Here is a 56,952-nt window from a genome sequence, read left to right on the forward strand (position 1 = left end):
TTCATCTGCCCGACCAACAGATCCATCGCGTTGTATTTTGCGGTCAGCGTTGCCGTCAGGCTGGTGACATGCAGATCCAGCGCCGTCTGCTGCTTTTGCAGGCTAGACGAGAGGTTGGTCAGGTTGGAGCTGCGCTGATCGAGCAGGCCGCCGGTCTTGACGTACGGGTCGACCGCACTGCTCATGCGCGCCAACAAACCGTTAGTGGCGTTGGTGCCGGAGAACATCTGCTGAACCTGACCAGCCATGCCCGGTGTGTCCATTCGTTTGTTGAACACAGCGGTGTCGAGTGCCAGCAGACCGGTTTTGCTGTCGGTCATTACGCCCAACTGCGACAACACCGTCAGTTGCGCACTCGGGCCAGATTCGGTCAACTGCTCACGAATGTCAGCCATCAGCGAGCGCGGCAGCGAGTCACCGGTGAACGCTGCGGAAACGGTCAGATTACCGTCCGCATCCGGTGTTGCCTTGGACAGCGTGTCGATGGCCTTTTTCAGGGTGTTGTAGGAATCGACGAACGTCTGAAGCGAAGTCTGGATTCCAGTGGTGTTGGTGGCAACCGTCACAACGGTCGGTGTGTCGCCAGTGCTCATGGACGCAAGGTTCAGCGTCAGACCACTGATTGCACCCGTCACCGTGTTGCTTTTGCTGGTCACGGCCAAGCCATCGATGGTGATGGCGGCGTCTTTGGCGACACCGTTGACGGATCCGGCATCGCCCGCCGCCGGTGTCCCACCCATGACTTTAGTGCCGTCAATCTCAAGGCCGGCAATACCGCTGACGCTGAGGTCGGAACCTGCGCCGGTCTTGTTGGAGCTGATCACCAGACGCGAAGCGCCGGAGCTGTCGGTCACGATGTTGGCAGAAATACCGTTGCTCGCCTGCGCGGTGTTGATCGCGTCGCGAGTGCTTTGCAGCGTGGCATTGGCCGGAATCGTCACAGGATAATCAGTGCCATTCTGACTGATTTTCAGAGTACCACTCGGAATGGCACTGGTCGTACCGCCAGCGAAAGAGGCACTGGCTACTTTCGAACCGGTGGCCAGACTCTTCACGACAACGTTGTAGGTTCCCGGCACAGCGGTGCTGTCGGACGTAACGCCTAAAACGGTCGGGGTACCGGAGGTCGCAGTAAACCCGGCAAACGCAGGGCTCGACGCTTTGTTGAGGTCGGTCATCGATTTCTGAAACGCCGCCAGCGCGCTTTTCAGCGAACCGACACCGGAAATCTTCAGCGAGTTGGTTTTCGTCTGAGTGTCGATCTGCGTCTGCTTGGCAGACTTGTCGGCGTTAACCAGCGCGGTAACGATCGCGCCGATGTCCAGGCCGGAACCCAGTCCGGAACCCGGTAAAATTGGACTTGCCATGTGCATCTCCCTTCAGGTTGTCGCCATTCTTTTGACCGCTACGGGCGTCTTGAGAACGAACAAACACGATTCATGCCAGCTATCAGACCTTGGCGTCGAACAACACGTGACTGGCGTTGGCCAGGCTGTCTGCCAGCTTTAGAGCTTCGGCGGAGGGAATCTGTCGAACGACTTCACCCGTCTCGCTTGCGATCACTTTGACGATGACTTTTCCGGAATGTTCATCGATCGAGAACTCCAGATTGCGCTTGATCGACTGTACGAACTTTTCGATCTCCTGCACCGCCAGCTTCAACTTGGCATCGTCCGTATCCTGGTGCTTGTCAGCGCCCGGAGCGTCTGCCTTGGCAACTTCAGGTACTTCTGACGGCTTGTCAGAGACCGGGGCTGCGGGCTTCGGAGCCGGATAAGACACGCTAAGCTTTACGCTCATGTCCATGCCCATCACCTCTTAACGTAAAAAAGCGAGAGAGCACGACAAGCGCACTCCCCCGCTTAAACTCGATCCGGAATTACTGAAGCAGCTTCAGTACAGCGGAAGGCAGTTGGTTGGCTTGAGCCAGTACGGAAGTCGAAGCTTGCTGCAGAGTTTGCTGCTTGGTCAGGTTAGCAGTTTCTGCGGCGAAGTCGGTGTCCTGTACACGACCCTGAGCAGCGGTGGTGTTTTCAGTGATGTTCTGCAGGTTGGAGATGGTGCTGGTCAGACGGTTTTGCGAAGCACCCAGGTTTGCACGGGTTGCACCGATCGAAGCGATAGCAGCGTCGATTGCGGTGATCGCGTTATCGATGTTCACCGAAGCGGAACCAGCGCCAGTACCCGAAGTACCAGTCAGAACCAGAGCACCGCTGTTTACGGACAGGCTGGTTGCGTCGAACTTGCCAGTCAGTACCAGGTCGATGTGGTTAGCCGAACCGGTGTTCGCGCCCACTTGCAGGGTCACAGTACCAGCCGAACCGTCGAGCAGGTTTTTGCCGTTCAGGTTGGTCGAAGCCGAGATACGGGTGATCTCGTCGGACATCTGAGCGAATTCAGAGTTGGTAGCGGTCTGGTCAGCAGTGCCGTTGGTACCGTTACGTGCTTTAACAGCCAGTTCACGCATACGCTGCAGGATGTCGGTAGTTGCTTGCAGAGCGCCTTCAGCGGTCTGAGCTACGGAGATACCGTCGTTGGCGTTCTGGATCGCCTGAGTGTTACCACGGATCTGCGAGGACATACGGTTGGAGATCTGCAGGCCAGCGGCGTCATCTTTAGCGCTGTTGATTTTCAGGCCGGAAGACAGACGTTGCATCGAAGTCGACAGAGCGTCGGAAGCGCGGTTCAGGTTTTTCTGAACGTTCAACGATGTGGTGTTGGTGTTTACTGTTAAAGCCATGACGAATTCCTCGTTGGTTGGGTACTGCGGCTTCCGGCCCTGGCAACCGCCGGGTATGGCCTAGAGAACCTTCGTAATAGTTATCGTCGGGTTTGCGGGTTGCTTGAGGGCTTTTTGAAAAAAATTTGCCATCACCCTGCCACCCCCGAGAAAACAAGGGCTTAGCCGCGCCCCGCCCACGAAAAAATGACGTCATAAAATCGACTACGGCGTAAAGCAGCGGGCCAGTGCCGTTGGTCGCCTTCAGCGCTGCGTGCTTTGCAGCAATTCGATCAGTTCGTACTCCATGAAATCGGCGAGGCCCAACCAGTCCTGACGCTCTTGGCATTCAAGGATTGGCGTCAGCAAGGTCGCCCAGGCTTGCTGGACATCGGTCGATGCCGACATGAGCGCCTGCTGCGCGCCTTCAAACACGTCAACCATGACCAGCGCTGCCTCGACATCACGGCCCAGACGAAACAACCCAGCGCACTGACGGCACTCATCCATGCATTTATCGATAGCGGTCATTGCACAAACTCCGGGTCGAACTGCGTGCCTGCAATCAACGCGCCCGCGCGGCTGCTGTTATAGAACTGCACGTGCGGATGCGCGGCGATGTAGCGTTCCAGCACACACAGATAACCGCGAAAGTTGAGTTGTGTCGGCACGCGCTGACCGCTTCCGTCGAGCACCCAGTGCCGCGCCTGATTCACGCCCGGCCCCAGATCGCCGTCGTTCCAGCCGGCGTGGGTCTTGTTGTTGGGAAACGCAAAGTCAGCGCCGAACAGCGTGATGCGCGCGGCGCCCATCTTCACCGCCAGATCGACGGCGGGATGAATCACACTGCCACCGACATGCAGCAGCGCGCGCGGATGTTGCCCGCGCAAACCGGCGTACACCGGACTTGCCGAATAACCACCGTAGCGCTTGCCCTTCCAGGTCGTCAGTACATCGGGATCACTCATCGGCAGGTACACCAAAGTAATCCCTGCCGATTCCTCGACCGGCAAATGACGGAAGCCGATACGCTGATCGATGCTCACCACCATGTCCGGGACGATCCCGTGTTCGCGCAACGGCCGATAAGCGGTATCCACGGCGATAAACAATGGACGATCAGCCTGCTGACTAATCGCCGCCAACCGTTCGAAATGGCTCTCCAGCGTCGGGCCAGTACCGATCACAAACACCTCGCGGCCGGCGCAGGTGCCGAACAATTGCGCCACATCCTCATCGCCCAGCAGTACCGGCAAACAATCCTGCAAACGCTGTTGAATAATCGGCGACTGCACGTCGAATTCGCGGTTGTTGAAAGTCAGATGAACTTCATTGACCAGCCGATCACGGATCTTCGCGTTGAAGTCATCCGCCAGCAGCATCTCGGCCGGCAGGGCAAAAAACGGCGTGCAGATATCGGAAAGATCGCCTGCATAAAACAGCTCCACGCGCGGATCTTCCAGCCACTGCCGTTGATCAAGCAGTTGCAGCACCAGCGCAAACAACGCGCCATTGAGGATGTGCACGTATAAGCGATCAAGGTTTGAGCGCTCCAGCAACACGCCCGGCAGATCGCCGAGACCGGTGCCGTAGACGTGCAGTTGCGCTTTGTCCGCGAGGCTGGCGGCCTGAATCCGCGCCTCATGCGTGCGGTCATGACGACTGGTGAGCTGGATGCCGTTGACGCTCAGCGTCGAGCCCAGGCCTTGCGTCAGCTCAGCCTCGATGGCCGAACTGTCCTCAGCCATCAAGCGCTCGAACAGCGCCGGCCAGCGTCGTTGCAGGACTTCGGCATTGGCCTGGAAAAACTCGCTCATGACGCCTCGCACTCCGTTTCAGGCAAAAAAATAGCGCTCAAGGTTAACCCTTGAGCGCTATTTTTGTATCGGCCGTTGTGTGGCTCAAGGACGATAAATAATCGCCGAACCCCACGACAGACCCACACCGAAACCGCTGAGCGCGATGCGCTGCCAGTCGGAATCGATCACGTGTTTTTCCAGCAGCAGCGGAATGCTCGACGACACGGTGTTGCCGGTCTCGACCATGTCCTTGATGAACTTCTCCGGCTCGCCTTCGAAGCGTCGTGCCACGGCATCAACGATTGCCGCGCTGCCCTGGTGAATGCAGAACGCGTCGATGTCATCAGCCTTGAGGCCAGAGTCGTCGAGCAACTCGTGCAAGTGCGCCGGGACTTTCAGCAACGCAAAGTTGAATACCTGACGACCGTTCATGAAGAACACGCCATCGGTGACTTTCAAGTGTGGTGCGCCGGAACCGTCGGTGCCGAACTTGGCCTTGCCCAGCGCCCAGGTCGGATCTTCGCCCATCCACGTGGCAGTGGCGGCATCGCCAAACAGCATGGTGGTGTTGCGGTCTTCCGGGTCGACGATTTTCGAATACGGGTCAGCGGTGATCAGCAGGCCGTTCTTCAGGCCGGCGGCTTCCATAAAGCCCTTGATCGCGTAGATGCCGTAGACGTAACCGGAGCAACCCAGGGAAATATCGAACGCAGCGACATTGGTCGGCAGGCCGAGTTTGTCCTGGACGATCGCGGCAGTGTGCGGCAGGCCTTCTTCGTCACCGTTCTGGGTGACGACGATCAACGCGTCGATCGATTCACGCTTCAGTTCAGGGTTGCTGGCAAACAGCGCATTGGCCGCTTCCACGCACAGATCGGAGGTTTCTTGATCAGCGTCTTTGCGCGGCAGAAACGCCGAACCGATTTTGCCAAGGATGAATTCTTCATCCTTTTCGAATTTTGCACCTTGTGCGTAATTGTCCACGCCGGCTACAGGAACGTAGCTCGCAATGCTTTTTATGCCAATCATTACGGCTTCCCAATAAAAAACAGCCCAAGACCACCGCTCGCAAGGATTTCGAGGGGCGCTGACAAACAGAAAACGGCCGCCACAACGGGCAGCCACGGGGAGCGCAAAGGGCTATCACTGCCACCGATAACGGGCCAGGCGCCATCTCACCGATTAATACAATACAGTGAAGATGCGCGTTATGACTCGCAAGTCACGATAAATGCCGAATCGATTGCAGATCGGTCTATTCGATCAGCGACCAGTCCAGCGGCGTACCGCGCTTGATCGGCGTGCGCGCGCAGCGGCCGAGAACGGCGTCGGTGTGCTTGGGCGGCAGCCCGAGACCCGGACGAATGGCGCGCAGATTGGTGGCGGTGAAAGGCTCACCGGCGGCCATATCAGCGGTGACGTACAGCGAACGGCGATAAACCACCGACTTGCGCTCGGCCTCGGTCACGCCGTAATGCACCTGACCCAGCGCCTGCCAGGCGCGTTCGGTTTCCACCACCAGGCTAGCCATCTCCGCCGGTTCCAGCGAGAAACTGGCGTCGACGCCACCGGCCGCGCGGTCGAGGGTGAAATGTTTTTCCACCACCGTCGCGCCCAGCGCCACCGCCGCCACCGATACGCCAACGCCCATCGAATGATCAGACAGCCCTACTTCACAGCCGAACAGTTCACGTAGATGTGGAATCGTACGCACGTGGCTGTTCGCCGGTGTCGCCGGGTAGGTGCTGGTGCATTTAAGCAGCACCAGATCCTTGCACCCCGCCTCACGGGCGGCGCGCACGGTTTCATCGAGTTCAGCAATGCTCGCCATGCCGGTGGAGATGATCAGCGGTTTGCCGGTGGCCGCGACGCGACGGATCAGCGGCAAATCGGTGTTCTCGAAACTGGCGATCTTGTAGGCCGGTACGTCGAGGCTTTCGAGAAAATCCACAGCGCTGTCGTCGAACGGTGTCGAGAACGCGAGCATGCCCAACTCTTTCGCCCGAGCGAAAATCGGCGCGTGCCATTCCCATGGCGTATGCGCCTTCTCATACAGGTCATACAAGGACGTACCGGCCCACAGGCTGCCCGGATCCTTGATGAAAAACTCACCCTCAGCGATATCCAGCGTCATGGTCTCAGCGGTGTAGGTTTGCAGCTTCAAGGCATGCGCGCCAGCCTTCGCCGCCGCTTCGACGATTTGCAGGGCCACGTCCAGCGACTGGTTATGGTTGCCGCTCATCTCGGCGATGATGAACGGCGGCGCGTCGGCACCGATCAGGCGATCGCCAATCTTGAAATCAGGCATGCGGGTGTTCCTTCAAGACACGGGTGAACGCACAGGCACTTTGCAGATACCCGGCGTCACGAAAGACATTCAATGACGGGCGATTGGCAGGCGAAACCTGCGCGTTGATTGCGGTCAGTTGCGGCCAGTGCGCCGTGACGAATGCCTCACCGCGAGCGAGCAGCGCCCTGCCCCAACCGAGGCCCAGACGCTGTTCAAACAGATACAGCGAAACTTCGGCCGCAAAACCACGCAAGTCATAACGCAACACGCCGACCGGGCCGTCGTCGCCTTCGGCAATCAACAGCAGTCGCTGCGGATTGCGCAGGCTCGCGCTCAACCAGTGTTGATGCTGCTCGCGGTCGATCACATCGGTTTTTTGCGACCAGCGTCGCACCGCTTCGGCGTTGCGTCCGTCGAACAACAATTGCGCATCGTCCAGCGTCGCCGGGCGCAGTTTCAGCACCGCGCCAGCCAGCGCTGCCGCTACGCGCAAAGCACCACGACCGTCGACCAATTGCCGCGAGCGCTCGGCCAGACTTTGCCGCAGATAAAAGTTGCCAACGACGAAGCCGATCGCATCGCGCAACTGCTCGACACTGACCTGCTCACGGGCGCCCATGAACACATGCGCACCGGCTGCCGCCATGACTTCGCCGTTGACCTGCTGGTTGTTCGACACCGCGATGCAAATCGTCGGCAAGCCGAGCGCCGCACGCTCCCAACTGGTGCCGCCACCAGCGCCAATAAACAAATCAGCTGCAAGCATGCGCTGATGAAAATCGCTGACAAAACTGTGCAGGCGCCAGTGCGGCCGCGTCTCGGCCAGCAACTGCATTTGCGTCCAGGCCGGGTTGTCGGCGCCGGCGACAAAATCCACTTCAAGCTCGGCAAAATCGGCCAGCGCCAACATCGCGTGATGGGTCTGCCGGGCGGCATCGAAACCGCCAAAATTCACCAGCAGTCGCTGCGCCTGCGGCTTGATCTCGATGGCCGGGGCATTGAATTCCTCGCGCAACATCGCATAGCGCGGGCCGAGCAACGTGCGGCAATTGGCAGGCAGCAGCGGCTGATAATTTTCGCTGAGGCCGGACAAATTCTGATTGAGCAACAGGTCGACGCTGTAGCGCCGCGTGGCCAGATCATCGACCGCCGCAATGCGTGGCGCCCAGCGCCGGGCAGCGGTTTGCCAGTGATGATCGAGACCGTAATGGTCGGCGATGATCCAGTCGAACGCGGCGTGGCCAACCAGCAGCTGCGCCAGCGCGTCGATGTCGGCCTGCCACGGCAACATCGCTTCGATGGCTTGCTGCGGGTCTTCATCGGGATAGCGTGCAGGCAGCGCGAAGGTCTCGAAACCCTCGGCGCTCAGCGCATCGAGCCGATGCCCCGGCAAGCGCCGACAGGCAAACGCGACGTGGCTGCCTTGCCCGCGCAGTACTCGCGCCAGCGTCAGGCAACGGGCAATGTGGCCGCTGCCGATGGTCGGCGAGGCATCGGCACGGATCAGCACTCTCACGATAATTCTCCGCCAGCCTTCAGCGCGGCATACAGGTATTCGGCACGTTTCCAGTCTTCCAGCGTGTCGATGTCCTGCACCAGATGCCGAGGCAGAATCACCGGCAGACTGGCGGGCGAATAGATCACTTCACCGCGTAACCACGCGTCACTGCGACCCCAATAAAACTGCCCGGCATCCTGATAGGCCTCAGGCAGATCCTGCGAGCGAGTGTTGCGAAACTCCGGGTACAAAGCTTGTAAAGCGCCCTGCCCGTCCAGCGTCAATGCACGCTGCACCGGAAAGCCAAAACTGCACACGGAGAAGGCAAAGGATTTGTCCGGATTCTGCTCAAGCAACTCAAGCCCCTGACGCAAATAGCGCACATGCAACAACGGCGCCGTGGCATAGACGCAGCAGGCGTAATCGAAATCCGACAGTTGCTGCAACGCATGCACGATCACCGGCGCAGTACCGGCAAAATCATCGGCCAGTTCCGCCGGACGCAGGAACGGCACATCAGCATCGTGAGCCCGCGCCACGTCGGCAATCTCGGCGTCGTCGGTGCTGACCACGACCCGCTCGAACAACCCCGAATCCAGCGCCGTGCGGATCGAGCGAACGATCATCGGCACACCGTCGAACGGTTTCAGGTTCTTGCGCGGGATGCGCTTGCTGCCACCACGGGCGGGGATGATCGCAACGCAACTCACGTGGGTTTACTCCTCAAGAAGCAGCCGTCGCAGTTGCTCGACCACATAGTCCTGTTGTGCGTCAGTCAGCAGCGGATACAGCGGCAGACTGATTGCTTGCGCGTAATAACGTTCGGCCTCGGGAAAGTCACCCTCGGCAAAACCCAAGTCGCGATAGTAAGGCTGCAAGTGCAGCGGAATATAGTGCAGATTCACCCCGACCCCGGCCGCGCGCAACCCTTCGAAGATTTGCCGGTGGCTGAGATTGACGCGCTCGGTCTGCACGCGCACCACGTACAGGTGCCACGCCGATTCAGCCTCTGGCTGAGGGCTTGGCAAGGTCAGTGGCAGGTACGCGAGCAAGCGGTCATAGCGGGCGGCCAATTCACGGCGACGGGCGATAAACCCGTCCAGCTTCGCCAGTTGCGACAAGCCCAGCGCGGCTTGCAGATCGGTGATGCGGTAATTGAAACCCAGCTCGATCTGCTCGTAGTACCACGGGCCGTGACTGGCTTCGCTCATCTGCTGCGGATCGCGGGTCATGCCGTGGCTGCGCAGGCGTTGCAAGCGTTCGGCCAGCGCCGGACGATTGGTCAGTACCATGCCGCCCTCGGCGCTGGTGATGATCTTTACCGGGTGAAAACTGAACACGGTCATCGCGGCGAATTCACCGCACCCGACCGGGCGCCCGGCGTACGACGCCCCCACCGCGTGCGAGGCATCTTCGATCACAGTGAAGTTGTAGCGCTCGGCCAGTTCGGCAATGCGGCGCATGTCGCAGCTCTGCCCGGAAAACGCCACCGCCACCAAAACCTTCGGCAACGTACCGTCGCGTTCGGCCTGATCGAGTTTCGCTTCGAGCGCGAAGGCATCGAGGTTCAAGGTCAGCGGATCGATGTCGACAAAATCGACGTCGGCGCCGCAATAACGTCCGCAGTTGGCCGAAGCGAGAAAGGTGTTCGGCGTCGTCCACAAACGATCGCCCGGGCCCAGCCCTGCGGCCAGACAGGCAATGTGCAGCGCCGCTGTGGCATTGCACACGGCGACGGCGAAATCGGCCTGGCAGCGCTCGGCCAGCGCTTGCTCGAAACGCGCGATGGTCGGGCCCTGGGTCAGCCAGTCGGACTGCAACACCTCGACCACCGCATCGATGTCCGCCTGATCAAGACTCTGCCGACCGTACGGGATCATGCCGACAGCTTCGCGTGCAGGTCGGCGATCTGCCCGACCGACAGGAAGTGCGGATTGGTGTCGGAACGGTATTCGAAGTCCTCACCGACCGCCCGGCCCTGCTCACCGAGTTTGTCGACAGCGAAATCGACGTCGACACTGGTGAAGCGGATCGACGGCTGAATCGTGTAGTGATCGGCGAATTCCAGGGTCATCCGCGCATCGTCCAGCGGCACCATCAACTCATGGAGTTTTTCGCCCGGACGAATGCCGACGTTCTTATGCGGCAGATGCTCGGCCATGCCCGACGCCAGATCGACAATGCGAATCGACGGAATCTTCGGCACAAACACTTCGCCGCCATGCATCCGCGCGAAGCTGTCGAGGACAAACTGCACGCCGTGGTCGAGGGTGATCCAGAAGCGCGTCATGCGCTCGTCGGTGATCGGCAACTCAGTCGCGCCGTCAGCAATCAATTTGCTGAAAAACGGCACCACGGAACCGCGCGAACCGGCGACATTACCGTAGCGCACCACGGCGAAACGGGTTTCCTGCTCGCCGGCAATGTTGTTGGCGGCGACGAACAATTTGTCCGAGAGCAACTTGGTCGCGCCGTACAGATTGATCGGGCTGGCCGCTTTGTCGGTGGACAGCGCGACGACTTTCTTCACGCCGTTATCGATGGCGGCGGCGATGATGTTTTCCGCGCCATTGACGTTGGTGCGAATGCACTCGGTCGGGTTGTATTCCGCCGCTGGCACCTGCTTGAGCGCTGCCGCATGCACCACGTAATCGATGCCGCGCATGGCCTGGCGCAGACGGTCAGCGTCGCGCACGTCACCGATGAAGTAACGCATGCACGGCGCGTTGAACGTCTGCTGCATCTCGTACTGCTTCAGTTCGTCGCGGGAGAACACCACCACGCGCTTGGGCTGGTATTGCTCAAGCAGGCGGGCGATAAATTTGCGCCCGAACGAACCGGTGCCGCCAGAGATGAAAATCGATTTACCGTTGAACATGTGCTGATTCCTGATCCTGGTTCGGCCGACTCAAGCGATTAACTGCGACCAGTTGATCGAAGCCTTTTCACCCAAGGTAAAACCTTTGCCGTTCAGGGCCAGGTTGGCGTTGTAAGCCGGATCCTGCGCGAAGGCGTTGCTCCATTTCTCACGCAGGGCTTGTAGCGCCTCTGGCGCCTGCGGCAGTTCGCCGTTATGCAGCACTTGCACCAGCGGCGTCCACACGATGAGGTAACCGGCCTGACCGGCCTTGAGGCACAGATCGACATCGCTGAAACCGTCCGCGAAAGACACTGCATCCAAGCCATCCAGCGCATCGAACAATTCTTTGCGCACCATCAGGCAAACCTCCGACACGGCCGAGTAGTTCTGATCGACCACCAGACGCTGCATGTAACCCTCCGCGGCATTTTTGTCGCCAACGAAGGGTGAGCCGACGCCCCCGTTCAGCCCCAAAATCAAACCAGCTTGGGAAATTTTTCCGCTGCGGTCGATCAGTTTGGCCCCCACGATACCGACCTCAGGACGCTGGGCGTGGTTGAGCAGCGATTCAATCCAGTTCGGGTTGACCACCTCCCCGTCCGCCGCCATCAGCACCAGGTATTCACCCTGCGCTTCTAGGCTGCATGCGTTGATCAACGCCGCGTCAGTGAGTGGCTGATCAGCAGGCAACACCCGCACTTTGGCGTGATTCAGTGCACCCAGCCAATCGTTGACGGCGGCGGATTGATTCGGGTTGGCTGCAATCAGCACTTCGTAGCGGGTGTAGCGGGTTCTGAGCAACACGCCGTCGAGGCATGCCTTCAGTGCCCGAAGATCGTCCCCGGCCGGCAGAATGATCGACACCAACGGTTGCCCGGCATGGCGATAATCAACCTGATAGGTTCCCGGCTGCGCGGAGTTGACCCGGGCCTTGTAGCCGCGATTGCTCAGATGACGCAGCAACGCCTGACGCTCGTGGGCGTTTTCCTCCAGCTCCACGGCCTGAGAAATCAGCAACGGTTCATCCAGGTGAGCCAAACCGTCGAGGCCGCCCTGTTCGATGATTCGCAGCAGCACATCAAACTCCAATGCCTTGCTGAAGTCAGCCTGATAACCGCCGATATCGATCAGCACTTCGCGACGAATCAACCAGTGCCGCGCCATCAGCGACGGCACGCTTTGCAGCAAATCGAGGTTGAATCCCGGCCGGAACAGATCAACCAGCACGCCGTCTTCCTTGCGCTGGATTTCATCTGTGGACACCGCACGCACACCTGGCGCAGCAATCAGTTCGAGGCTGGCACGCAGCAGGCCGGCCGCCGTGAATTCGTCGCCTGCTTCGGCCAGCAGCAGCCACTCGCAGGAAGACTGGTTAGCGCTCTGATTGAGCTTGTCGACGAAGTTGGTTTGCGTGACCCGGACAAAGTGCAGGGTGTTCTGCGCGGTGGTTGCCGCTGGCGGCTCTCCCGTGGTGAAAACCACGACTTTGAAGGCCTTGCTGTGACCTTCAAGCAAACTGTCGAGGGTGACTTGCAACTGATCGATGTCGTTGTTCAGATCCAGCAGAAAAATGCCGAACTGCGGGCCGCCATCATTGGCTGCCAGGCAACGGGTAGCCGCCTCGGCCTGCTCGCTGTCCGGCTGGCGCACGGCGAGCCAGTCGAGCAGTCGACCGGTGAGCATTTTTTTGAAGGTCGGCTGATGCCCTTCGAGCAGCGTCGCTTCCAGTCGGGCAACCCAGTCACGCAGCTTTTGCGCCTCGTCGTCCTCACCCATTGTTTGCAACTGCACAATCAGGCGATTGATCACTTCGCGATTGAACACGTTACTGTCGTGAGCCTGCCACAAACGATCAACCACGCTTTCCGGACTATCGTTGTTGCGGGCAAGCATCAGGTTTTGCTGACGCGCCCACACACCTTCGAGCATTTCCAGTTGTACGCGCCCCGCCGGCATGGCGTGCAAGAGAAACTCGAACTGCGTCAACAGATCGAAAAACACCTGATTGTAGAACGGCATTTCTACGTACTGATTCGGGCCAAAACGGCGCCGCGGCCCGCCTTCGATATCGCTCCATTTCGACTCGATAATCAGCTCGGCAGCCAGTGCGCGGCCGGTTTTCAGGCTGTCGACCAGTGCGGCAAAGGTTTTCAGTGCGAACTGCTTGCCCTGCTCCGGATTCTGATGCTCGACCTGTGTCGACAACCCTGCCAGGAACTCGGCAAACGCTTCACGCTCGGCCACGCTTTTGGCGTCGACAAACGCCAGCGAGTGATAGATCTCGGTGTTGTGATCGGAGTCGTTATAGTTGATTTCACGCACGACATAAGGAATCGGCAGAACCCGCGCCTTGCCCCGGGCCAGCATGTAATAGGTGTGGCCGATTTCCTGCCACTGGAAGATCGTGTCTTCTGGCATCGCGTCGTACCAGTCACGCAAAATCGCCGTGCGTTGCACCGCATAGAACGGTGGAAGGTACTGCGACATGTAGTCCAGCACACGATCCTGGGCGTGATCGGCCGAGTAGTCCTCGCAGACTTTCTTGTCGCGACGGTAGTAATTGACGCTGTTGGCGAGGGCCAGGTACATCATGCTGTAGCCGTGGCACAGGCTGTAATCGGGGTTGTCCTGCATGAAAGCCACGGCTTCGTGCAAGGCGTCATGCACGATGAAGTCATCGTCGGCGGCGAACACCATGTAGGGGGTCTGCAACTGTTCGACACCGTACGCCAGCTTGGCGCGAATGCCCCAGTAACCGAACTGCGGCAAGTGCCGATAATCCACGTTGGCGTATTCACGAGCAGTCTCTGCCAGCGCATTAGCCGAAGAATCCAGCACCAGAATCCGGCACGGCAGACTGCTGTAGAACTTCAGAGCCCTGCGTAAAAACGCCGGGCGTTCGTGAGATATCAGCACAACGGTCAACTGTTCGTTGAGTGCCAAACCCTGTTCAGAACTGTTCTTGCCTTGCATATATTCCCCACACGCGGCGAGTCGCCGAAAACTCATCGTTGTTTATTAATTAACGGACGCGGCGCAGATAGCCATCCGGCGCGACAGTGATCAGCAGCTTGTTGTGAATGGACTGGTCGATTTCGAAATCCTGGTTTTCTTCGAGGTATTTCCACACCGCGGTTTTCGGGTTGTCGCCCGGACCCCATGGACGATCCGGGAAGAAATCGGCCGGCATGTCTTCAACCACGGTGTCCATGACCACGCAGTAGCTGTCGACCGACACCAGCGGTGCGTACAGACGCAGCTCTTCCAGCACGTGATCGTGGGTGTGGTTGGAGTCGAGCACCAGAATGACTTTCTTGCCTTTGGCGGCCGCTTGCACCTGAGCGGCGATGCCGGCGTCGATGCTTGAGCCTTCAATCATCTTGATGCGCTTGGCCATCGGGTGGCTTTCGATCGCTTCGCGGTTGTGCGGGCGAATGTCGAGGTCGATGCCCAGCACTTCGCCGTGGCCTTGCAGCTCCAGCAGCGAGGCGTAGTAGATGATCGAACCGCCGTGGGCGATACCGCACTCGATGACCAGGTCCGGCTTGACCTGCCAGATGATCTCCTGCATCGCCATCATGTCTTGTGGCAACTGGATGATCGGGCGGCCCATCCACGAGAAGTGGTAGCTGTACTTGTGCTTGGCCGATTCGTTGAAGAAATCACGGGCCAGGCCGGTGAGTTTCTGGTCGTCACCCTGCTGGGCAATCTGTTCCCGGCACTCGGCTTCGAAGGCTTTGTTGATGCTGTTGTCGGTCATTGTAAAAATCTCAAGGGTCACTGGAACGAAGCGCTGTCGACGGCGTGATAGACGTAGCGTCCACCGGTCATCCGCTTGATCTCTTCGAGGTAATTGGAGTTCATCACAAACAGATTGGCGCCTTCGGGCAGCGCATCCATGGCTTCTTGCGGCGACGACACGCGCGCGCCGCTCAACGGCAGATAACGTCCCTGCTTGGCCGGGTTGATATCCACCACACGATCCACTGCTACACCGGCGCGTTGCAGAAACAGCGCATATATCACGCCTTTGGACGAGGCGCCCCAGATCGCCGAACCCTGCTCAGGTGCCGACCGAATGATCTGCAATGCACGGTCGAGGCTGGCGGTAAAACCTTCGGGCAGCGTAAGGCGCGGCACCGGTTGTTCCGGAGTAAGACGCAACGTGGAGAGGTCAGCAACGATGTACAGGTACTGGCCACCGAACAGATGGCCGGCCTCGAGCACCGTGCCGAACATCCGGCGCAAGTCATCGAGGCGAAAATAATTGACGTGTTCGTAGAACAGGTCGAACCAGGCCTTGTGTTCGAGGATCCAGTCGAAGCACGGCACTTCGATGTAGATGTGCCCGCCCTGATTTGCCGCAGCCATTTCAGCTAGAAACGCTACCGGATCCTGAATGTGCTCGAGTACGTGTCGTAACACGATCGCATCAGCCGAAAGGCCCAGCTCGCGGGTGAACGGCGCCCTGATCACATCGGCATTGTCACCTTCGTAGGAAGGATCAATGCCGGTAATGGCATAACCCAGGTCGCGAAGCATTTCGAGAAAGTAGCCTTTTCCGCAACCGATTTCTAACAGAGCCCGATGGGAGAAATGGCGGGCCAAAATCAATTCGACAGCCTTAAGATGCTCCTGAAAGTGCACCGAATGCGCTTGCTCGTTTTGATAGTCAACATCATAGCTGAGCTTGCTGGCGTCGAAGGTCTGGTTGAAGATCAGCCCGCTCTGACTGTCCTGTACCAGAACAATGTCTGCGACACCCGAAGCCTGCGCCTGCTCGGCGGTGGCAAAGGTAAGGTTCTGCAACACCGGCAGCCCGTTCGCCCGGTAGAGTTCATGCTGCATGTTCTTCATCCTTCAGTTGCGAGATCCGCTGAGCATCGCCCCAAAAAGCCATGGGTTCATGCACTGAGTAGCCGTAATGCCCCAGATTGAGGGCGATAGAGGATTGCCGTTGACGAACCCGTTGCTCAACCAAAGTCCGAACGGAAACTGGCTTGCCACTGCAGCAGTTGAAGATCCCGAAAACATCGCGACGCATGATCAACTGAACCAGCAGGGAAGCGGCTTGGGTGATTTCCAGGTAATCACGCAATTGGTCACCGGCCGACATATTGAAATGCGTGTCGCCGGCATCGATGGCTCGGTCAAGGCTGGCCAAAAGACTATTGGGGTTTTGCCCTTCGCCATGCAGATAAAACAATCGCGCCCACTGCAAAGAGAACGCATGCTCGCGCTGCAATGCCATCAGAAACTGACGCAGAGTATTTTTGGCCAGGCCATAGGGCGTGCAGGGCCTGGCGTCGACAGCCTCGCTCAATGAACCACTTTGCAGGCCATATTCGAAGCAGGTTCCCGTTACCATCACCTGGCCAATACCCGCGACGATCAAGCGCTTGAGAAAGGCATAATCGCGCGGCAGATTCTGCTCGAAATGAAACAGCGCCTGATAATCAGGCAGCCCGCTCCATGCCAGATGTGCGACGGCGTCCATCCCGAGAGCCAAAGCTTCGACGTCGAGATCCGCTGAATGAATATCCGCTGCGACGAATTCAACGTCAGTAAACCACGGCAAAACTCTCGCCGCTTCAACGTTACGAGAGACTGCACGAACGTTGATTCCTTTGGCGAGCAAAGCGCTGATAAGGTGTCGGCCCACAAAACCGGTAGCGCCGGTTACAAGCACATTCTTGACCAGGTTCGTCACAACGCGACTCCGGGAAAGCCTTGGTCGAGTAACGGATGACAGGAATCCTTGGTCGACAAGTTTTTGACAGGCAACGGCCAACGAATCGAAAGCGCTGGATCGTTCACCGACAGACCTGCCTCGTGCTCCGGTGAATAATCGGCGTCGGTGAGGTAAAGCACTTCCGACTCATCAGTCAACGATTGGAAACCGTGGGCAAAACCCGCCGGGATCAACAGGCTGCGTCCGTCGTCAGCCCGCAACTCTTCGGCGTGCCACTGCAAATAGGTTGCCGACTGCGGTCGCAGATCGACCACCACGTCCCAAATTGCGCCTCGTATACAGGTGATCAACTTCGACTCCGCATACCCGGCTTTCTGATAATGCAGTCCTCGCACACTACCTTTTTCGACGGTCCGCGAATGGTTGACCTGGCGAACCGCAAACGGCCGATGTTGTGCAGTCAGACGGCCCTGACAAAACAATCGGGCAAAGCGTCCCCGATCATCGCAAAAGACCTTTTGCTGGATAAGGTACAAACCTTCCAGTTCGGTTGCCTGTAGTGTGAAATCAGTCATCGGCGCTCCCTGTAGAGGTTCAATTGCTTCAAGGTCACGGCGCGCATGTCATCGCCGTTCTGCCACGCCAGATGCCAGTCGAGGGTTTGCGCCAGGCATTGCTGCAGTGACCAACGCGGCTGCCAGCCGAGCAACTGGCGCGCGCGACTGCTGTCCAGACGCAACAGACCGGCCTCGTGCAATTCACTCGGTTCGATGCGCAAACCCCGCGCTTGCGGCCAGCGACTGGCGAGCAGTTCAACCACTTCGCCGACGCTGCACATGTCCGCTTCGCCCGGGCCAAAGTTCCATGCGCCGGCGTATTCCGGGCCTTGCTCGTAGAGGCCCGCGGCCAATTGCAGATAACCGGCCAGCGGCTCCAGCGCGTGTTGCCACGGGCGCACGGCTTGCGGGTAACGCAGGATCACTGGCTCATCCGCCGACCAGGCTTTCAGTACATCGGGAATCAATCGCTCAGGGGCGAAATCACCGCCGCCCAAGACGTTGCCGGCGCGCGCCGTGGCCAAGGCCAATCCGTGCTCGGCGTACTTGTCCGCCGGGAAAAACGACGCGGCGTAAGACTGCGCCAACAACTCGCAACAGGCTTTGCTGCTGCTGTAAGGATCGTGGCCACCGAGGGCTTCGTCTTCACGGTACGGCCACAGCCATTCCTTGTTGGCGTAAACCTTGTCGGTGGTCACCAGCACACAGGCGCGCACGCAACCGACCTGCCGAATCGCTTCGAGCAGGTTGAGTGTGCCCATCACGTTGCTGGAATAAGTGCCGAGTGGATCGCGATAGCCTTCACGCACCAACGGCTGCGCGGCGAGGTGCAAAACGATCTCCGGCTCGGTGTCGGCGATGATCTCCAGCAGTGCGCCGAGGTCGCGCAAATCACCGCGCTGATCGTTGATGCCTTCGTGTACGCGCGCCAGTTCGAACAGGCTCGGTTCGGTCGACGGATCGAGGGCAAAACCGCCGACCTCGGCGCCAAGGCTATGCAGCCACAGGGTCAGCCAACTGCCCTTGAAACCGGTATGCCCGGTGACAAGAACGCGTTTGCCACGCCAGAATTCGGCACTCAGTCCCATTGCTTCCATGGGGCCTCCCCGCTCTGCCACAAGGCTTCGAGATGATTCTTGTCGCGCAGGGTGTCCATCGGCTGCCAGAAACCGTCGTGCTGGTACGCCATCAGTTCACCGCGCTCGGCGAGACCGTCCAGCGGGCCGGATTCCCACGACGTGTCGTCACCGCTGATCAGCGGCAGAACCTTGGGCGACAGGACGAAAAAGCCGCCGTTGATCCAGCCACCGTCGCCGCGTGGCTTTTCGGTGAAACCGAGCACGCGATCGCCGTCACGATCCAGCGCACCATAGCGTCCCGGCGGTTGCACGGCGGTCACCGTGGCTTGTTTGCCGTGGGTCAGGTGGAAGTCGACCAGAGCGCTGATGTTCAAGTCAGAAACGCCGTCGCCGTAGGTAAAGCAAAAAGCTTCTTCGTTTTCCACGTAGCGTGCAGCGCGGCGCAGACGGCCACCGGTCATGGTTTCTTCACCCGTGTCGATCAGCGTCACGCGCCATGGCTCGCTGTAATTCTGGTGCACGTCCATGCGGTTTTCGCGCATGTCGAACGTCACATCGGAGGTGTGCAGGAAGTAGTTGGCGAAGAAGTCTTTGATCGCGTAGCCCTTGTAGCCAAGGCAGATCACAAAGTCATGAATTCCGTGGGCGGAATACTGCTTCATGATGTGCCAGAGAATTGGCTTGCCACCGATCTCGATCATCGGTTTTGGTTTGAGGTGCGACTCTTCACTGATGCGCGTGCCCAGGCCACCCGCCAAAATTACTGCCTTCATCGTCTCCCCTCTTGTTCGTCACAGGGCTGCGCGTCGCTTGGTTGAGCGGCGGGCCTTCTGGCTAAACCTTTCTGCCGTTATGGGCGCAGCGGATGTGACCGCGTGCGCTCGTTTTATGGCGATTTGAGGGGGACTTGCAGGAAACGCGCCAGCTCCAGTGGCGGCTTCAAACTCGAACAAGATCTGCAGAACACGTGGCCTCGCAAGCAAAAAGGGGAGCCTGATCATCAGCGATCGGGCTCCCCTTTTTCAGTTTTACATTGATCACTTACAGCGCGATCAATCCGCCAGCCAGCCATATTCCCAATAACGCAGGTTATCGCCGCGCAGTATGTAATCTCGCCGCACCACCTCACGCAATTCATCGCCCATGCGGTAGCTGGCGTCCGGGTCGGCCAGGTGCATGCGGATCGCTTGCAGCCATTCATCCGTGGTGTTGGTCTTGACCCGCGTGCACGGCAGGTAGCCGCGATAGGCCTCGGTGTCAGTGCAGATCACCGGGTAACCGCAGGCGCCGTATTCCAGCAAGCGCAGGTTGCTCTTGCAGTCGTTGAAAATGTGGAATTCCAGCGGTGCCAGCGCCAGATCGAGGTTGAGGCTGGCCAGTTTGGCCGGGTAATCCTCCAACGGAATCACGCCGTGGAACTCATGCATGTATGGACGCAAATCATCCGGGCACATGCCAAAGAATACCCAGTCGACCTCATTGGCCAACTCGCGCACGACCTCGGCGATCACTGCCAGGTCACCATGGTGGCTGGTGCCGCCGCCCCAGCCAACACGCGGTTTTTTCGAGGTGCTGCGCTGGCTGCGCAAATTGGCCCACAGCTCTTTGGCCAGCATGTTGGGCACCACGCGAATGTCGTGATGCATGCCCGACAAGGCATTGGCCAGTGGCTGCGTTGACACCACCACGCGATCGCACAAGCCAATCGCACGGCGCACCAGTCGCTCCATTTCATACTTGTCCGGCATGTTGCGGATGTGCGCGTTGCGATGTGGAATGTCGATGACGTAGTCATCCAGCTCGAAAATCCGTCGGGCGTTGAAAAACGCCTGCAACGGCGGAATTTCGTTGATCGCTTTCTCCGAATATCGTCCCTGCAGCACGATGACGTCAGGCGACTGGCGTTCAATGTCGATGATCGACGGCAAGCCATAGCAGAAGCGGCCCTCGACGCGGCCAGCGGCGACCAGTTCGATCATCGGCTGAGTCATGCGATAGTGCCCGATGGCCGAGTCATTGATCGGCACCGCCAGCACGTTGGGCAGCAGCGCCTTGGAAAACGCGCTCCAGCCACTGCGCTGTCCAGGCTCGAGGTTAAAACTGCTGCCGCCGGCACCTTGTAATGACAGGTTTTTGTTGTACGCCGGATCGCGCGCAATCAACGGCAGCCAACGCTTGTAGAACACTTCCTGTTCCTGGTCGCAGGTTTGCCGTTCCTGCGCCGACGCGGCAACGTTCACCCGTGCGCCTAATGCCAGCGCAGCGTACGGCGTCCAGACCACCAGATAACCGTGCTGCGCAACGCGCAGGCACAGATCAGCATCGTTGAGCGTCAGCGTCAGGTTCTGCTCATCGAGGCCACCGACCTCATCGAAAATCGTTTTGCGCACCATCAGGCAATCACCGCCGACGGCGCTCAGGTTGTGCGCCACCTGCAAGCGAAACATGTAGCCCGCCGCATGCATGGACTGGCCATAAAACGGCAGGCCGACCGGCGCATGCAGCCCCAGAATCAGCCCGGCGTGCAGCAACCGGCCATCAGGATTGAACAGCTTGGCGCCGACCACGCCGACCTCGGGACGCTGCGCATGATTGAGCAACTCGTCGAGCCAGTCACCCTGAGTGATCACCGCGTAAGGGTTGAGCATCAACACGTATTCGCCGCGCGCCTGGGCCACGGCCAGGTTGTGCACGGCAGCGAGATTGGCTTGCGCGCAACCGAGTACACGAATGCGTTCGCTGCCCAATTGCGCCATGCCGTCCAGCCACAAACGCGCTTCAGCGCTTTCGCTGCCATTGTCGACCAGCAGCAATTCGTACTCGCTGTAGACGGTTTTTTCCAACAGGCTTTCGACGCAGCGTTGCAGCGCGGCGGTGTGATCCTTGGTGACGATGATGATCGACACCAACGGCCGTGCGGCATGCTGATAATCGACGCGATTGAGCAATTCGGTGCTGCCGCGACGGATCGTGTGAGCAACACCCAAACGCTGCAAATGCGCTTCAAGCAGGCGCGGATTGTTTTCAATGACACCGGGCTCGGCGAGCCACTTGGCCAGGTCACGCGCGGATTCCAGCAACACCTCGGCGACGTGACCAACCACTTGCGTGCCGTCGCTCTCGACCATGCGCAGCAGCACATCGTGCGGCGCCAGATCAGCCAGCGCCGTATCGAAACCACCGAGGTCGACGAAGCGTTCGCGCTCGAACGCCAACGCGCGCCCGACATAGGGGAAGCTGCGCATCAGGTCGAGGTTGAAATCCGGTTTGAAGGCAGGCTCGGCCGATTCGCCACCGCGCAAACTGCCCTCGTCGCTGTACAGGCATTTGAACGCGAGAGAATGGGCGATGCGCTCGGCCATGATCAACAGCGCCGGGGCAATAAGACGATCGCCGGCGTGCAGCAGGTAGAACCAGTCGGCGCCATCGAGTTGCGGCAACAACTCATTGATCTGCGCCAATCCGTCGTCAAGCAACGGCAAATGGAACACCCGACCATTGAGCTCGGGTTCAGTGCACGCGGCGGACAGCACCAGAATCAGGTTCGCCGGGTAGTCCTGTTCAGCGAGCGATTGCAGGGTTCGTTCCAGCGCTGCATTGCTGCCCTTCTCGTCGATGACGATCGGCACGATGCCGGGGTTGCGCGACCAGTCGGTGAGTGTCACTGCAAGCAACTTGCGCTGCTCGCTGGTGAGTACACGACACGCCAGCCACTGTGAATAGAGTTCGGCAAAGCTCTGGCTGTCAGCACCGACAAGCCATTGCTGACTGCTTTGCTTGGTGCCCAGTGTGCGGCTCAGTGGCAGCTCTTCCCAGACGCGTGGCGCGGTATCGGCGTCAACCAACGGCACATAGCGCACCCAGCCTGGCGCGGGCGCCGCTTCGGTGTTGCGCGCCTTGAGCATTTGCGACACCCACTCACGCTCTACTTCGACGGTGTCCTTCATCGATTGCTGCGCGCTTAAGCGTTCCGGATAGAGGCGCTCGGCACAGAGTACGGTGTTCAACACCGCCAGATTGCCCCGGCGCAGCAGGCACACGAATAAAGCGAAATCCAGTGTTGCAACGAAGCAGTGACCTTCCTGCGTCAAGGCCGGCAGCAGCTCGACGAGGTCGGCACGGCGGAACAAGGCGTTGCTGAAACCGCCGAGGATATTCACAGGGAAATTGTCAAAGACGCTCAGCAGGTCGTCGCCTTTGAACAGGCCATCGACCGGCGACAGCGAGGTGTTTTCCAGGCGCGACGGCAGGATAATGTCATCGGCATCCCACAGCAGACGCGAGGCCAGCACCAGACTCACTTCATCGCGGGAAAATTCCGCAGCCTGTTGTTCGATACACGCCGAATACAGGTGATCGTCGTCACAGAGAAACTTGAGGTACTCGCCTTGCGCCTGCTCGAGACACGCCTTGAGATTGCCGACCAGGCCCAATGTGCGCGGGTTGCGTACGTAATGAACCGTGACACCTGATTGCTCGACCACCGAGGCGACAACGCCTTCGATCTCGGCGCCACGGCTGTCGTCGCAGACAATGATTTCGAGGTTGCCGTAACTCTGACTCACGGCACTGTGCAATGCCCGTTCAAAAAAACGCGGATTGAACGCGGGAATGACCAGGCTGACAAGGGGAAGTGAATTCACGTCGGACTCGCAAGCGGCGGGAACCCGCCCGGAACAGCGAGCCCTCTGATACCGCGAAAAAAGGCTTTGAAACAGGTAAACGGGCGCTTACGCGCCCGCCACCCTCAGATCTTGTTGAACAGGCCCAACTGAGAGATTTTGCTGAACGCCAGTTGCGCCGCCTGCAGCATGGTCTGCTGCAAGGTCAGGCGAGTCATGACTTCGGCCGGATCGGAATCGCGGATCGAGCCCTGAGTCGTGGAGTTCGCCGTGCTCAAGCTCTGGTTGGTAATGGTCTGCATATCCAGCGCCTGACCACGGGCACCGATTGATGTCACGGAAGCGCCGATCTGGTTAGTCGCCGCGTCGATGTTGCCGAGGCCGGACTCCATCACGCCCTGGAATTTTTGCTTGGCCACTGGATCACCATCGATCGGCGTGTTCAGCGCGGTGACCATCTGACCCAAAGTGTCGAGGATGTTCTGGGTCTGGTGGTTGTTCGGCTGGATCGAAAACTGATCGCCCGCCGCCGGCGTGTTGCCCAGTGCAAACGTCACGCCCGCAGCCGTCGCATTGCTGCCCGACACGGTACCCGAGGACACCGGTTTACTGTCAGCAGTGACGGGCGCTGCGTACAGGTCAAACGCGGTGGCGCTGGTGAATTTGAGGACGGCACCACCCTGCGGGAAGGCAGCGGTGTACGCAGCCTGATCGGTGATGGTCGAACCGGTGATGACCGCTGTCGACGGGTTGCCCGGGCTACGCGTAGTGGTAAACGTGTCCGGCGTCGAGGACAGCTGGAATGTGTGCCCGGCGATCACGGCGTCCGGGTTGGTGTCACCGGTCTTCAAGTTGATGTTCAACTTCAGATCGACGCCACGGAAGCTGACGGTCTGGTTGGCACCGCTGCTGTTGCTGACTACGCCGTTCTGGCTGGCTTCAGCGGTCACGTCGTTGCCCAGCGCATCGGTGATTTTCAGCTGCGTGCTGCTCAGGAAACTCACGGTGTACGGCTGACCACCGGTGAACTTGCTGTTGTAAGTGGCGGCAGTGCCGACCGTACCGTTGGACAACACAACACGGCCGTCATCCACTGCCGGAGCCGTCATGTTGGTGCTGGTGCGACCGGTGTTGATGGTCTGCTGGAACGCTTCCCAACCGGTGGTGTTGGTGCTCACGGTCATGCCGTCGCCAATGCCCAGATTGATGGTGGTCTGGTCACCGTTGTAGGTGAAGGTGCCATCGGCATTTTGCGAGTACGGCGCGGTGTCGGTTTTCGAACCGGAGAACAGGTAGTTGCCGTTGGCATCCTTGGAGTTCATCAGGCCCAGCACTTGTTGCTGGATCTGGCCCATTTCTGCCGCGTAGGCCTGGCGATCCTTGTCGGTGGCCGTGCCGTTGTTGGCGGCCAACGCAAGGTCCTTGGCGCGTTGCAATGCAGTAGTGATGGAATCCAGGGTGGTTTCCTGCACGTTCAACGCACTTTTAGTGCTGTTGATGTTGCCGTTGTACTGATCAAGCAACGCGGCCTGCTGGCCCAGTTGCAGCAAACGACCGGCACCGACCGGATCATCCGATGCGGTGTTGATCCGCTGCAGGCTGCTCGCCTCGCTCGCGGTGGCCACAGCCTTGTTGAAGTTACGCTGATAGTCCGACGCTTGCGTGCCGTAATACTGGGCGGTGGAAATGCGCATGAATTACGACTCCTTAAAGGCTGTTGATCAGCGTGGCGAAAGTTTCCTGCGCAGCTTTGATGATCTGCGAAGACGCTGTGTAGTACTGCTGATATTTGACCAGGTTGCCGGTTTCTTCATCGAGGTTGACCCCGGACAGCGAATCGCGCGCACCTTGCGCGTTATCCAGAATCGCCGTGGTCGCGGCGCTGTCAGACTTGCCTTGGGCAGTCTTGGTGCCGACGTTGGTCACCAGTTTGTTGTAGGCGTCGGTCAGGCTGATGCCCTTGCTCGCCGAACCGGTGTCGACCGTTTGTTTGGTTTGCAGACCGACCAGCGCCTGCGCGTTGCGGTTGTCCGAAGACGCCGCACCGGTGAGGTTCATGGTGAAGGTTTCACCGGACTTCGGCGTGCCGCCGACCGTGGTTTGCACGGTGAAGGTCTTCTGCACGTTCGGCGTGACGGAGGTGTCCATCACTGGATTGCCGTTGGCATCGAGGACGCCGACTTTCAGATTCAGTGTGTTCGACTGGCCAGGCACGATGGTGCCGGTGCCGATGTTCTGGCCCTTGGCGTCGACCAGCGTGTAGGACTGACTGCCGCCGCTGGCGTCACCGAACACCAGTTTCACTGGCGTCGAATTCTTCAGCGCCGCCTGCATGTCAGCCTGGGCAGTCGGGTTGTAAATGTTAATCGTGTCGCTCAGCGTCGGCTGGGTGTAAGTGCCCAGACCGTTGGCGCTGGCCGAACCAGTCAGCGGGCCTGCGGCAGCGATCTTCTTCGGATCGCTGAGCACCGTCTGGATGCTCGCGGCGGCATTACGCGTCGGGGTGATCTTGAAGCTGTCACCGGCGCTCAACGCGCCACCGTTGAGGGCCAGAGTGAAACCGTCGATCACTGGCGGCGGATTGGTCGTGGTGCTGAACGTACCGAGGTCGGTGCCATCGGAGCGCTTGACGCTGTAGTCGGTCGCGCTGGTGAACGTCACCTGATAATCGCTGGTGGTCAGCTTGCCGGTGTCCTTGATGGTCACATCAAGATTACCCGAACCGGTGCTGTTGCCCGCCTGCGCGATGCTGCGCTGACTGATCAGCGCGGCACTGTTGATGTTGTTGAAAATCGCCGCGCCGAAGTCACCGTTCTTGTCGATGCCCTGCGCTTGCTGGCTGTTGATCTGATCGGCAACCACCAGGGCCACACGGCCCAGCTCATTGAGCGACGGGTCGAGGACGTCTTTGCGATACGTCAGCAGACCACCGATTTCGCCACCGCTGATCACCGAAGTGATGTCGATAGTGCTCGAACCGCGATCCATCTGAATCGACATGCGCGACGGATCGTCTTTGCTGGCAACCATGCTCAGCGAGTTGGTGGTGTTGCCGATCACCAGCGGCTGGCCGCTGCCGACATATACGTCAAAACTGGTGCCGCGTTCAACGACCTGCGCACCGGTCAACTCGGAGAGCTGACGCACGGCTTCGTTACGGCTGTCGAGCAAGTCGTTCGGCGCGCCGCCGCTGGTGGAAATCTCACCGATCTTCTGGTTCAGGTTGGCAATCGACGTGGCCAGTTTATTCACCTGAGCAGTCATGTCGCTGAGGCTGCCATTGATGGTGGTGTTCTGGTCATTCAGTTGCTTGGCGAGGGCGTTGAAACGGCTGCTCAGCGCTTGCGCACCGGTCAGTACCGACTGACGCGAGGTGTCGTCGGTGGCCGAGGTCGACACGCCTTGCATCGAGGTGAAAAACTTCTGCAGCACACCGGTCAGACCGGTGTTGGTGTCAGACAGAATCGAGTCCAGCGGCGTGGCCTGCGCAAGGTACGAAGCCGCTTCGCTGTTCAGCGAGGTCGCGGTGTGCAACTGCGATTCCAGGTACGAGTTGTAGACCCGACGCACGTCGGCGAGGGTTGTGCCCGTGCCGATAAAAACAGTGCCGTACTGCTGCGAGGCTTTGGTGCCTTGCACGGTTTGCTGACGTGAGTAACCGGCGGTGTCGACGTTGGCAATGTTGTTGCCTGTCGTAGCCAAAGAGGACTGGCTCGACGCCAGACCCGACATCCCGATATTGAGCAAACTCATGGTTCAGACCTTATACCTTGTGCCTTATAAAGGCGTGGTGGATACACCCGCCGCAGCGTAGTTTTGAAGATTGTTCATCTGCTTGGCAATTTGCGAAATCTTTGTCGCGTAGTTCGGGTCGGTGGCGTAACCGGCCTTCTGCAACTCGCGTACAAACTGTTCTGGGTTATCGGCCGACTTCAGCACATCTTGATAGCGATTATTGCTCTGCAGCAAAGTCACCAGATCGTGGAAGCTGTCCTTGTACGAGGCGTAGGAACGGAACTCGGCCGTCTCCTTGACCATCGCGCCATTGCGGAACTCGCTGGTGATGGCGCGGGCCGAATCGCCCTGCCAGTTGCTGCTCGCCTTGATGCCAAACAGGTTGTGGCTGCTGCTGCCATCCTGCGCACGCATGACCGATTTGCCCCAACCGGTTTCCAGTGCCGCTTGCGCCACCAGATAACGCGGATCGACGCCGATGCGGTCGGCAGCTTCCTTGGCCATCGGCAGCATGGTGTTGACGAATTCGTCGGCAGAGCTGAAGGCTTTTTTCGCCGGCGCCAGCGGAATCTGCGCCATCGCGCGGCCGTAAACTTGCATCTGCCCGCCGGAGGCTTTTTCGTTCTCGGCGCGGGCCAGCCAGTCGCCGTTGTACAGCGGGCCGGAACCGGTAATGGCGGCGGGCGCGGTCGCTTGCGGCAACGCATTGGATGCGCTGGTCGCGGTCGTGGCCGACGGCACCAAACCGGCGAGCAAACGATCGGTGAGTTTCGGCGGCAACGACAGACGACGCTTGTTGATCATCGCCATGTCATTGCTGTGCGACGTATCGGTGCTCGACACACGCCCGGAACGCGACGCCCACAACGGACGCTCGCCATTGACCCGCGACAACGGGCCGTTGATCGCGGTGGTGCCCGCCGCAATCGGCGTGACCACGCCAGCGGCTTTCGCCCGCGCTTCTTCCTGCTTGGCGGCGGACGCGGCCGCAGCCTCACCCGGCGCCATCGGTTTGTTCTTCTGCATCTGACGCAGCAGCACGTCCGCCAGGCCGATACCACCGCCCTCGCGGGACATGGACACCGCCAGTTGCTGGTCGGACATTTCCTGATATTGCTTGGCCGCCGGGGTGTTCAGCGGATTGTCCTGACCGAGGGTGTCGGTGGCCGAACGCATCGACTTGAGCATTTCGCCGATGAACAGCGACTCGAATTCCTGCGCGACTTTGCGCATGTTGCCGTCGCTGTCCTTGTCGCCCACCTTGAGCTGATTCAGACGATTGAGGTCGGAGTACGAACCCGAATCGGCGTTGCTGACCAGACTGCCTTTGCGCATATCCATGATGGTCGGCCTCAGATCACGATCAAGTCGGCTTGCAACGCGCCGGCCTGCTTCAGTGCTTCGAGGATCGCCATCAAGTCACCCGGCGCCGCGCCGACCTGGTTCACCGCACGGACGATCTCGTCGAGGGTGGTGCCCGGGCCGAATTTGAACATTGGTTTGGCCTCTTGCTCGGCGTTAACACGCGAGCGTGGCACGACAGCGGTCTGGCCGTTGGACAACGGGCCTGGCTGGCTGACGATCGGGTCTTCGGTGATGGTCACGGTCAGGCTGCCGTGGGTCACGGCGGCTGGCGAGACTTTGACGTTCTGGCCGATGACGATGGTGCCGGTGCGCGAATTGATGATGACTTTCGCCACCGCCTGACCCGGATCAACTTCAAGGTTTTCGAGGATCGACAGGTAGTCGACGCGCTGGCTCGGATCGAGCGGTGCCGTGACGCGTACCGAGCCGCCATCGATGGCTTGCGCCACGCCAGGGCCGAGCATGTCGTTGATCTTGTCGACGATGCGTTTGGCGGTGGTGAAGTCGGAACGGTTGAGGTTCAAGGTCAGGCTGTTGCCTTGGTTGAAACCACTCGGCACCGAACGTTCAACCGACGCACCGCCGGGGATGCGACCGGCCGACGGAACGTTGACGGTGATCTTCGAACCGTCACGGCCTTCGGCATCAAAACCGCCAACGACCAGGTTGCCCTGAGCGATGGCGTAAACGTTGCCGTCGATACCCTTGAGCGGGGTCAGCAACAGTGTGCCGCCGCGCAGGCTCTTGGAGTTACCGATCGAGGACACGGTGATGTCGACCTGCTGACCCGGTTTGGCGAACGCTGGCAGATCGGCACTCACCGACACCGCCGCGACGTTCTTCAACTGCACGTTGCCCGAACCCGGCGGCACTTTGATGCCGAACTGCGAGAGCATGTTGTTGAAGGTCTGCAGTGTGAACGGGGTCTGCGTCGTCTGGTCACCGGTGCCGTTAAGCCCGACCACCAGGCCGTAGCCGATCAACTGGTTGGAACGCACGCCAGAAATACTGGCGATGTCTTTCAACCGTTCGGCGTGTGCAGTGAAAGCCGCAGACATCAACAGCGCGGCCACCATAAGGCTTTTCAGATTCAACGTAGCCACCTAGAAAGGGAACAGCGGGCTGAGGAAGAAACGGTCGAACCAGCCTGGCTGACTCGCATCGGCAAATGAGCCTGTGCCCGAATAGGTGATGCGTGCATCGGCGACGCGGGTCGACGACACGGTGTTGTCGGTGGCGATGTCATCGGCACGCACCAGACCGGCAATGCGCACCAGCTCATCGCCGGTGTTCAGCGTCATCCACTTCTCGCCGCGCACGGCGATGATGCCGTTGGGCAGCACGTCCGCCACGGTCACGGTGACGGAGCCGGTCAGGGTGTTGCCCTGCGCAGCCTTGCTGTCGCCCTTGGTCGCGCGGTCGCCGCTGTAGCCAACGTCCAGACTCAAATCGTTACCGCCCAACGGGTTGTTGGTCACGCCGCTACCGCCGAACAGCGAGGTCAGGCCGATGCCGGTCTTGCTGTTCTTGGCCACTTGCGAGTTGGCGTTTTTGCTCGCCTGGGTTTTCTCGTTGAGGGTGATGGTGATGATGTCACCGACCCGGAACGCCTTGCGGTCGCTGTACAGGTTCTGTTCGAAACCGGCCTGATAGATCGAGCCATTGTTGGCCGCCGCCGGCAACGGAGTACGCGGCAACACCGGAGCGTAATAAGGGTCATTGGGCTTGGGCGTCGGTGCGACACAGCCCGCGAGCGAGACGACCCCACCCAATGCCAAAACAGATACGAAGCGTTTCATGACCCTACCTCACGGTGTTGCAGGCAGCCTCATGGCCGCCTCATAGACTGATTACAGATTCTGCGTTACGAACGAGAGCATCTGGTCGGCGGTGGAGATCACCTTGGAGTTCATCTCGTAAGCGCGCTGAGTGGTGATCATGTTGACCATCTCTTCAACGGTGCTGACGTTGGAACCTTCCAGGGTGTTCTGCAGCGTGGTGCCGAAACCGTTGAGGCCCGGGGTGCCGATTTGCGGCGCGCCGGAAGCAGCGGTTTCCAGGAACAGGTTGTTGCCCACCGCCTGCAGACCGGCCGGGTTGATGAAGTCGGCGGTTTGCAGGTTGCCGATCACCTGAGCGGCCGGGTTACCCGGAACGGTGATCGACACGGTGCCGTCAACGCCGACGGTGAAGCTCTGCGCGTTGTTCGGGATAACGATGGCTGGCTCCAGAGCGAAACCGCTGGCGTTGACGATCTGGCCATTGGAGTCGAGGTGGAAGGTACCGTCACGGGTGTAAGACGTGGTGCCGTCCGGCTGCAGAATCTGGAAGAAACCGCGGCCGTCGATGGCCATGTCCAGCGGCTGCTCGGTGGTTTGCAGGCTGCCGGCAGTGAAGTTTTTCTGCGTGCCGACGATGCGCACACCGGTACCCAATTGCAGACCCGACGGCAGTTCGCTGTCCTGAGTCGACTGGGCGCCTGGCTGACGCTTGATCTGATAGAGCAAGTCCTGGAACTCGGCGCGGTCACGTTTGAAACCCGTGGTCGACACGTTCGCCAGGTTGTTGGAGATGGTGGTCAGGTTGGTGTCCTGGGCGGACAGACCGGTTTTGGCAACCCATAGAGCCGGAAGCATTCAATTCTCCTCGTGCGCCTGTTTTACGGCGCGACGTTCTGATAATTAGCTGATCTGCAAGACCCGAGCCATGGCCTGGTCGTCGTCTTTGGCGGTGTTCATCATCTTGACGTGCAACTCGAACTGCTTGGCCAGGGCCAGCACCGAGGTCATCTCTTCGACGGCGTTGACGTTGCTCGACTCTAGGAAACCCGAGACCAGTTTGACGTTGGCATCGGCCGGCGCAGGCTGGCCGTCCTTGGTGTAAATCGAGCCGTCGAGGCCCTTGTTCATGTTCTTGATGTCCGGGTTGACCAGTTTGATCCGGTCGACCTCCGCCATGACGCGCGGGCCTTCGCCCATCGCACGAATACTGATGGTGCCGTCTTCACCGACTTCGACTTGCTGCTCGGGCGGTACGGCAATCGGCCCGCCATTGCCCATCACCGCCATGCCGTTGCCGGCACGCAATACGCCGAGGGCATCGATGTTGAGGCTGCCGGTGCGCACGTAGCTTTCGCCGCCGTTCGGGTTCTGTACGGCAATGAAACCGTTGCCGGTCACGGCGACGTCGAGGTCGCGACCGGTCTCGACCAGCGAGCCCGGCGAGAAGTCAGTGGCCGGACGTTCGCTCATGGCAAACGCACGCGCCGGAAAGCTGTCACCAAACACCGGCATCGAACGGGCCTGTTCCAGGTCCTTCTGAAAACCGTTGGTGGAGATGTTCGCCAGGTTGTTGGCATGCGCCTTTTGCGCCAGCGCGTTCTGGCTGGCACCGGTCATTGCCACATAAAGGTACTTGTCCACACTCTTTCCTCTGCATGCCGGACGTTTGCCGCCCACTGCTGTACTGCTGAGCCATAAGCAATTTGCAGACCAACTTTTTTCTGGCGGCACGCGGCCCGGTAAACAAAGGACTTGGGGGAGATTTAGAGGATTGGGGAAATGTATCGAAGTCGAAAAACCGGCGGTGTTATGCCGCTTGGCGGCAACAGTTCAAAAGATCGCAGCGTGCCGCAGCTCCTAGATGATCGTTCCCACGCTCCGCGTGGGAATGCCTCAATGGACGCTCTGCGTCCGCTTTGGGACGCGGAGCGTCCCGGGCTGCATGCCCACGCAGAGCGTGGGAACGATCACGTGCTGCCCGGGTCTTTGCCGACTTCGTATTCACGCAATTTGTTGGCAATCGTCGTGTGCGAAACCCCAAGCCGCTTACCCAACTGCCGACTGCTCGGGTGCTCTGAATACAGCCGCTCGAGCACAGCCTTTTCAAACCGCCCAACAATCTCGTCCAGCCCGCCCTCCAGCGAAAAATCGCCAAGCGGCTGACGCACGCCGTAGTCCGGCAGGCGAATATGCTCAGCCTTCACCGTCCCGCCATCACACAACGAAACCGCCTGAAACAACACGTTCTCCAGTTGCCGCACATTGCCCGGCCAATGGTAATGACTGAGCCGATCCATCGCCGCCGGTGCCAGTTTCGGCAACGGGCAACCGATCTGCCGACTGGCCTGATCGAGGAAGTGTTCAACCAGCGGCGTCAACCCATCAAGGCATTCGCGCAACGGTGGAATGTGCAGCGAGAGCACGTTCAAGCGGTGATACAAATCCTGACGAAATTCACCGCGCGCGCACAGTTCAGACAGGTCGACCTGCGTCGCGCAGATCACCCGCACATCCAGATAAACCTCTTCATCACTGCCGACCCTGCGGAAGCAACCGTCCTGCAAAAAACGCAGCAGCTTCACTTGAAGGCGCGGGCTCATTTCGCCAACGCCGTCGAGAAACAGCGTGCCGCCCGCAGTCAATTCCAGCAGGCCAAGTTTGCCTTCCGCACGCGCACCTTCGAACGCACCGGGGCCGTAACCGAACAACTCGGTCTCGGCCATCGACTCCGGCAGCCCAGCGCAGTTGAGCGCCATCAGCGGCGATTGCCCGCGCGGACTGGCCAGGTGACAGGCGCGCGCCAGCAACTCTTTACCCGTGCCGGTTTCGCCTTCAATCAATAGCGGTGCGTCGAGGGGCGCCATTCGCCGCGCTTCACGTACCACGGCGGCCATGACTTTCGAGCTCTGGAAGATGCTGTCGAAACCACGCAGTTCTTGTTTGCGCACGTTGTAGATACGCTCGCCGACACGGTCGGCGCGGTGCAACGTGAGTACCGCGCCAGCCATGGCTTCGCTGTCGTCGTGTTCCGATTGCAGCGGCGCGATGTCGGCGAGAAAGACGTCGCCCTTGACCTTCACGCGCATGCCGTTGATTCGCGATTTGTTGGCGCGCACCAGCTCCGGCAAATCGAAGTCTTCGGCGTAGCGTGACAGCGGAATCCCCGGCACTTCATCGACGCGTACACCGAGTAACTGCGCCGCCGCGCGGTTGGCCGCGACAATCGAACCGCCCATGTCGATCGACAGCACTGGAAACTCCAGCGCGCCGAGCAACGCGTTCAATTCCATGTGCCGCCGTTCGCTTGGCATCAGCCCGACGCGCTTGACGCCGAACACCCCGGCAATCGCCTCGAATTTCGGGCGCAGGGCCTGGAACTGGATGTTGATCAGGTTCGGGCAGTGCAGGTAGATCGCGTTGCCATGCTCACCACCGACCTCGCCCCGCGCGACGTTGATCCCGTAGGCCACGAGCAGGTTGAGGATGTCGCGCAGAATGCCGATGCGGTTCTGGCAGTGGACTTTGATACGCATATAAATCGCCCGAATAAACGATGAGAAACCTGTAGGAGTGAGCCTGCTCGCGATAGTGGTCGGTCAGTTGATATTGATGGCGACTGATTCATCGCAATCGCGAGCAGGCTCACTCCTACAGGGGACAGCGCCGCCAGTTTTCTTTGGTGGCGCTCAAACAGTTGTCAAGATTATGTGACAGTCGCCGACCTTTTCAAACCGGCGAATCGCCGTAAATGCGCGATAACGCCTAAACCGTAACGATAAATTTACGAAATCCACGGAAATTTCCTACGCGGTCGCGATCCAACCTACTGCACACAACCTCTCTCCCAGGTAATTCTGAGTCCATCGCTGGACATAACAAGAACGAATTCCCCTAGCAGGAGAGCAGTATGAAGCAGACGCAATACGTGGCCCGCGAGCCCGATGCGCAAGGTTTTATCGACTACCCCGCCGAAGAACACGCGGTGTGGAACACGCTGATCACTCGCCAGTTGAAAGTGATCGAAGGGCGTGCCTGCCAGGAGTATCTGGACGGTATCGAGAAACTCGGTCTGCCCCACGACCGCATTCCGCAACTCGGCGAGATCAACAAGGTGCTCGGCGAGACCACCGGTTGGCAGGTCGCCCGCGTGCCGGCACTGATTCCTTTCCAGACGTTTTTTGAATTGCTCGCCAGCAAGCAGTTTCCGGTCGCGACGTTTATCCGTACTCGCGAAGAACTGGACTACCTGCAAGAGCCGGACATTTTCCACGAGATTTTTGGCCACTGCCCGCTGCTGACCAACCCGTATTTCGCCGAATTCACCCACACCTACGGCAAACTCGGTCTGCAAGCGACCAAGGAAGAACGCGTGTACCTCGCGCGCCTGTACTGGATGACTATCGAGTTCGGCCTGGTCGACACCCCGCAAGGCAAACGCATCTACGGCGGCGGCATTCTGTCTTCGCCCAAAGAAACCGTTTATTCGCTGTCGGACGAGCCTGAGCATCAAGTCTTCGACCCGCTCGAAGCGATGCGCACGCCGTACCGCATCGACATCCTGCAACCGCTGTACTTCGTCCTGCCGAACCTCAAGCGCCTGTTCGACGTGGCCCATGAAGACATCATGGCCATGGTCAAACAAGGCATGCAGCTGGGTCTGCACGCGCCAAAATTTCCGCCAAAGCCGAAGGCGGCCTGAGCAGAACCCGCTCGCGACTTGCGTGCAAAGATAGTAATTTCCAACAAGAATCGAATTCAGGAACCGACCATGTCCACATTGAACCAAGCCCACTGCGAAGCCTGCCGCGCCGATGCACCACAAGTCAGCGACGAAGAACTGCCGATCCTGATCAAGCAGATCCCTGACTGGAACATCGAAGTACGCGACAGCATCATGCAGCTGGAAAAAGTTTTCCTGTTCAAGAACTTCAAGCACGCGCTGGCCTTCACCAACGCCGTCGGTGAAATCTCCGAGGCCGAAGGTCACCACCCGGGCCTGCTCACCGAGTGGGGCAAAGTCACCGTGACCTGGTGGAGCCACTCGATCAAAGGCCTGCACCGCAACGACTTCATCATGGCCGCGCGCACTGACGAAGTGGCCAAGACTGCAGAAGGACGCAAGTAATGCATTTCGACGCCATCGGCCGGGTACCCGGCGACCCGATCCTCGGCTTGATGGAGGCGTATGCGCAGGACACCAACCCGCGCAAATTCGACTTGGGCGTTGGCGTCTACAAGGATGCCCAGGGCCTGACGCCGATCCCGGAAGCGGTGAAAATCGCCGAAGCGCGACTGGTCGAAAGCCAGGACACCAAGACCTACATCGGTGGCCACGGCAACCCGCTGTTCGGCAAAGTCATCAACGAGTTGGTGCTTGGCGCTGACTCGAAACTGATCGCCGAACAACGTGCCGGCGCCACCCAGACGCCGGGCGGTACTGGTGCGCTGCGTCTGGCCGCTGACTTCATCGCCCAGTGCCTGCCAGGCAAAGGGGTATGGTTGAGCAACCCTACCTGGCCGATTCACGAAACCATTTTCGCTGCGGCCGGGGTCAAGGTCAGTCACTACCCATACGTGGGCAGCGACAATCGCCTCGACGTCGAAGCCATGCTCGCCGTGCTCAATGAAGTGCCGAAAGGTGATGTGGTGCTGCTGCACGCGTGCTGCCACAACCCGACCGGTTTCGACTTGAACCACGACGACTGGCAGCGTGTGCTCGACGTGGTGCGCAGCCGCAATCTGCTGCCGCTGATCGACTTTGCCTACCAGGGTTTTGGCGACGGCCTGGAACAGGATGCGTGGTCGACACGGCTGTTCGCGGCCGAGATCCCCGAGCTGCTGATCACCAGTTCGTGCTCGAAGAACTTCGGCTTGTATCGCGACCGCACCGGTGCGTTGATTGTCTGCGCGAAAAGCGCTGACAAGCTCATCGACATCCGTAGTCAATTGGCCAACATCGCCCGCAACCTGTGGTCGACGCCGCCGGATCACGGTGCGGCGGTGGTCGCGACGATCCTCGCCGACCCGGAGCTGAAAGCGCGTTGGGCCGATGAAGTGGAAGCCATGCGTCTGCGCATTGCGCAACTGCGCAGCGGTCTGGTTGAAGCACTGGAGCCTCACGGTTTGCGCGAACGTTTTGCACACATTGGCGTGCAGCGCGGCATGTTCTCTTACACCGGGCTGTCGCCGGAGCAAGTGAAACAACTGCGCGAGCATCACAGCGTATACATGGTCAGCTCAGGTCGGGCGAACGTCGCCGGCATCGACGCCACGCGCCTCGCCTTGCTCGCCGAAGCCATCGCCAGCGTCTGCAAATAATCCCGCAACCCCTGTAGGAGCTGCCGAAGGCTGCGATCTTTTGATCTTGATTTTAAAAACAAAGATTAAAAGATCGCAGCCTTCGGCAGCTCCTACATTTGTTTTGTGGTGACCTTCAGGTTTTTCCCTCCCCTGCGGCCATCTGTCGCATTATTTTCAATTAAAAGTCTGATTGTCATTTTTCCTGCTGTATCCTGCGCAGGCTTTGTAAAAGCGCGGATCTACCAGATCTATCAACAGACTTAGCGAGGAGCGCAACCATGCACGAGATTCCTAATCTCCCCTTCCCAAGCCTGCACGTACCTGAGCAGACGACCACGCAACAAGCCGGCGCCCAACAGCCCGAGCCGAAAGAAGCCGTTGAGAGCCGTCCGGCCGACAACGAAGAGTAAGACCCGTCGTACAGACCGTGTGGAAAGCGCTAACATGCGCTTTCCACACTGCCTGAACCCCGAGCCCGCCATGACTGACGAATTCTCTGAAAGCCAAGCTGCCGTACTGATCGGCGCCACCGAGAAGATGATCGATATCTGGAACCGTCTCTCCCCCGAAAAACAGGCCGCCCTGCTCGCCCGTTTTGGCACTGAAGAAAACGCCCTCGCCGCACTCGTCACCACGCAATTGGTTGCGCCGGCCAAGCCGTGAATCTGCCATCCGGCAAATAGTTTTACTTTTCCCCGCCCCAGATTCCTCCACGCCGGTATCATAAGCAGCCTATCTAATCTGCCGCTCCCGTGGATCTTTACCCATGTCGTCCTCTATGTCCGAGCCCCAGCGCCCCCTGGCGGTTACGCTGCAAGTCGTTTCCATCGTCCTGTTCACCTTTATTGGTTACCTCAACATCGGCATCCCGCTGGCGGTGCTGCCGGGTTACGTCCACAGCGATCTCGGTTTCGGCGCAGTAATCGCCGGGCTGGTGATCAGCGTGCAATACCTCGCCACCCTGCTCAGCCGTCCGTACGCCGGCAAGATCATCGACAACAAGGGCAGCAAACGCGCGGTGATGATTGGCTTGGCCGGTTGCGGCTTGAGCGGCGTGTTCATGCTGATTTCGGCGTGGACACCGAACATGCCGATGCTCAGTTTGATCAGTCTGTTGATTGGCCGACTGGTGCTGGGCAGCGCTGAAAGCCTGGTTGGCTCGGGCTCAATTGGCTGGGGCATCGGCCGCGTGGGTGCGGCCAACACCGCCAAGGTCATTTCCTGGAACGGCATCGCCAGCTATGGCGCACTGGCGATCGGCGCACCGTTCGGCGTGTGGCTGGTCGGCGAACTAGGGCTGTGGAGCATGGGCGTCAGCATCATTTTGCTGGCCATTCTCGGTCTGGCGCTGGCGTGGCCGAAAACCGCCGCGCCGATTGTCGCCGGCGAACGCCTGCCGTTCATGCATGTGCTCGGTAAAGTATTTCCCCACGGCTGCGGCCTGGCGCTGGGCTCGATCGGTTTCGGCACCATCGCCACCTTCATCACCCTGTATTACGCCACCCAGCATTGGGACAACGCCGTGCTGTGCCTGAGCCTGTTCGGCGCAAGTTTCATCGGTGCGCGATTGCTGTTCGGCAACCTGATCAACCGCCTCGGCGGCTTCCGCGTGGCAATTGCCTGCCTGTCGGTGGAAACGCTGGGCTTGCTGTTGTTGTGGCTGGCGCCGGACGCACACTGGGCATTGGCCGGTGCGGCGTTGAGCGGTTTCGGCTTCTCGCTGGTATTCCCGGCGCTGGGCGTGGAAGCGGTGAATCTGGTGCCAGCGTCCAGCCGTGGCGCGGCGGTCGGGGCTTATTCGCTGTTCATCGATTTATCGCTGGGGATCACCGGGCCACTGGCTGGGGCGATTGCGGCGGGATTCGGGTTTGCCTCGATCTTCCTGTTCGCCGCTCTCGCCGCGGTGAGCGGTTTGGCGCTAAGCGTCTATCTGTACAAGCACACGGCCAAGTACCGCGAAGACTAGAAGTCCACCTTGCCGCGCCCGGCCTTGATGCTGCCGCGTTTGGTCTTCGACTCCAGCCGGCGCTTCTTTGAGCCCAGAGTCGGCTTGGTCGGGCGGCGTTTCTTTTCGACTTTGGTGGCGCTGAGGATCAGCTCGACCAACCGTTCCAGTGCATCGGCGCGGTTGGCTTCCTGCGTGCGGTATTGCTGCGCTTTGATGATCAACACGCCATCGCTGGTGATGCGACTGTCGCGCAGCGCCAGCAGCCGTTCCTTGTAGAACTCGGGCAAGGACGAGGCTGGGATGTCAAAGCGCAGGTGCATGGCGCTGGAGACCTTGTTGACGTTCTGCCCACCGGCGCCTTGCGCGCGGATGGCGGTCAATTCGATCTCGGCATCCGGCAGATGCACATTGTTGGAAATCACCAGCATGGAAAAGCGTCCGTATTCAGAGCGTGCAGGATACGCCATGAACCCTGTAGGAGCTGCCGCAGGCTGCGATCTTTTGATCTTTTAACAAGCAAGATCAAAAGATCGCAGCCTGCGGCAGCTCCTACAGGGGGAAAATGTGCAGAAATGACAAACCCGGCACGGTGGCCGGGTTTGTTGTTTCTGCTCGCGCGCTTACTTCGCGGTTGCAGGCACCGCAGCTTGAGCACTGCGCTTGTTCTTGATCACGTAGCAAACCCACATGAACACGACCCACACCGGAATCGCGTACACCGAGATCTGAATCCCCGGGATCAGCAGCATCACGCCAAGGATGAACGCCACGAACGCCAGGCAGACATAGTTGCCGTACGGGTACCACAGCGCCTTGAACAGCGGCGTCTGCTTCGTCTTGTTCATGTGCTGACGGAACTTGAAGTGCGAGAAGCTGATCATCGCCCAGTTGATCACCAGCGTCGCAACCACCAGCGACATCAGCAGTTCCAGCGCGCTGTGCGGGATCAGGTAGTTGAGCAACACGGCAATCACGGTCACCGCAGCCGAGGCCAGAATCGAACGCACCGGCACACCACGCTTGTCGATCTTCGCCAGGCCTTTCGGCGCATCGCCCTGCTCGGCCATGCCCAGCAACATGCGGCTATTGCAGTAAGTGCCGCTGTTGTACACCGACAGCGCCGCGGTCAGTACCACGAAGTTGAGGATGTGCGCGGCGGTGCTGCTGCCGAGCATCGAGAACACTTGCACGAACGGGCTGCCGCTGTACGAATCGCCGGACGCGTTAAGGGTTTCCAGCAGGCTGTCCCAAGGGGTCAGCGACAGCAGGATGACCAGTGCGCCGATGTAGAAAATCAGGATGCGGTAGATGACCTGATTGATCGCTTTCGGGATCACGGTTTTCGGCTTGTCGGCTTCTGCTGCGGTGAAACCGAGCATTTCCAGACCGCCGAAAGAGAACATGATGATCGCCATGGCCATCACCAGTCCGCTGACGCCGTTCGGGAAGAACCCACCGTGCGACCACAGGTTGGTTACCGAAGCTTGCGGGCCGCCGTTGCCGCTGACCAGCAGGTAGCTGCCGAGCGCAATCATGCCGACGATCGCCACAACCTTGATGATCGCGAACCAGAATTCGGCTTCACCGAAGACTTTGACGTTGGCCAGGTTGATCGCGTTGATCAGTACGAAGAAGGCTGCTGCAGAGGCCCAGGTCGGAATGTCCGGCGCCCAGTAGTGAATGTACTTGCCGACCGCCGTCAGCTCCGACATGCCCACCAGAATGTACAGAATCCAGCAGTTCCAGCCCGACAGGAAACCGGCAAAGCCTCCCCAGTACTTGTGCGCAAAGTGGCTGAAGGAACCGGCCACCGGCTCCTCGACGATCATTTCACCCAGCTGGCGCATGATCATGAAGGCGATGAAGCCGCAGATGGCGTAGCCGAGGATCATCGACGGGCCGGCGGATTTCAGTACCCCGGCCGAGCCGAGGAACAATCCGGTACCGATCGCGCCACCGAGGGCGATCAGTTGAATGTGGCGATTTTTCAGGCCGCGTTTCAGCTCGCCTGATTGCGAGGGTTGTCCACTCATGAAAAAGGTCTCACGCAAGGTTTGATGATGTTCAGTAGACGTTGCTGCAAGGTTGCGATTTCAAGCAGCCCCGATCAAACCCCAGCGCAGGCACCAGGAGTTCAGCTCAATTACAACGGTCATGCGTCACCTGTTTGTTTTTATCTGTGACGAAATCGAACCCGAAACGCTTGTGGCGCGACGGAGTGAACAAGGCGGGTAGCCTTGAGTTTTGCGCGATTACGCAGAGGGTCACAGTTAAAACGCGGCGCATTGTACACCGCTAACCCCCTGCTGCCAGACCCCGCTGAATCAGCGTGTCGGTTGCCGGGATTGCGTGTGTCCGTTTCGAGAGGCTCGAACGGCTGCAAAATTTGAGTCAGGCCTTTGCGGGCCATCGACGTGGACGAGGAAAAAACCGTCCCACGGAGAGAAGTGGAAATCAGTCACGGCGTTCATTGCGCCTCCTTGTTGTTATGCACCTGCACGGCAGGCATGGGGCGCATCTCACCCTGCAAACGTCGCTGAAACAAGCGGCCCAGAGCCTTACGTCGGGCTCGGCCCATTGGGCTTCGGAAGCTTTTCCTTACACCCACGCGGGAACCTACCATTGACGGCGATTTAGCGGCTTTTTCGTAAATATTTCTTTACGAGTCGTAACGTAGAGTTTCCATTTCAGAATTTTCTGTAGGACGTCTGTTGGTTAACGGTCATCGGGGTTTTAACGAGGAATTAATTTGTTGAGACCACTGGCCCATTCGCGAGCAAGCCCGCTCCCACAGGGAGCGGGCTTGCTCGCGAAGAGGCCCGATCAGACACCGAACACCTTTCTTCAGACGAAAAAAAACGCCAACCCCGCGGTTGGCGTTTTTGCTCGAGCTTGAAGCTTGCCGCTAGAAGCTCACAGCCGCCTTATTCAGGCTTGCGACGACCAAACCCCGGACGCTGACCCGAACCGGCCGGCGCACCGCGGCGCTTGCCCGACGGCTTGTCGCCATCAACCAGCTTGATCCCCGGACGCTTCGACGTCGGTTTAGCCGGACGCTTGTTGGTGGTGTCCGCTGGACGATCCGCCACTGGCGTACCGCGACCGGCAGGCGCGCCACGCTCGCCACGTTCAGTGCGACCGTTAGTCGGACGCGGAGCGCGCTCGCCGTCACGGGCGACCGGCTTGCGTGCCGGACGCTCGCCTTCGATCTGCGGCTCGCGGCTTGGGCGTGGGCCGGTCGGTGCGCCAGCGGCTGGACGCAGGGTGCGTACGCGCTCGGTCTTGCCCATCGGACGCGACGATTTACGCTGCATACGCTCAAGCTTGTCTTTGCTCTTGGCGTTCAGTTGCGGCATCGCCACTGGCGTCAGGCCGACTTCAGCACTGAGGATGTCGACTTCGTACTGGCTCATTTCGCGCCAGCGGCCCATCGGCAGGTCGGAGTTGAGGAACACCGGACCGAAACGCACGCGCTTCAGACGGCTGACCACCAGACCCTGCGATTCCCACAGACGACGAACCTCACGGTTACGACCTTCCATCACCACGCAGTGGTACCAGTGGTTGAAGCCTTCGCCACCCGGCGCCTGCTTGATGTCGGTGAACTTGGCCGGGCCGTCTTCCAGCACCACGCCAGCCTTCAGTCGCTCGATCATCTCGTCGTCGACTTCACCGCGTACACGCACGGCGTACTCGCGGTCCATCTCGTAGGACGGGTGCATCAGGCGGTTGGCCAGCTCACCGTCGGTGGTGAACATCAGCAAACCGGTGGTGTTGATGTCGAGACGACCGATGTTGATCCAGCGACCTTCTTTCGGACGCGGCAGCTTGTCGAACACGGTCGGACGGCCTTCCGGGTCGTCACGGGTGCAGATCTCGCCATCGGGTTTGTTGTACATGATCACGCGGCGTACCGATTCGGCCGCTTCTTCGCGCTTGATCACCTTGCCATCAATGGTGATGGCGTCGTGCAGATCGACACGCAGACCGAGGGTGGCGTCTTTGCCATTGACCTTGATCCGGCCCTGGCTGATCCAGGATTCCACGTCACGGCGCGAGCCGACGCCGATACGGGCGAGGACTTTCTGCAGTTTTTCGCCTGCTGGGCCGATTGGCTGGTCGTCTTGCTGATCTTTGATACTCATCTGGGCACCTCCCGGTGTGGTCTGTTCAGGCGCTCTGAATTGGGGGCCTGAAGCATTGAAATCTGGGTTCTCGGCCGAAGGGATCGGCGAAGGGTCGCGAATCATACGCGGATGTGCGCCATCGCGCATCAGAGACTAGCTGATCAATGGACAGTTATTTCTTTTTCCGCCGACCGGCGCCACCGAGTTTGATCAGGCGCAGCGCGGCTTCGGCCAGCACCGTGCGCTTGTCGTCCTTGTCGAGTTTCTTCCAGGCTTTGATCTCACGCTTGCTGCGGCCGCAGCCGAGGCAGATGTCGTCGCTGAATTTGCAGAGGCTGATGCACGGGTCTTTTGTCGAACTCATTTGGGTACCTTTGGGAGATCAAAAGATCGCAGCCTGCGGCAGCTCCTACATTGGAATGCGGCCCTTGTAGAAGCTGCCGAAGGCTGCGATCTTTTCGGCGCCCCTCAGTCTTCGAACTCGCGGCGTTCGGCTTCGATGGCTTCGGCCAGTGCGCGGGCTTCGGCTTCTTCTTCGCTCAGCTCGGGTTCGGGCGCGGGTTGTTCGAGGGCGGCGACGGCGGCCAACAGCTTTTCGCGCGCTTCGGCGACGCCGAGAATGTCCTCTTCCGGTTCGGCTTCTGGCTCGGCTTCAAGTTCAACTTCAATGACGGGCTCGGGCTCAGACTCAATTTCTGTTTCGGGCATCGGCGCCTCACCGTCCGCCGCATCCCGCAGCAAATCGTCGAAGTCGGTCTTGATCCCCTCCTCCATGCTGTCCAGCTCCAGCAGCAAGGTGTGGAAACTGGTTTCTTCTTTCTCTTCCTCCGGCTCGGCACTGGCGTCGGCCAGTTCCTGCAAACTCTGCGGCACTGGCGCGTCGTCGAAATCGAGCACCGGATCAGTTTCCATTTCGCGCAGCTCGGCCAGTGGCGGCAGGTCTTCGAGGTTCTTCAGGTTGAAGTGATCGAGAAACATCTTGGTGGTGGCGAACATCGCCGGTTTGCCCGGCACGTCGCGGTAACCGACAACACGAATCCACTCGCGCTCCAGCAAGGTTTTGACGATGTTGCTGTTCACCGCCACACCACGCACGTCTTCGATCTCGCCACGGGTGATTGGCTGGCGATAGGCGATCAGCGCGATGGTTTCCAGCAGGGCACGGGAATAACGCTGCGGGCGCTCCTCCCAGAGTCGGCCAACCCACGGCGAAAACTTCTCGCGAATCTGCAGGCGATAGCCCGACGAGACTTCCTTGAGCTCGAACGCACGGCCCTCGCAGGACTTGCCCAGCAGGGTCAGGGCTTTCTTGAAGACTGCAGGCTCAGGCCGTTCGCCCTCTTCGAACAGTTCAAAAAGACGCTCAAGGGATTGCGGCTTTCCCGAGGCCAACAGAAAGGCTTCAAGCAGGGGAGCCAGCTCGCGGGGTTCAGTCAGGTTCATGTTTCGACTCGTTATTCGGCTCGGGCTCGCACGTGGATCGCGGCGAACGGCTCATTCTGCACCAGCTCGACCAAGGATTCCTTGACCAGTTCAAGGATTGCCATAAAGGTCACCACCACACCCAGCCTGCCCTCTTCGGCAGTGAACAGCTCGACAAACGGCACAAAACCGCCGCCCTTGAGGCGTTCCAGCACATCGCTCATGCGTTCGCGGGTGGACAGTGCTTCACGACTGACCTGGTGGCTTTCAAACATATCGCCACGGCGCAACACTTCGGCCATGCACATCAAAATTTCTTCCAGAGCTACATCCGGCAACAGCTTGCGCGCGCGGGCTTCCGGGGCATCGAGCTTGGGCACGACCACGTCGCGGCCGACGCGGCTGAGGTTGTCGATGCCTTCGGCGGCAGCCTTGAAACGCTCGTATTCCTGCAAACGGCGGATCAGTTCGGCGCGCGGGTCGTCTTCTTCGTCTTCGACAGTTTCGGCGCGCGGCAGGAGCATGCGCGACTTGATCTCGGCGAGCATTGCCGCCATCACCAGATACTCGGCGGCGAGTTCCAGGCGCACCGACTGCATCAACTCGACGTAACCCATGTACTGGCGGGTGATTTCCGCCACCGGGATGTCGAGAATGTTGATGTTCTGTTTGCGGATCAGGTACAGCAGCAGGTCGAGCGGGCCTTCGAAGGCTTCAAGAAACACCTCGAGCGCATCCGGCGGGATGTACAGGTCGAGCGGCATTTCCATGACCGCCTGGCCATAGACCATGGCAAACGGCAGTTCCTGCTGAGCATCGGCCTGGGGATCGACAACGGTTTCCACTGCGGACATTCAGGCCTCGACCATGAATGGCGTCGGATCGCCGCAACCGACGCGCACCACTTCCGGGTCGTCGCCGGTCAGGTCGATCACGGTGGAGGCTTTGATGCCGCCGAAACCGCCATCCACGATCAAGTCCACCTGGTGTTCGAGCAACTGACGCATTTCGTACGGATCGCTGAGCGGGTCTTCATCGCCGGGCATGATCAGGGTCACGCTCATCAGCGGCTCGCCCAGTTCGGCCAGCAGCGCCAGCGCAATCGGATGGCTCGGCACGCGCAGACCGATGGTGCGTTTCTTCGGGTGCAGCAACAGGCGCGGCACTTCGCGGGTAGCGTTGAGAATAAAAGTGTAAGGCCCCGGCAGGTGCGCCTTGAGAATGCGGAAGGTGCCGGTGTCGATCTTGGCGTAATTGCCCAGTTGCGACAGGTCGCTGCAGATCAGCGCGAAGTTGTGCTTTTCATCGAGCTGACGCAGGCGTCGCACACGTTCGATGGCAGTCTTGTCGCCGATCTGGCAACCGATCGCGTAGGAAGAGTCCGTGGGATACACCACTACCCCGCCCTTGCGGATGATCTCGACCGCCTGTTTGATCAGGCGCGCTTGCGGGTTTTCCGGATGAATCTGGAAAAATTGACTCACATTCTCTACCTGTTCAGACGGCGGCAATATCTGTGTCATGTTTGAACCGACACCACAGGGGTGGAAGGTCCTCGGGAACCGGCCGGTACTGGCCGATCTCGGACCAGCCGCCAGGGCCATGGAAGTCACTGCCGGCGCTGACCAGCAGACCGAACTCACGGGCAAGGATTGCCAGGCTGCCCACCTGTTCCGCAGGCTGGTGGCCATTGACCACCTCGATTGCATGCCCGCCTGCTTGAATATAGTCGGCAATCAGCTTTCGGCGCTTGCTGCGGGTGAAATCGTAGTGCCACGGATGCGCCAGGCTGACCCAGGCATTGGCGGCCCGCAACGTGCCGACGGTGTCTTCCAGCGTCGGCCAGTGCAGCTTGACGTCGCCCAACTTGCCGGCGCCGAGCCACTTGCGAAAGGCCTCTGCGCGATCCTTAACGAAACCTTCACGTACCATCCAGTCAGCGAAATGCGGACGGGCCGGCGCGTTGCCGCTGTCGCCCAGTTCCTGCTGGATTTTCCGCGCGCCGTCGAGGGCGCCGGGCATGCCTTTGAGGGCGAGCTTGCGGCTTATTTCTTCCGACCGCAGCCAGCGCCCATCGTGCAATTTGGCGATGGCCTCGACCAACGGCGCGGCGTTGACGTCGAAACCGTAGCCCAGCACATGAATGGTTGCGCCGCCCCAAGTGCAGGACAATTCGACGCCGTTGACCAGTTGCATGCCCAATTCATTGGCGGTCGCGCGCGCTTCAGCGAGGCCTTCGAGGGTGTCGTGGTCGGTCAACGCCAGGACTCGCACGCCGTTTTCGAACGCACGCGCAACCAGAACCGCAGGCGCCAGTGCGCCATCGGAGGCCGTGCTATGGCAGTGCAAATCAACATTCACGGAGAGTTGTAACCTCAAATCAGCTGGCGCTATCGCGCGCCCATATGTTTGTTATTATGCCGCCACATCCAGCTTCTGGCTCTTACTGTGAAACAATTCATCGATTTCATCCCGCTTCTGCTGTTTTTCATCGTTTACAAACTTGATCCACGGGTGGTCGATGTCGCGGGCCATGAAGTCACTGTAGGCGGTATTTACAGCGCCACCGCGATGCTGATCATCAGCTCCCTGGTGGTGTACGGCGCGCTTTTCATCAAACAGCGCAAGCTGGAAAAGAGCCAGTGGCTGACCCTGATCGCGTGTCTGGTGTTCGGTAGCCTGACGCTGGCCTTCCACAGCGAAACCTTCCTCAAGTGGAAAGCCCCGGTGGTCAACTGGCTGTTTGCCGTCGCGTTCATTGGCAGCCACTTCATCGGTGACCGCCTGCTGATCAAACGGATCATGGGCCACGCGCTGACCCTGCCGGATCCGGTCTGGACGCGCCTTAACATCGCCTGGATCGCCTTTTTCCTGTTCTGCGGGGCCGCCAACCTGTTCGTCGCCTTCACCTTCCAGAGCTACTGGGTGGACTTCAAGGTGTTCGGCAGCCTGGGCATGACCCTGGTGTTCCTGGTCGCACAGGGCATTTACCTGTCGCGCCACCTGCACGATGCCGATACCCCAACAACACCAAAAACCGAGGACTGACATGCTCTACGCAATCATTGCCACCGACGTCGCCAACTCGCTGGAAGCTCGCCTGGCCGCGCGCCCTGCGCATCTGGAGCGCCTGCAAGCGCTCAAGGGCGAAGGCCGCATCGTATTGGCCGGCCCACACCCGGCCGTCGACAGCAATGATCCGGGCGCCGCAGGTTTCACCGGCAGCCTGATCGTCGCCGAGTTCGACTCCCTGAGCGCTGCGCAGGCATGGGCTGATGCTGATCCGTATATTGCGGCGGGTGTGTATGCCAATGTGGTCGTCAAACCATTCAAACAAGTACTCCCTTAAACAGATCTGCAGTGTGCCGAGGGGTTCTGTGGCGAGGGGATTTATCCCCGTTGGGTGGCGAAGCCGCCCCAAAGCCATCCAATGCGGTGTGCCTGACACACCGCATTCATTGATTCACGACTGCTGCGCAGCCGAACGGGGCGGTGCGACGTTTCGCTAAATCCCCTCACCACAAATACTCATCTGACTCAAATACTCAGCTGTCCCAAAATACCCACCTGCCACAGAATACTCATCAGCCACAAAATATCTGTCAGCCACCAACATCACCTCCCGCGCACTGAACCTTCTCGCTTCTCACCCATCTCAATCGCTCATTATTCTCGTTCGTCTGCCGACAACCTGCCCACTATCCATTGGGAAGCAGGTGTTGCGATGCGCAAGGGTTCGTTGTGTCTGATGTTGATCACGCTGACGATCATGGCGCCCGCCCATGGTGAGGAAAACGCCGAAGGCGGCAATTCCACGCCATTGTCATTGAGCGCCGGCAGCCAGATCACCGAGTTGCAGCAGCGCCTCAAGGCCAGCGAGCAGCAGCGAGAAGAACTGAACAAACAACTGCAAAATGTCGACAACGAACGCGAAAGCGCTCAGCTCGCCCGGTTGCGCCAGGAGAACCAGCGCCTCAAGCTGCAACTCAAGGAAGCACAGGCCAGCCCGCTCCCGCGTTTGTTGACCGATCAACAGCAGTGGTTCGTCACGGGAGCCGGGGTAGCGCTATTGGCGCTGCTCTGCGGTATCTTTGCCAGTGGAGCAAGCCGAAAACGTCGGCAATGGCTAAATTGAGTGAGTCATGAGCGAGCTGTTACTGATTGATGATGACCAGGAGTTGTGCGAACTCCTGAGTAGCTGGTTAAGCCAGGAAGGCTTCCAGGTGCGCGCCTGCCACGATGGCCAGAGCGCCCGTAAAGCGTTGGCCGAAACCGCTCCGGCGGCGGTGGTGCTGGACGTGATGCTGCCCGACGGCAGCGGTCTGGAACTGCTCAAGCAGTTGCGCAACGATCACGCTGATCTGCCGGTGTTGATGTTGTCGGCCCGTGGCGAACCGCTGGATCGTATCCTCGGCCTGGAACTCGGCGCCGACGATTATCTGGCCAAACCGTGTGACCCGCGTGAACTGACCGCGCGTCTGCGCGCCGTATTGCGCCGCAGTCACCCGGCCGCCGTGTCGACGCAACTGGAACTGGGCGACCTGAGTTTCAGCCCGGTGCGCGGTGTGGTCAGCATCGACGAGAAAGAACTGACCCTCACTGTTTCCGAAAGTCGTTTGCTCGAAGCGCTGCTCAAGCAGCCCGGCGAACCACTGGACAAGCAGGAACTGGCGCAGATCGCCCTTGGCCGCAAACTGACCCTGTACGACCGCAGCCTCGACATGCACGTCAGCAACCTGCGCAAAAAAATCGGCCCCCACCCCGACGGCCGCCCACGCATCGTCGCCCTGCGCAGCCGTGGTTACTACTACAGCCTCTGAATTACGCCCGTCCCGCACGGGGATGACGATAAATCGCCCCCTGTAGGAGCTGCCGAAGGCTGCGATCTTTTGATCTTGTTTTTCTGATCGTTCCCACGCTCTGCGTGGGAATGCAGCCGGGGACGCTCTGCGTCCCACAGTCAAAAGATCGCAGCGTGCCGCAGCTCCTACAGGGATATGTGTAAGGCTGATGACGAAGCGTCTTTACCCAAGCTTTACGTAGCGCTGACCGCCGCTGACCTTGATCTCCGTAATCTGAACTCATCCGGAACGTACCGGGAACGAGACAAGGAGATTCACCATGCGCAAGACTCTTATCGCTCTGATGTTCGCTGCCGCTCTGCCAACCGTCGCCATGGCCATGCCGCAAGATGGCGGCCCGATGGGTGGCCCGCTCGACGGCCCACGCCACGGCGGTCAGATGCACGGCATGCACGGCAAAGGCCCGTACAGCCAACTCGACCTGTCCCGCGAACAACGCGAGCAGATCCGCAAGATCATGGGCGAGCAGATGCACGAGCGTAAGCAAGTGGTCGACAAGTACCTGGAAAAACTCTCGCCAGCGGATCAGAAAGCCCTGAAAGACGAGATGGCCGCCAACCACAAGAAAGGCGAGGCCGATGTTCGTGCGGTGCTGAAGCCGGATCAACAGAAGAAATTCGACGAGATCCAGAAAAAGCAGGCTGAACGCCGCGCCGAATGGGCCGAGTTCAAGGCGTGGAAAGCGCAACAGCCGCAAAAAGCGCAATAATGTTCTGACCATGGCCCAACGGCTAACCCCGTTGGGCCTGTTTGCACTTGCCCCTGTAGGAGCTGCGGCACGCTGCGATCTTTTGACTGTGGGATTCCCACGCAGAGCATGGGAACGATCAGATCGCAGCGTGCCGCAGCTCCTACAGTGGTTTATGTTTGATTGAGGATTTTCTGTGCGTTCATTGTTCTGGCGTATTCTCGCGAGCTTCTGGCTGGCCATCGCATTGGTGGCCGGGTTGTCGATTCTGCTCGGGCATATGCTCAATCAGGACGCGTGGATCCTCAGCCGCCATCCGGGCCTCAACACCTTGGCCGGCGACTGGACGCAAACCTACGAAGCCCAGGGCGAGGAAGCCGCTCAGGACATCCTCGAACAACGCAAACGTCAATATCACATCGACGTCCAGGTGCTGAACGAATCCGGCGATCCGGTCGTACGCGGCACCTTCCCGCGCCGCGCCGCCGCGTTCGAAGCCCGGCAGAACAACGATGACCGCCGCCTGCCATGGCGCCGCCTCACTGACGAATTCACCAGCGAAAAAACCGGCGACACCTACCTGTTCATCTACCGCATCCCGCACCCGGAACTCGACGCCTGGCACCGCGAAAGCCTGCTTTGGCCGCTGAGTGCGTTGGGCATCGCGCTGGTCGTACTGACCCTGTTCAGCTTACTGGTAACTTTCTCCATCACCCGCCCGCTCAGTCGATTACGCGGCGCGGTGCATGATCTGGGGCAGACCACCTATCAGCAAAACAGCCTGGCCAAACTGGCCAACCGCCGCGATGAATTCGGCGTACTCGCCACCGACTTCAACCGCATGGGCGCGCGCTTGCAAAGCCTGATCGGCAGCCAGCGCCAGTTGCTGCGCGACGTTTCCCACGAATTACGTTCACCACTGGCGCGGCTGCGCATTGCTTTGGCGCTGGCCGAACGGGCCAATCCGGAAGAACGCGAAAAGCTTTGGCCGCGCCTGACCCGCGAGTGCGATCGCCTCGAAGCGTTGATCAGCGAGATTCTGGTGCTGGCACGGGTCGATGCGGACAACGCCAGTGCGGAAGACGTGGACTTGAATGCCCTGCTGAGTACTTTGCAGAAGGACGCAAAACTCGGTTCGCCCGAGCAGACAGTGCGTCTGGACGTTGAACCGAATCTGCAACTCAAAGGTTGGCCGACGATGATTGAGCGGGCCGTCGATAATCTTCTGCGTAATGCTCAGCGCTTCAACCCCGAGGGTCAGGCGATTGAAATGCAGGCCTCGCGTCAGGGCGAAAAAATTATCGTCAGCGTGCGCGACCATGGGCCGGGGGTGCAGGCCGAACATTTGAGTCAGTTGGGTGAACCGTTCTATCGCGCGCCGGGGCAGACGGCGGCGGGACATGGTTTGGGCCTGGCGATTGCGCGGCGGGCGGCGGAGCGGCATGGCGGGAGTTTGACGTTGGCCAATCATCCGCAGGGCGGGTTTGTCGCGAGTCTGGAATTGCCGTTGGTGCCGGGCGCGGTGGTTCAGCCGTAGATTTTCGATGATGCAAAAAGATCGCAGCCTGCGGCAGCTCCTACAGGAAAACGCATTCCAATGTAGGAGCTGCCGCAGGCTGCGATCTTTTGATTTTAAGCCTTACCGGGCCAGGCGCTGACGAACTCGGCCAGGTCAACCTTCTCCGCCACACGCGGTTCTTTCTGTGGGGTGCCGAGGTAGAGGAATGCGATCACTTCTTCACCTTCCGCCAAGCCCAAACCCTGCGCCACGTGCCGGGAATACGCCAAATCCCCGGTGCGCCACACCGCGCCAATCCCCTGCGCATACGCCGCCAGCAAAATCCCGTGCGCCGCGCACCCGGCGGCGAGTAACTGCTCAGCCTTCGGATACTTCACGTGTTCCTGCAATTTAGCGATCACCACAACCACCAACGGCGCTCGCAGCGGGCCGTTGCGGGCCTTGTCGATCATCGCTTCGGTGACTTCGCCTGCCTGCTGCTGCGCCGCTTCGGCCAGCAACTCGCCCATTTGCTCGCGCGCCGCGCCTTCGACGGTCAGGAAGCGATACGGCTGCAGATGCCCGTGATCCGGTGCGCGCATCGCGGCGCCAAACAAGGCTTCGCGCTGTTCGGCAGTAGGGGCCGGTTCGACCAGTCGTGGAACGGAAACACGGTTGAGCAACGCGTCGAGAGCCTGCATCGGCCACCTCCTGAAAAATATGTGCGGTTATTCTAGCTGTAACTGCCAACAGGATGCCGGTTTACATGCCCTGCCCCGCAGGTAGAATGGCGCCCTCCCCACCACAGCCCGAGCGGACTTCATGGCGTTGCCGACCTTACGGATCATTGGTTTCATCATCGGCATCTTCCTGATCACGCTGGCTGTCGCCATGGTCGTGCCCATGGCCACCCTGGTGATTTTCGATCGCACCAGCGATCTGCCGTCGTTCCTCTGGGCGAGCATGATCACCTTCGTCGCCGGCCTCGCGCTGGTGATTCCGGGTCGGCCCGAACACATTCATTTGCGCCCGCGCGACATGTATTTGCTCACCGTCAGCAGTTGGCTGGTGGTGTGCATTTTCGCCGCGCTGCCGTTTCTGCTGACCCAGCACATCAGCTACACCGACTCGTTTTTCGAGAGTATGTCCGGGATCACCGCCACCGGTTCGACCGTGCTCAATCATCTCGACGACATGTCCCCCGGCATCCTGATGTGGCGCTCGTTGCTGCACTGGATCGGCGGCATCGGCTTTATCGGTATGGCGGTGGCAATTCTGCCGCTGTTGCGCATCGGTGGCATGCGCCTGTTCCAGACTGAATCGTCCGACCGTTCGGAAAAGGTCATGCCGCGCTCGCACATGGTGGCGCGCCTGATCGTGGCAGCGTACGTCGGCATCACCATTGTCGGCAGCCTCGCATTCTGGTGGGCCGGGATGAGCCCGTTCGATGCGATCAACCACGCGATGTCGGCGATTTCCACCGGCGGCTTCTCGACCTCCGACCAGTCGCTGGCCAAGTGGACGCAACCGGCGGTGCACTGGGTTGCGGTGGTGATCATGATTCTCGGCAGCCTGCCGTTCACCCTGTACGTGGCGACCATGCGCGGCAACCGCAAGGCGTTGATCCGCGATCAGCAGGTGCAGGGTTTGCTGGGGATGTTGCTGGTGACGTGGCTGGTGCTTGGCACCTGGTATTGGTGGACGACCAACCTGCATTGGCTGGACGCGCTGCGCCACGTAGCGCTGAACGTGACCTCGGTGGTCACCACCACTGGTTTCGCCCTCGGCGATTACAGCCTGTGGGGCAACTTCTCGCTGATGCTGTTTTTCTATCTGGGTTTTGTCGGCGGCTGCTCCGGCTCGACCGCGGGCGGGATCAAGATTTTCCGTTTCCAGGTCGCCTACATCCTGCTCAAGGCCAACCTTAATCAGTTGATTCATCCACGCGCGGTGATCAAGCAGAAGTACAACGGTCACCGTCTCGACGAAGAGATCGTGCGTTCGATTCTGACCTTTTCGTTCTTTTTCGCCATCACCATCTGCGTGATCGCCCTGCTGCTATCGCTGCTCGGCGTCGACTGGATGACCGCGCTGACCGGCGCTGCCAGCACCGTGTCCGGCGTTGGCCCCGGCCTGGGCGAAACCATTGGCCCGGCGGGCAACTTCGCCACCCTGCCGGATGCGGCGAAGTGGATTCTGTCGTTCGGCATGCTGCTCGGCCGACTCGAGATCATTACGGTGTTTGTGCTGTGTATTCCGGCATTTTGGCGTCATTGACCGCGTTCGGCGCCTGCAACAGCCGCGCCCGGTAATCGCCGGGCGTGGTGTCGAACCAGCGGCGGAAGGCGCGAAAGAAATTGCTCGGGTCGGCGAAGCCCAACAGATAAGCGATTTCCAGCAAGGTCATGCTCGGTTGCGCCAGATACTGCTCGGCCAGTTCGCGGCGGGTGTCATCGAGCAACTGCTGAAAACTCGTGCCCTCCTCCTGCAAGCGCCGCTGCAACGTGCGCTGAGATAAATGCAGAGTTTGCGCCACGGTGTCGCGCTTCGGCTCGCCTTGCGGGAGTAAACGGCACAGCACCTGCCGTGCCTTGTGCGTGACCCGGCTCTCGGAAAACCGCGCCAGATATTCCCCGGCAAAACGATCATGCAGCAGCGCCATCGCCTCGTTGGCGGTGGGCAGCGGCGCTTCCATGTCGGCGCGTTCGAAGATCAGCGCATCGTATGGCGCGTTGAACACCAACGGCGCATGGAAAGCTTGTTTATACGGTTCGAGATCGGCGGGTTGGGCGCCCTGCACCAACACTTTGACCGGGTGCAGCGTACGCCCGCTCAACCAGCCGCACAGGCCCAACGCGCAGGCCAGAGAGGCTTCGGCGCTTTGTCGGGTCGGCGGCAGATGATCGCCGTGCACGGTCAGAATCAGCGCATAGCCTTCTTCGAGCAGACGAAAACTCAGGTCGGCACTTTCGGCGATGATCCGCTGATAGCGCACCAGCCGTTGAAAGCCTTCAGCGAGCGTATTGCTCGACATCAGCGCGTAACCGGCGACATGAAACGATGCCGGTCGCACCACTTTGCCCATGTTCAGGCCGATCGCCGGATTACCGGACAGCTCGACCGCCCGTTGCCAGAGCCGGGTCATGGAATCTTGCGGGAAGCGTGCATCCGGATCATCCAGAGCCGTGTAATCGAGCCCCAGTTGCTTGAACAGAACCCGGCAATCCAGGCCGTCCATCTCCAATGCTTTGACAATCCCCATCGCCCAGCTTGCAGAAGTCGTTCGTTCGCTCATGGCGTTTTTCTTTTACATGATGGGCCGCATGTTACGGCCTGATTTGCGAAGGATACTAAAGTGGCGCCGATTGTCACTGGCCCACGCCAATGATCACTCTAGACTCAAATAAGCTACCCGCAGAACAACTCGTCGCCAGAACAATAACCACAGAGAACGCGGTCGTGGAAAACATCAAGCAATTCAACAGCTTCGCTGAGTTCTATCCGTATTACCTCAGTGAGCACAACAACAGCACCTGCCGGCGTCTGCATTTCATCGGCACGACGCTGGTTATTTTCATTCTGGCGATGACCATCGCCAAAGGCGCCTGGCTGCTGTTATTGGCCGTGCCATTGGCGGGGTACAGCTTTGCCTGGATCGGGCATTTCTTTTTCGAGAAGAACCGGCCGGCGACTTTCCAGCATCCGCTGTACAGCCTGCTCGGCGATTTCGTCATGTACCGCGACATGATCCTGGGTCGCGTGGCGTTCTAAACAATAAGAAACACGAGGTTTGCCGATGAATGCCAATGCCCGTTTCACCCATATGAAGGATGGCACGCAGGAAGACTGGGCGATCATCGCCTCGGACTTCAGCGCCTACGCCAAACAATTGCCCTCGCGGATCATGGCGCACCTGAAATTGCTTGAAGGCGACTTCGGCGGCTTCCCGGTGGATCGCCTGACCCACTCGCTGCAAACCGCAACCCGCGCTTTTCGTGATGGTCGCGACGAGGAATACGTGGTCTGCGCGTTGCTGCATGACATTGGTGACACTCTGGGTTCTTACAACCATCCGGACATTGCGGCGGCGATTCTCAAGCCGTTTGTCAGTGCCGATAATTTGTGGATGGTAGAGAAACACGGGGTGTTTCAGGGGTACTACTTCTTTCATCATTTGGGCATGGATCGGCATTTGCGCGAGCAGTTTGCCGGGCATCCGCAGTATCAGGCGACGGCCGAGTTTTGCGCCAAGTACGATGCGGCGGCGTTTGATCCGGCGTATGACACGCTGCCGTTGAGCTTTTTTGAACCGATGATGGAGCGCTTGTTTGCGCAGCCGAAGAACTCGATTTACAAGGCGGCGATGGAAGAACATAGCCCAGCCTAAGATCAAAAGATCGCAGCCTTCGGAAGCTCCTACACAGGTCTCATGTAGGAGCTGCCGAAGGCTGCGATCTTTTGCATTTAAGCGAGTTCGGCGACTTTAGCCGCTTTTAGCTCCGCCTCTCGCGCCTGCGCATCCGCCAGCCGATACAACTCGATCGTGCCATCCCAATGCTCGATCAGCGCCGTACACGACTCCACCCAATCGCCGCAGTTGAGGTAATCCACCTCACCGACCTTACGAATTTCGGCATGGTGAATGTGCCCGCAGACCACCCCCTGCAACCCGCGCTTCACGCACTCATGGGCGATGGCTTCTTCGAAGTCGCTGATAAAACTCACCGCCGTCTTCACCTTGTGCTTGAGATACGCCGACAGCGACCAATAGCCGTAGCCATAGCGCGCCCGCCAGTGGTTGAGCCAGCGATTCAGGGTCAGGGTAAATTCGTAAGCCGAATCGCCGAGGAAGGCCAGCCAGCGGTGATATCGGGTGATCACATCAAACTGATCGCCGTGAATCACCAACAGATGGCGGCCATCGGCGGTGACATGCACCGCTTCGTCGACCAACTGAATATTGCCGAGAATCAGCTTCGAGTAACGGCGCAAGAACTCATCGTGATTGCCGGTGACATAGATCACCTCGGTGCCGCGCTTGCTCATGGTGAGCAAGCGCCGGATCACGTTGGTGTGCGCTTGCGGCCAGTACATGCCGCCGCGCAGTTTCCAGCCGTCGATGATGTCGCCGACCAGATACACCTTGTCGGCGTGATAGCCCTTGAGGAACGTCGACAAGTGCTCGGCCTGGCAATCGCGCGTGCCCAGGTGCACGTCGGAGATCCACAGGGTTCGCACCCGTTGTTTGCGGCTGGGTCTGGCGAGCTCGGCGCTGGTCATGGGCAACCCTCTGCGATGTTTTCGCCACTCTGCGCGCGTCCGGTTAATCGACCATGACAGCCGCGAGTCAGTCGTGTGACAGCGCACACTGCGCCCGCCGGTGTAGACTGCAGGCCTGCCCGGAGACTTGTTTATGCGCCCGATTCTCACCCTGCGTCAGTACACCCGCGATCTGATCGTCCACAGCCACGAGCACGCCCAACTGGTGTTCGGGCTGTCCGGTGCGCTGGATTTCGAGGTCGAGGGCCGTGGCAGTCAGGTGCGTCAGCAAAGTTTTGTGGTGATCCCTTCGGGCGCGCACCACGCTTGCGGCAGTCCCGATGGCAGTCGTTGTCTGGTGATGGACATTCCTGACGGGCAATGGCTGGTGGATTCGTTGGGTGAACATGCCGAGGCCAGCCGCCGCTTGCTCGATCAGCCTGCGCGCCTGTCGCTGGATTCCGGGCAGAGTCAGTTGGTCAGTTGGCTGGCGAACAGCCCGGTCAGCGATCCATTGATCGCGCAGCAAGGCTCGGTATTACTGCTGGCCAGTCTCAATCATGCGAAACCAGCCGAACTGACTGCCCGCCGTTTGCCTTATGCGGCGCTGGATGCGCACATCGAGCAGAACGCGGCTTATCCGCTGCAAGTTGCCGATCTGGCGCGGGTTGCCGGGCTGTCGAGTGCGCGGCTGCATGCGCGGTTTATGGCGGAATGCGGGCAGACGCCGATGGATTACATGCGCAGTCGACGCCTGCATCTGGCGGTGCAAATGTTGCGCGACACGCTTTTGCCGATGGGCGAGATTGCCAGTCGCGTCGGTTACAGCTCGCAAAGCGCCTTCTCGGCCG

The 56,952-nt window shown here is 59.7% G+C and carries 54 protein-coding genes (2 of these 54 cut by a window edge); 16 read left to right on the top strand and 38 right to left on the bottom strand.

Translation table 11 applies throughout. From position 1 onward, the window contains the following. The 27 genes from fliD to ACP3TY_RS17640 all read right to left on the bottom strand — a co-directional run. Nucleotides 1-1,367 carry the 5' portion of a flagellar filament capping protein FliD gene (fliD, locus tag ACP3TY_RS17510; RefSeq protein ID WP_159812636.1) on the bottom strand. It extends 64 nt beyond the left edge of the window, so only the first 1,367 of its 1,431 coding nucleotides appear in the window; it begins with the start codon at nt 1,365-1,367; the stop codon falls past the left edge of the window. An 82-nt stretch (nt 1,368-1,449) separates the two neighbouring features. Then, nucleotides 1,450-1,806, bottom strand: coding sequence for a flagellar protein FlaG (locus ACP3TY_RS17515; RefSeq protein ID WP_426618075.1), 357 nt, complete (start codon nt 1,804-1,806; stop codon nt 1,450-1,452). Nucleotides 1,807-1,879: 73 nt separating this feature from the next. Beyond that, nucleotides 1,880-2,740, bottom strand: coding sequence for a flagellin domain-containing protein (locus ACP3TY_RS17520; protein ID WP_400650079.1), 861 nt, complete (start codon nt 2,738-2,740; stop codon nt 1,880-1,882). A gap of 243 nt (nt 2,741-2,983) precedes the next feature. Next, complete coding sequence (locus tag ACP3TY_RS17525) at nt 2,984-3,250, bottom strand: hypothetical protein (protein WP_426618076.1); 267 nt, start codon at nt 3,248-3,250, stop codon at nt 2,984-2,986. After that, on the bottom strand, nt 3,247-4,536 hold the full coding sequence (locus tag ACP3TY_RS17530) for a motility associated factor glycosyltransferase family protein (protein WP_426618077.1): 1,290 nt from the start codon (nt 4,534-4,536) through the stop codon (nt 3,247-3,249). The genes ACP3TY_RS17525 and ACP3TY_RS17530 overlap by 4 nt, the downstream gene beginning before the upstream one ends. Nucleotides 4,537-4,620: 84 nt before the next feature. Next, the gene (locus ACP3TY_RS17535; protein WP_053118335.1) at nt 4,621-5,547 is read right to left on the bottom strand and encodes a ketoacyl-ACP synthase III; all 927 of its coding nucleotides are present in this window, start codon (nt 5,545-5,547) and stop codon (nt 4,621-4,623) included. A 226-nt stretch (nt 5,548-5,773) separates the two neighbouring features. Next, the gene (gene pseI / locus ACP3TY_RS17540) at nt 5,774-6,826 is read right to left on the bottom strand and encodes a pseudaminic acid synthase (RefSeq protein WP_426618078.1); all 1,053 of its coding nucleotides are present in this window, start codon (nt 6,824-6,826) and stop codon (nt 5,774-5,776) included. Continuing rightward, nucleotides 6,819-8,324, bottom strand: coding sequence for a UDP-2,4-diacetamido-2,4,6-trideoxy-beta-L-altropyranose hydrolase (pseG, locus tag ACP3TY_RS17545; RefSeq protein ID WP_426618079.1), 1,506 nt, complete (start codon nt 8,322-8,324; stop codon nt 6,819-6,821). Before pseG ends, pseI begins: the two co-directional genes overlap by 8 nt. After that, on the bottom strand, nt 8,321-9,016 hold the full coding sequence (gene pseF / locus ACP3TY_RS17550; RefSeq protein WP_426618080.1) for a pseudaminic acid cytidylyltransferase: 696 nt from the start codon (nt 9,014-9,016) through the stop codon (nt 8,321-8,323). Before pseF ends, pseG begins: the two co-directional genes overlap by 4 nt. A gap of 6 nt (nt 9,017-9,022) precedes the next feature. Next, nucleotides 9,023-10,186 (bottom strand): UDP-4-amino-4,6-dideoxy-N-acetyl-beta-L-altrosamine transaminase, encoded by a 1,164-nt coding sequence (gene pseC, locus ACP3TY_RS17555; RefSeq protein ID WP_426618081.1) that lies wholly within the window; start codon nt 10,184-10,186, stop codon nt 9,023-9,025. Then, nucleotides 10,183-11,184, bottom strand: coding sequence for a UDP-N-acetylglucosamine 4,6-dehydratase (inverting) (gene pseB, locus ACP3TY_RS17560; protein WP_426618082.1), 1,002 nt, complete (start codon nt 11,182-11,184; stop codon nt 10,183-10,185). The genes pseC and pseB overlap by 4 nt, the downstream gene beginning before the upstream one ends. Nucleotides 11,185-11,214: 30 nt before the next feature. Continuing rightward, nucleotides 11,215-14,139: a glycosyltransferase family 2 protein gene (locus ACP3TY_RS17565; RefSeq protein ID WP_426618083.1), complete on the bottom strand. Its 2,925-nt coding sequence runs from the start codon at nt 14,137-14,139 to the stop codon at nt 11,215-11,217. A 49-nt stretch (nt 14,140-14,188) separates the two neighbouring features. Next, nucleotides 14,189-14,926 carry a cephalosporin hydroxylase family protein gene (locus tag ACP3TY_RS17570; RefSeq protein WP_159812614.1) on the bottom strand — a complete coding sequence of 246 codons (738 nt, stop codon included), beginning with the start codon at nt 14,924-14,926 and terminating at the stop codon, nt 14,189-14,191. Between the two features lie 17 nt (nt 14,927-14,943). Further along, the gene (locus ACP3TY_RS17575) at nt 14,944-16,014 is read right to left on the bottom strand and encodes a class I SAM-dependent methyltransferase (protein ID WP_212544219.1); all 1,071 of its coding nucleotides are present in this window, start codon (nt 16,012-16,014) and stop codon (nt 14,944-14,946) included. Beyond that, on the bottom strand, nt 16,004-16,876 hold the full coding sequence (locus ACP3TY_RS17580) for an NAD-dependent epimerase/dehydratase family protein (RefSeq protein ID WP_426618084.1): 873 nt from the start codon (nt 16,874-16,876) through the stop codon (nt 16,004-16,006). The genes ACP3TY_RS17575 and ACP3TY_RS17580 overlap by 11 nt, the downstream gene beginning before the upstream one ends. Then, entirely contained in the window at nt 16,873-17,433 is a 561-nt protein-coding gene (gene rfbC / locus ACP3TY_RS17585) for a dTDP-4-dehydrorhamnose 3,5-epimerase (RefSeq protein ID WP_426618085.1), read from the bottom strand. The genes ACP3TY_RS17580 and rfbC overlap by 4 nt, the downstream gene beginning before the upstream one ends. Further along, nucleotides 17,430-18,512, bottom strand: a complete 1,083-nt coding sequence (gene rfbG, locus ACP3TY_RS17590) for a CDP-glucose 4,6-dehydratase (protein ID WP_426618086.1) — start codon at nt 18,510-18,512, stop codon at nt 17,430-17,432. Before rfbG ends, rfbC begins: the two co-directional genes overlap by 4 nt. Then, nucleotides 18,494-19,267 (bottom strand): glucose-1-phosphate cytidylyltransferase, encoded by a 774-nt coding sequence (rfbF, locus tag ACP3TY_RS17595; RefSeq protein ID WP_212544216.1) that lies wholly within the window; start codon nt 19,265-19,267, stop codon nt 18,494-18,496. The genes rfbG and rfbF overlap by 19 nt, the downstream gene beginning before the upstream one ends. A gap of 279 nt (nt 19,268-19,546) precedes the next feature. After that, a complete protein-coding gene (locus tag ACP3TY_RS17600; protein ID WP_426618087.1) occupies nt 19,547-23,137 on the bottom strand; it encodes a glycosyltransferase in 3,591 nt (1,196 codons plus the stop codon). Between the two features lie 104 nt (nt 23,138-23,241). Beyond that, nucleotides 23,242-24,810 carry a flagellar hook-associated protein 3 gene (locus tag ACP3TY_RS17605; RefSeq protein ID WP_400650051.1) on the bottom strand — a complete coding sequence of 523 codons (1,569 nt, stop codon included), beginning with the start codon at nt 24,808-24,810 and terminating at the stop codon, nt 23,242-23,244. 13 nt (nt 24,811-24,823) lie between these two features. Continuing rightward, complete coding sequence (gene flgK / locus ACP3TY_RS17610) at nt 24,824-26,869, bottom strand: flagellar hook-associated protein FlgK (RefSeq protein ID WP_426618088.1); 2,046 nt, start codon at nt 26,867-26,869, stop codon at nt 24,824-24,826. A 24-nt stretch (nt 26,870-26,893) separates the two neighbouring features. After that, nucleotides 26,894-28,192, bottom strand: coding sequence for a flagellar assembly peptidoglycan hydrolase FlgJ (gene flgJ, locus ACP3TY_RS17615; protein ID WP_282353927.1), 1,299 nt, complete (start codon nt 28,190-28,192; stop codon nt 26,894-26,896). Nucleotides 28,193-28,203: 11 nt separating this feature from the next. Next, nucleotides 28,204-29,292, bottom strand: coding sequence for a flagellar basal body P-ring protein FlgI (locus tag ACP3TY_RS17620; RefSeq protein WP_053118300.1), 1,089 nt, complete (start codon nt 29,290-29,292; stop codon nt 28,204-28,206). A 27-nt stretch (nt 29,293-29,319) separates the two neighbouring features. Continuing rightward, the gene (gene flgH, locus ACP3TY_RS17625; RefSeq protein WP_053118299.1) at nt 29,320-30,015 is read right to left on the bottom strand and encodes a flagellar basal body L-ring protein FlgH; all 696 of its coding nucleotides are present in this window, start codon (nt 30,013-30,015) and stop codon (nt 29,320-29,322) included. Nucleotides 30,016-30,066: 51 nt separating this feature from the next. Next, nucleotides 30,067-30,852 (bottom strand): flagellar basal-body rod protein FlgG, encoded by a 786-nt coding sequence (gene flgG, locus ACP3TY_RS17630; RefSeq protein ID WP_053118298.1) that lies wholly within the window; start codon nt 30,850-30,852, stop codon nt 30,067-30,069. Nucleotides 30,853-30,897: 45 nt separating this feature from the next. Then, nucleotides 30,898-31,638: a flagellar basal body rod protein FlgF gene (locus ACP3TY_RS17635; RefSeq protein ID WP_053118297.1), complete on the bottom strand. Its 741-nt coding sequence runs from the start codon at nt 31,636-31,638 to the stop codon at nt 30,898-30,900. A 326-nt stretch (nt 31,639-31,964) separates the two neighbouring features. Next, on the bottom strand, nt 31,965-33,530 hold the full coding sequence (locus ACP3TY_RS17640; protein ID WP_400649041.1) for a sigma-54-dependent transcriptional regulator: 1,566 nt from the start codon (nt 33,528-33,530) through the stop codon (nt 31,965-31,967). 374 nt (nt 33,531-33,904) lie between these two features. On the opposite strand from ACP3TY_RS17640, the gene phhA reads away from it, so the two are divergent. The 6 genes from phhA (at nt 33,905) to ACP3TY_RS17670 (ending at nt 38,263) form a co-directional block, all read left to right on the top strand. Further along, the gene (gene phhA / locus ACP3TY_RS17645) at nt 33,905-34,696 is read left to right on the top strand and encodes a phenylalanine 4-monooxygenase (RefSeq protein WP_053118286.1); all 792 of its coding nucleotides are present in this window, start codon (nt 33,905-33,907) and stop codon (nt 34,694-34,696) included. A 69-nt stretch (nt 34,697-34,765) separates the two neighbouring features. Then, a complete protein-coding gene (locus ACP3TY_RS17650; RefSeq protein ID WP_003222798.1) occupies nt 34,766-35,122 on the top strand; it encodes a 4a-hydroxytetrahydrobiopterin dehydratase in 357 nt (118 codons plus the stop codon). Further along, nucleotides 35,122-36,315 (top strand): amino acid aminotransferase, encoded by a 1,194-nt coding sequence (locus ACP3TY_RS17655; RefSeq protein WP_426618089.1) that lies wholly within the window; start codon nt 35,122-35,124, stop codon nt 36,313-36,315. The genes ACP3TY_RS17650 and ACP3TY_RS17655 overlap by 1 nt, the downstream gene beginning before the upstream one ends. 260 nt (nt 36,316-36,575) lie before the next feature. Beyond that, nucleotides 36,576-36,707, top strand: coding sequence for a hypothetical protein (locus ACP3TY_RS17660; RefSeq protein ID WP_008088845.1), 132 nt, complete (start codon nt 36,576-36,578; stop codon nt 36,705-36,707). Between the two features lie 70 nt (nt 36,708-36,777). Continuing rightward, nucleotides 36,778-36,960, top strand: coding sequence for a hypothetical protein (locus ACP3TY_RS17665; RefSeq protein WP_053118279.1), 183 nt, complete (start codon nt 36,778-36,780; stop codon nt 36,958-36,960). Between the two features lie 115 nt (nt 36,961-37,075). Then, nucleotides 37,076-38,263: an MFS transporter gene (locus ACP3TY_RS17670; protein ID WP_426620495.1), complete on the top strand. Its 1,188-nt coding sequence runs from the start codon at nt 37,076-37,078 to the stop codon at nt 38,261-38,263. On the opposite strand, the gene arfB is transcribed toward ACP3TY_RS17670, so the two are convergent. The 8 genes from arfB to ACP3TY_RS17710 all read right to left on the bottom strand — a co-directional run bounded on the left by arfB (nt 38,260) and on the right by ACP3TY_RS17710 (nt 46,155). Beyond that, nucleotides 38,260-38,673: an alternative ribosome rescue aminoacyl-tRNA hydrolase ArfB gene (gene arfB / locus ACP3TY_RS17675; RefSeq protein ID WP_007920134.1), complete on the bottom strand. Its 414-nt coding sequence runs from the start codon at nt 38,671-38,673 to the stop codon at nt 38,260-38,262. The two genes, ACP3TY_RS17670 and arfB, sit on opposite strands and share 4 nt — an antisense overlap. Nucleotides 38,674-38,865: 192 nt before the next feature. After that, the gene (locus ACP3TY_RS17680) at nt 38,866-40,278 is read right to left on the bottom strand and encodes an amino acid permease (RefSeq protein WP_426618090.1); all 1,413 of its coding nucleotides are present in this window, start codon (nt 40,276-40,278) and stop codon (nt 38,866-38,868) included. 891 nt (nt 40,279-41,169) lie between these two features. Beyond that, complete coding sequence (gene rluB / locus ACP3TY_RS17685) at nt 41,170-42,390, bottom strand: 23S rRNA pseudouridine(2605) synthase RluB (protein WP_426618091.1); 1,221 nt, start codon at nt 42,388-42,390, stop codon at nt 41,170-41,172. Between the two features lie 154 nt (nt 42,391-42,544). After that, entirely contained in the window at nt 42,545-42,736 is a 192-nt protein-coding gene (locus ACP3TY_RS17690; RefSeq protein ID WP_016771121.1) for a DUF1289 domain-containing protein, read from the bottom strand. A gap of 104 nt (nt 42,737-42,840) precedes the next feature. Next, nucleotides 42,841-43,815, bottom strand: coding sequence for an SMC-Scp complex subunit ScpB (scpB, locus tag ACP3TY_RS17695; RefSeq protein ID WP_159812590.1), 975 nt, complete (start codon nt 43,813-43,815; stop codon nt 42,841-42,843). An 11-nt stretch (nt 43,816-43,826) separates the two neighbouring features. Further along, complete coding sequence (locus tag ACP3TY_RS17700) at nt 43,827-44,648, bottom strand: segregation and condensation protein A (RefSeq protein ID WP_008088827.1); 822 nt, start codon at nt 44,646-44,648, stop codon at nt 43,827-43,829. Next, nucleotides 44,649-45,278, bottom strand: a complete 630-nt coding sequence (locus ACP3TY_RS17705; RefSeq protein WP_038363745.1) for an L-threonylcarbamoyladenylate synthase — start codon at nt 45,276-45,278, stop codon at nt 44,649-44,651. Between the two features lie 13 nt (nt 45,279-45,291). Beyond that, the gene (locus ACP3TY_RS17710) at nt 45,292-46,155 is read right to left on the bottom strand and encodes a PHP domain-containing protein (protein WP_426618092.1); all 864 of its coding nucleotides are present in this window, start codon (nt 46,153-46,155) and stop codon (nt 45,292-45,294) included. An 87-nt stretch (nt 46,156-46,242) separates the two neighbouring features. On the opposite strand from ACP3TY_RS17710, the gene ACP3TY_RS17715 reads away from it, so the two are divergent. The 6 genes from ACP3TY_RS17715 to ACP3TY_RS17740 all read left to right on the top strand — a co-directional run bounded on the left by ACP3TY_RS17715 (nt 46,243) and on the right by ACP3TY_RS17740 (nt 50,881). Further along, the gene (locus tag ACP3TY_RS17715) at nt 46,243-46,842 is read left to right on the top strand and encodes a septation protein A (RefSeq protein ID WP_053118264.1); all 600 of its coding nucleotides are present in this window, start codon (nt 46,243-46,245) and stop codon (nt 46,840-46,842) included. A 1-nt stretch (nt 46,843) separates the two neighbouring features. Beyond that, nucleotides 46,844-47,143, top strand: coding sequence for a YciI family protein (locus ACP3TY_RS17720; protein ID WP_007919677.1), 300 nt, complete (start codon nt 46,844-46,846; stop codon nt 47,141-47,143). 375 nt (nt 47,144-47,518) lie between these two features. Next, nucleotides 47,519-47,929, top strand: coding sequence for a translation initiation factor 2 (locus tag ACP3TY_RS17725; RefSeq protein WP_426618093.1), 411 nt, complete (start codon nt 47,519-47,521; stop codon nt 47,927-47,929). 7 nt (nt 47,930-47,936) lie between these two features. Continuing rightward, on the top strand, nt 47,937-48,614 hold the full coding sequence (locus ACP3TY_RS17730; RefSeq protein WP_053118261.1) for a response regulator transcription factor: 678 nt from the start codon (nt 47,937-47,939) through the stop codon (nt 48,612-48,614). 301 nt (nt 48,615-48,915) lie between these two features. Further along, entirely contained in the window at nt 48,916-49,365 is a 450-nt protein-coding gene (locus tag ACP3TY_RS17735; RefSeq protein WP_053118259.1) for a Spy/CpxP family protein refolding chaperone, read from the top strand. A gap of 175 nt (nt 49,366-49,540) precedes the next feature. Then, entirely contained in the window at nt 49,541-50,881 is a 1,341-nt protein-coding gene (locus ACP3TY_RS17740) for a sensor histidine kinase (RefSeq protein ID WP_401241151.1), read from the top strand. 95 nt (nt 50,882-50,976) lie between these two features. Here the strand turns inward: ACP3TY_RS17740 and ACP3TY_RS17745 are convergent, their stop codons facing one another. Then, on the bottom strand, nt 50,977-51,543 hold the full coding sequence (locus tag ACP3TY_RS17745) for an NAD(P)H nitroreductase (protein ID WP_426618094.1): 567 nt from the start codon (nt 51,541-51,543) through the stop codon (nt 50,977-50,979). A 121-nt stretch (nt 51,544-51,664) separates the two neighbouring features. On the opposite strand from ACP3TY_RS17745, the gene ACP3TY_RS17750 reads away from it, so the two are divergent. Then, nucleotides 51,665-53,119: a TrkH family potassium uptake protein gene (locus tag ACP3TY_RS17750; protein WP_008087314.1), complete on the top strand. Its 1,455-nt coding sequence runs from the start codon at nt 51,665-51,667 to the stop codon at nt 53,117-53,119. Here the strand turns inward: ACP3TY_RS17750 and ACP3TY_RS17755 are convergent. Then, a complete protein-coding gene (locus ACP3TY_RS17755) occupies nt 53,076-54,137 on the bottom strand; it encodes an AraC family transcriptional regulator (protein WP_212545152.1) in 1,062 nt (353 codons plus the stop codon). The two genes, ACP3TY_RS17750 and ACP3TY_RS17755, sit on opposite strands and share 44 nt — an antisense overlap. A gap of 164 nt (nt 54,138-54,301) precedes the next feature. Between ACP3TY_RS17755 and ACP3TY_RS17760 the strand changes: the two genes are divergently transcribed. Together ACP3TY_RS17760 and ACP3TY_RS17765 are read left to right on the top strand one after the other, a co-directional pair. Continuing rightward, nucleotides 54,302-54,613 (top strand): DUF962 domain-containing protein, encoded by a 312-nt coding sequence (locus ACP3TY_RS17760; RefSeq protein WP_053118254.1) that lies wholly within the window; start codon nt 54,302-54,304, stop codon nt 54,611-54,613. A gap of 25 nt (nt 54,614-54,638) precedes the next feature. Then, nucleotides 54,639-55,229, top strand: a complete 591-nt coding sequence (locus tag ACP3TY_RS17765) for an HD domain-containing protein (protein ID WP_212545153.1) — start codon at nt 54,639-54,641, stop codon at nt 55,227-55,229. A gap of 77 nt (nt 55,230-55,306) precedes the next feature. Here ACP3TY_RS17765 and ACP3TY_RS17770 read toward each other — a convergent pair whose 3' ends face one another. Next, nucleotides 55,307-56,122 (bottom strand): UDP-2,3-diacylglucosamine diphosphatase, encoded by an 816-nt coding sequence (locus ACP3TY_RS17770; protein WP_426618095.1) that lies wholly within the window; start codon nt 56,120-56,122, stop codon nt 55,307-55,309. Between the two features lie 133 nt (nt 56,123-56,255). On the opposite strand from ACP3TY_RS17770, the gene ACP3TY_RS17775 reads away from it, so the two are divergent. Next, a protein-coding gene (locus ACP3TY_RS17775; protein WP_053118248.1) for an AraC family transcriptional regulator crosses the window boundary here: on the top strand, nt 56,256-56,952 show its 5' portion. It continues 68 nt past the right edge of the window; only the first 697 of its 765 coding nucleotides appear in the window; the start codon lies at nt 56,256-56,258; the stop codon falls past the right edge of the window.

Origin of the sequence: Pseudomonas rustica (assembly GCF_049959085.1) — a bacterium.
In the GTDB taxonomy this organism is placed as follows: domain Bacteria; phylum Pseudomonadota; class Gammaproteobacteria; order Pseudomonadales; family Pseudomonadaceae; genus Aquipseudomonas; species Aquipseudomonas rustica.

Excerpts from the sequence above, each read along its gene's own strand:
- ACP3TY_RS17515 (WP_426618075.1), bottom strand. The coding sequence starts at position 1,806 with ATGGACATGAGCGTAAAGCTTAGCGTGTCTTATCCGGCTCCGAAGCCC.
- ACP3TY_RS17520 (WP_400650079.1), bottom strand. The coding sequence starts at position 2,740 with ATGGCTTTAACAGTAAACACCAACACCACATCGTTGAACGTTCAGAAA.
- ACP3TY_RS17525 (WP_426618076.1), bottom strand. The coding sequence starts at position 3,250 with ATGACCGCTATCGATAAATGCATGGATGAGTGCCGTCAGTGCGCTGGG.
- ACP3TY_RS17530 (WP_426618077.1), bottom strand. The coding sequence starts at position 4,536 with ATGAGCGAGTTTTTCCAGGCCAATGCCGAAGTCCTGCAACGACGCTGG.
- ACP3TY_RS17535 (WP_053118335.1), bottom strand. The coding sequence starts at position 5,547 with ATGATTGGCATAAAAAGCATTGCGAGCTACGTTCCTGTAGCCGGCGTG.
- pseI (WP_426618078.1), bottom strand. The coding sequence starts at position 6,826 with ATGCCTGATTTCAAGATTGGCGATCGCCTGATCGGTGCCGACGCGCCG.
- pseC (WP_426618081.1), bottom strand. The coding sequence starts at position 10,186 with ATGATCCCGTACGGTCGGCAGAGTCTTGATCAGGCGGACATCGATGCG.
- pseB (WP_426618082.1), bottom strand. The coding sequence starts at position 11,184 with ATGTTCAACGGTAAATCGATTTTCATCTCTGGCGGCACCGGTTCGTTC.
- ACP3TY_RS17565 (WP_426618083.1), bottom strand. The coding sequence starts at position 14,139 with ATGCAAGGCAAGAACAGTTCTGAACAGGGTTTGGCACTCAACGAACAG.
- ACP3TY_RS17570 (WP_159812614.1), bottom strand. The coding sequence starts at position 14,926 with ATGACCGACAACAGCATCAACAAAGCCTTCGAAGCCGAGTGCCGGGAA.
- ACP3TY_RS17575 (WP_212544219.1), bottom strand. The coding sequence starts at position 16,014 with ATGCAGCATGAACTCTACCGGGCGAACGGGCTGCCGGTGTTGCAGAAC.
- rfbC (WP_426618085.1), bottom strand. The coding sequence starts at position 17,433 with ATGACTGATTTCACACTACAGGCAACCGAACTGGAAGGTTTGTACCTT.
- rfbG (WP_426618086.1), bottom strand. The coding sequence starts at position 18,512 with ATGGAAGCAATGGGACTGAGTGCCGAATTCTGGCGTGGCAAACGCGTT.
- rfbF (WP_212544216.1), bottom strand. The coding sequence starts at position 19,267 with ATGAAGGCAGTAATTTTGGCGGGTGGCCTGGGCACGCGCATCAGTGAA.
- ACP3TY_RS17605 (WP_400650051.1), bottom strand. The coding sequence starts at position 24,810 with ATGCGCATTTCCACCGCCCAGTATTACGGCACGCAAGCGTCGGACTAT.
- flgK (WP_426618088.1), bottom strand. The coding sequence starts at position 26,869 with ATGAGTTTGCTCAATATCGGGATGTCGGGTCTGGCGTCGAGCCAGTCC.
- flgJ (WP_282353927.1), bottom strand. The coding sequence starts at position 28,192 with ATGGATATGCGCAAAGGCAGTCTGGTCAGCAACGCCGATTCGGGTTCG.
- ACP3TY_RS17620 (WP_053118300.1), bottom strand. The coding sequence starts at position 29,292 with ATGGTGGCCGCGCTGTTGATGTCTGCGGCTTTCACTGCACACGCCGAA.
- flgH (WP_053118299.1), bottom strand. The coding sequence starts at position 30,015 with ATGAAACGCTTCGTATCTGTTTTGGCATTGGGTGGGGTCGTCTCGCTC.
- flgG (WP_053118298.1), bottom strand. The coding sequence starts at position 30,852 with ATGCTTCCGGCTCTATGGGTTGCCAAAACCGGTCTGTCCGCCCAGGAC.
- ACP3TY_RS17640 (WP_400649041.1), bottom strand. The coding sequence starts at position 33,530 with ATGCGTATCAAAGTCCACTGCCAGAACCGCATCGGCATTCTGCGCGAC.
- phhA (WP_053118286.1), top strand. The coding sequence starts at position 33,905 with ATGAAGCAGACGCAATACGTGGCCCGCGAGCCCGATGCGCAAGGTTTT.
- ACP3TY_RS17650 (WP_003222798.1), top strand. The coding sequence starts at position 34,766 with ATGTCCACATTGAACCAAGCCCACTGCGAAGCCTGCCGCGCCGATGCA.
- ACP3TY_RS17655 (WP_426618089.1), top strand. The coding sequence starts at position 35,122 with ATGCATTTCGACGCCATCGGCCGGGTACCCGGCGACCCGATCCTCGGC.
- ACP3TY_RS17660 (WP_008088845.1), top strand. The coding sequence starts at position 36,576 with ATGCACGAGATTCCTAATCTCCCCTTCCCAAGCCTGCACGTACCTGAG.
- ACP3TY_RS17665 (WP_053118279.1), top strand. The coding sequence starts at position 36,778 with ATGACTGACGAATTCTCTGAAAGCCAAGCTGCCGTACTGATCGGCGCC.
- ACP3TY_RS17670 (WP_426620495.1), top strand. The coding sequence starts at position 37,076 with ATGTCCGAGCCCCAGCGCCCCCTGGCGGTTACGCTGCAAGTCGTTTCC.
- arfB (WP_007920134.1), bottom strand. The coding sequence starts at position 38,673 with ATGCTGGTGATTTCCAACAATGTGCATCTGCCGGATGCCGAGATCGAA.
- ACP3TY_RS17680 (WP_426618090.1), bottom strand. The coding sequence starts at position 40,278 with ATGAGTGGACAACCCTCGCAATCAGGCGAGCTGAAACGCGGCCTGAAA.
- rluB (WP_426618091.1), bottom strand. The coding sequence starts at position 42,390 with ATGAGTATCAAAGATCAGCAAGACGACCAGCCAATCGGCCCAGCAGGC.
- ACP3TY_RS17690 (WP_016771121.1), bottom strand. The coding sequence starts at position 42,736 with ATGAGTTCGACAAAAGACCCGTGCATCAGCCTCTGCAAATTCAGCGAC.
- scpB (WP_159812590.1), bottom strand. The coding sequence starts at position 43,815 with ATGAACCTGACTGAACCCCGCGAGCTGGCTCCCCTGCTTGAAGCCTTT.
- ACP3TY_RS17700 (WP_008088827.1), bottom strand. The coding sequence starts at position 44,648 with ATGTCCGCAGTGGAAACCGTTGTCGATCCCCAGGCCGATGCTCAGCAG.
- ACP3TY_RS17720 (WP_007919677.1), top strand. The coding sequence starts at position 46,844 with ATGCTCTACGCAATCATTGCCACCGACGTCGCCAACTCGCTGGAAGCT.
- ACP3TY_RS17725 (WP_426618093.1), top strand. The coding sequence starts at position 47,519 with ATGCGCAAGGGTTCGTTGTGTCTGATGTTGATCACGCTGACGATCATG.
- ACP3TY_RS17730 (WP_053118261.1), top strand. The coding sequence starts at position 47,937 with ATGAGCGAGCTGTTACTGATTGATGATGACCAGGAGTTGTGCGAACTC.
- ACP3TY_RS17735 (WP_053118259.1), top strand. The coding sequence starts at position 48,916 with ATGCGCAAGACTCTTATCGCTCTGATGTTCGCTGCCGCTCTGCCAACC.
- ACP3TY_RS17745 (WP_426618094.1), bottom strand. The coding sequence starts at position 51,543 with ATGCAGGCTCTCGACGCGTTGCTCAACCGTGTTTCCGTTCCACGACTG.
- ACP3TY_RS17750 (WP_008087314.1), top strand. The coding sequence starts at position 51,665 with ATGGCGTTGCCGACCTTACGGATCATTGGTTTCATCATCGGCATCTTC.
- ACP3TY_RS17755 (WP_212545152.1), bottom strand. The coding sequence starts at position 54,137 with ATGAGCGAACGAACGACTTCTGCAAGCTGGGCGATGGGGATTGTCAAA.
- ACP3TY_RS17765 (WP_212545153.1), top strand. The coding sequence starts at position 54,639 with ATGAATGCCAATGCCCGTTTCACCCATATGAAGGATGGCACGCAGGAA.
- ACP3TY_RS17770 (WP_426618095.1), bottom strand. The coding sequence starts at position 56,122 with ATGACCAGCGCCGAGCTCGCCAGACCCAGCCGCAAACAACGGGTGCGA.